General features: G+C 73.1%; 31 protein-coding genes. 13 read left to right on the top strand and 18 right to left on the bottom strand.

All coding sequences use genetic code 11. The features are described from left to right. Nucleotides 1-4215: glutamate synthase large subunit (gene gltB, locus VGB14_20070; protein HEX9995229.1), on the bottom strand; the 4215-nt coding region annotated here is incomplete at its 3' end. A 103-nt stretch (nucleotides 4216-4318) separates the two neighbouring features. On the opposite strand from gltB, the gene VGB14_20075 reads away from it, so the two are divergent. Continuing rightward, nucleotides 4319-5032: a YceI family protein gene (locus tag VGB14_20075; protein ID HEX9995230.1), complete on the top strand. Its 714-nt coding sequence runs from the start codon at nucleotides 4319-4321 to the stop codon at nucleotides 5030-5032. Here the strand turns inward: VGB14_20075 and VGB14_20080 are convergent. The 7 genes from VGB14_20080 to VGB14_20110 form a co-directional block, all read right to left on the bottom strand. Beyond that, the gene (locus tag VGB14_20080; GenBank protein ID HEX9995231.1) at nucleotides 5029-5565 is read right to left on the bottom strand and encodes a GrpB family protein; all 537 of its coding nucleotides are present in this window, start codon (nucleotides 5563-5565) and stop codon (nucleotides 5029-5031) included. The two genes, VGB14_20075 and VGB14_20080, sit on opposite strands and share 4 nt — an antisense overlap. Further along, the gene (locus tag VGB14_20085; GenBank protein ID HEX9995232.1) at nucleotides 5538-6425 is read right to left on the bottom strand and encodes a patatin-like phospholipase family protein; all 888 of its coding nucleotides are present in this window, start codon (nucleotides 6423-6425) and stop codon (nucleotides 5538-5540) included. Before VGB14_20085 ends, VGB14_20080 begins: the two co-directional genes overlap by 28 nt. A 17-nt stretch (nucleotides 6426-6442) precedes the next feature. Then, entirely contained in the window at nucleotides 6443-6757 is a 315-nt protein-coding gene (locus VGB14_20090; protein ID HEX9995233.1) for a hypothetical protein, read from the bottom strand. Between the two features lie 97 nt (nucleotides 6758-6854). Beyond that, nucleotides 6855-7754, bottom strand: a complete 900-nt coding sequence (locus VGB14_20095; GenBank protein HEX9995234.1) for a lysophospholipid acyltransferase family protein — start codon at nucleotides 7752-7754, stop codon at nucleotides 6855-6857. Further along, the gene (locus VGB14_20100; protein ID HEX9995235.1) at nucleotides 7751-9334 is read right to left on the bottom strand and encodes a lactate racemase domain-containing protein; all 1584 of its coding nucleotides are present in this window, start codon (nucleotides 9332-9334) and stop codon (nucleotides 7751-7753) included. Before VGB14_20100 ends, VGB14_20095 begins: the two co-directional genes overlap by 4 nt. Beyond that, complete coding sequence (locus VGB14_20105; protein HEX9995236.1) at nucleotides 9334-10497, bottom strand: zinc-binding dehydrogenase; 1164 nt, start codon at nucleotides 10495-10497, stop codon at nucleotides 9334-9336. The genes VGB14_20100 and VGB14_20105 overlap by 1 nt, the downstream gene beginning before the upstream one ends. Nucleotides 10498-10501: 4 nt before the next feature. Next, nucleotides 10502-12823, bottom strand: coding sequence for an HAD-IB family hydrolase (locus VGB14_20110; protein ID HEX9995237.1), 2322 nt, complete (start codon nucleotides 12821-12823; stop codon nucleotides 10502-10504). 1742 nt (nucleotides 12824-14565) lie between these two features. On the opposite strand from VGB14_20110, the gene VGB14_20115 reads away from it, so the two are divergent. Next, nucleotides 14566-15210, top strand: a complete 645-nt coding sequence (locus VGB14_20115; GenBank protein HEX9995238.1) for a helix-turn-helix domain-containing protein — start codon at nucleotides 14566-14568, stop codon at nucleotides 15208-15210. 7 nt (nucleotides 15211-15217) lie between these two features. Here the strand turns inward: VGB14_20115 and VGB14_20120 are convergent, their stop codons facing one another. Then, entirely contained in the window at nucleotides 15218-16828 is a 1611-nt protein-coding gene (locus tag VGB14_20120) for an FG-GAP repeat protein (GenBank protein ID HEX9995239.1), read from the bottom strand. 22 nt (nucleotides 16829-16850) lie between these two features. Continuing rightward, complete coding sequence (locus tag VGB14_20125) at nucleotides 16851-17240, bottom strand: DUF2784 domain-containing protein (protein HEX9995240.1); 390 nt, start codon at nucleotides 17238-17240, stop codon at nucleotides 16851-16853. A gap of 331 nt (nucleotides 17241-17571) precedes the next feature. Here VGB14_20125 and VGB14_20130 point away from each other — a divergent pair, with 331 nt between their 5' ends. The 3 genes from VGB14_20130 (at nucleotide 17572) to VGB14_20140 (ending at nucleotide 20738) form a co-directional block, all read left to right on the top strand. Continuing rightward, complete coding sequence (locus VGB14_20130) at nucleotides 17572-17766, top strand: DUF6186 family protein (protein ID HEX9995241.1); 195 nt, start codon at nucleotides 17572-17574, stop codon at nucleotides 17764-17766. A gap of 498 nt (nucleotides 17767-18264) precedes the next feature. Next, nucleotides 18265-19362 carry a Gfo/Idh/MocA family oxidoreductase gene (locus VGB14_20135; GenBank protein ID HEX9995242.1) on the top strand — a complete coding sequence of 366 codons (1098 nt, stop codon included), beginning with the start codon at nucleotides 18265-18267 and terminating at the stop codon, nucleotides 19360-19362. Between the two features lie 110 nt (nucleotides 19363-19472). After that, the gene (locus VGB14_20140) at nucleotides 19473-20738 is read left to right on the top strand and encodes an ATP-binding protein (protein ID HEX9995243.1); all 1266 of its coding nucleotides are present in this window, start codon (nucleotides 19473-19475) and stop codon (nucleotides 20736-20738) included. A 484-nt stretch (nucleotides 20739-21222) separates the two neighbouring features. On the opposite strand, the gene VGB14_20145 is transcribed toward VGB14_20140, so the two are convergent. From VGB14_20145 to VGB14_20160, 4 genes are all read right to left on the bottom strand, one after another. After that, the gene (locus VGB14_20145) at nucleotides 21223-21792 is read right to left on the bottom strand and encodes a hypothetical protein (GenBank protein HEX9995244.1); all 570 of its coding nucleotides are present in this window, start codon (nucleotides 21790-21792) and stop codon (nucleotides 21223-21225) included. A 633-nt stretch (nucleotides 21793-22425) separates the two neighbouring features. After that, a complete protein-coding gene (locus VGB14_20150; GenBank protein HEX9995245.1) occupies nucleotides 22426-23001 on the bottom strand; it encodes a hypothetical protein in 576 nt (191 codons plus the stop codon). Continuing rightward, nucleotides 22998-23477, bottom strand: a complete 480-nt coding sequence (locus VGB14_20155) for a hypothetical protein (protein ID HEX9995246.1) — start codon at nucleotides 23475-23477, stop codon at nucleotides 22998-23000. Before VGB14_20155 ends, VGB14_20150 begins: the two co-directional genes overlap by 4 nt. Then, nucleotides 23477-24589 (bottom strand): D-alanine--D-alanine ligase family protein, encoded by a 1113-nt coding sequence (locus tag VGB14_20160; protein HEX9995247.1) that lies wholly within the window; start codon nucleotides 24587-24589, stop codon nucleotides 23477-23479. The genes VGB14_20155 and VGB14_20160 overlap by 1 nt, the downstream gene beginning before the upstream one ends. Nucleotides 24590-24653: 64 nt before the next feature. Here VGB14_20160 and murF point away from each other — a divergent pair, with 64 nt between their 5' ends. After that, nucleotides 24654-25982 carry a UDP-N-acetylmuramoyl-tripeptide--D-alanyl-D-alanine ligase gene (gene murF / locus VGB14_20165; GenBank protein ID HEX9995248.1) on the top strand — a complete coding sequence of 443 codons (1329 nt, stop codon included), beginning with the start codon at nucleotides 24654-24656 and terminating at the stop codon, nucleotides 25980-25982. 55 nt (nucleotides 25983-26037) lie between these two features. On the opposite strand, the gene VGB14_20170 is transcribed toward murF, so the two are convergent. Continuing rightward, nucleotides 26038-26721 (bottom strand): TIGR00266 family protein, encoded by a 684-nt coding sequence (locus VGB14_20170; GenBank protein ID HEX9995249.1) that lies wholly within the window; start codon nucleotides 26719-26721, stop codon nucleotides 26038-26040. Between the two features lie 178 nt (nucleotides 26722-26899). On the opposite strand from VGB14_20170, the gene VGB14_20175 reads away from it, so the two are divergent. The 3 genes from VGB14_20175 (at nucleotide 26900) to VGB14_20185 (ending at nucleotide 31155) form a co-directional block, all read left to right on the top strand. Continuing rightward, nucleotides 26900-27241, top strand: coding sequence for a hypothetical protein (locus VGB14_20175; protein HEX9995250.1), 342 nt, complete (start codon nucleotides 26900-26902; stop codon nucleotides 27239-27241). A gap of 105 nt (nucleotides 27242-27346) precedes the next feature. Then, complete coding sequence (locus VGB14_20180) at nucleotides 27347-29575, top strand: VCBS repeat-containing protein (GenBank protein HEX9995251.1); 2229 nt, start codon at nucleotides 27347-27349, stop codon at nucleotides 29573-29575. 35 nt (nucleotides 29576-29610) lie between these two features. Continuing rightward, nucleotides 29611-31155 carry a Ppx/GppA phosphatase family protein gene (locus VGB14_20185; GenBank protein HEX9995252.1) on the top strand — a complete coding sequence of 515 codons (1545 nt, stop codon included), beginning with the start codon at nucleotides 29611-29613 and terminating at the stop codon, nucleotides 31153-31155. A gap of 16 nt (nucleotides 31156-31171) precedes the next feature. Here the strand turns inward: VGB14_20185 and VGB14_20190 are convergent, their stop codons facing one another. Then, the gene (locus VGB14_20190) at nucleotides 31172-32719 is read right to left on the bottom strand and encodes a galactose oxidase-like domain-containing protein (protein HEX9995253.1); all 1548 of its coding nucleotides are present in this window, start codon (nucleotides 32717-32719) and stop codon (nucleotides 31172-31174) included. A gap of 133 nt (nucleotides 32720-32852) precedes the next feature. Here VGB14_20190 and VGB14_20195 point away from each other — a divergent pair, with 133 nt between their 5' ends. Both VGB14_20195 and VGB14_20200 read left to right on the top strand, forming a co-directional pair. Next, entirely contained in the window at nucleotides 32853-34892 is a 2040-nt protein-coding gene (locus tag VGB14_20195; GenBank protein HEX9995254.1) for a hypothetical protein, read from the top strand. Between the two features lie 14 nt (nucleotides 34893-34906). After that, entirely contained in the window at nucleotides 34907-35284 is a 378-nt protein-coding gene (locus VGB14_20200; protein HEX9995255.1) for a VOC family protein, read from the top strand. Nucleotides 35285-35300: 16 nt separating this feature from the next. On the opposite strand, the gene VGB14_20205 is transcribed toward VGB14_20200, so the two are convergent. Both VGB14_20205 and VGB14_20210 read right to left on the bottom strand, forming a co-directional pair. After that, nucleotides 35301-36335, bottom strand: a complete 1035-nt coding sequence (locus tag VGB14_20205) for an NAD-dependent epimerase/dehydratase family protein (protein HEX9995256.1) — start codon at nucleotides 36333-36335, stop codon at nucleotides 35301-35303. Beyond that, a complete protein-coding gene (locus VGB14_20210) occupies nucleotides 36332-37474 on the bottom strand; it encodes a zinc-dependent alcohol dehydrogenase (protein HEX9995257.1) in 1143 nt (380 codons plus the stop codon). Before VGB14_20210 ends, VGB14_20205 begins: the two co-directional genes overlap by 4 nt. 57 nt (nucleotides 37475-37531) lie before the next feature. Between VGB14_20210 and VGB14_20215 the strand changes: the two genes are divergently transcribed. After that, on the top strand, nucleotides 37532-38494 hold the full coding sequence (locus tag VGB14_20215) for a cyanophycinase (protein ID HEX9995258.1): 963 nt from the start codon (nucleotides 37532-37534) through the stop codon (nucleotides 38492-38494). After that, nucleotides 38491-41106, top strand: a 2616-nt coding sequence (gene cphA / locus VGB14_20220; GenBank protein ID HEX9995259.1) for a cyanophycin synthetase, incomplete at its 3' end; no start/stop codon positions are given. The genes VGB14_20215 and cphA, both read left to right, overlap by 4 nt.

Raw genomic sequence — 41106 nt, forward strand, 5'->3', positions numbered from 1 at the left:
GACGACGAGCGCCTCGGCTGGGTCGAGCGGCGTGAGCTCGACCAGCTCCGCGTTGGTCATGCGTGGCAGGCGCATGCGCGGATCGTGCACGTAGGCGCTGCCGCCGGTCATGCCCGCGGCAAAGTTGCGACCGACGTCGCCGAGCACCACCACGGTGCCGCCGGTCATGTACTCGCAGGCGTGGTCGCCGGCGCCCTCGACGACGGCGACGGCGCCCGAGTTGCGCACGGCGAAGCGCTCGCCGACCGCGCCGGCGACGAACAGCTCGCCGCCGGTCGCCCCGTACAGGCACGTGTTCCCGGCGAGGACGGGGACGCCGTCGCCCGGCGCGTCGTCGCCCGGCCGCACGACGACGAGCCCGCCGCCCATGCCCTTGCCGACGTAGTCGTTGGCCTCGCCGACGAGCTCCAGCTCGACGCCGTCGGTGAGGAAGGCGCCGAAGCTCTGCCCGGCCGAGCCGTCGAAGCGGGCGAACGCCGTCCCCCTCGGCCGGTGCTCGCCGAACTCGAGGGCCAGCGCCCCGCCGAGCGCGGCGCCGACGGCCCGGTCGCCGTTGGTGATCGGGTAGCGGAGCTCGACCTCGTCGCCCTCCCAGACGGCCCGGAAGGCGTCGGCGGCGAGGCGGTCGCCGAGCGGCGAGCGGGGGTCCTGGAGCGGGACCCGGGCCTCGAACCGGCGGGCCGCGCCGGGGGCCGGCGGCGCCAGCAGCGGGGTGAGGTCGACGGCGTCGGCGCGGGCGTCGCCGGTGGCGCGCTGGCGCAGCAGGTCGGCCCGCCCGACGGCCTCGTCGAGGGACCGGAGCCCGAGCGAGGCCAGCAGCCGCCTGACCTCCTCGGCGACGAACAGGAAGTAGGCCGCGACCCCCTCGGGGGTGCCGGCGAAGTTGGCCCGCAGGTGGGGCCGCTGGGTGGCGACCCCCGGCTTGCAGGTGTCGCGGTGGCAGGCCCGCAGCATGATGCAGCCCTCGGCGATCATCGCCGCCGTCCCGAACGAGAACTCGTCGGCGCCGAGGAGGGCGGCGACGAGCACGTGGCGGCCGGTCATCAGCCCGCCGTCCACCCGCAGCCGCACCCGGCCCCGCAGCCCGTTCTCGGCCAGGGCCTGGCGGGTCTCGGCCAGGCCCAGCTCCCACGGCAGGCCGGCGTGCTTGATCGACGACAGCGGGCTGGCCCCCGTGCCGCCCGACGCGCCGCTCACGTGGACGACGTCGGCCAGCGCCTTGACCACGCCGGCGGCCACCGTGCCGACCCCCGACTCGGCCACCAGCTTCACCGACACCTCGGCCCCGTTGACCTGCTTCAGGTCGTACACGAGCTGGGCGAGGTCCTCGATCGAGTAGACGTCGTGGTGGGGCGGCGGCGAGATCAGGCCGATCCCCGGCTGGGTGTGGCGGAGCCGGGCGATCTCCCTCGTCACCTTGTGGCCCGGCAGCTGGCCGCCCTCGCCCGGCTTGGAGCCCTGGGCCATCTTGATCTGGAGCTCGTCGGCGTGGGCCAGGTACTCCGGGGTGACCCCGAACCGGCCGGAGGCGACCTGCTTGATGCGCGAGTCGCGGTCGTCCCGCCCGAGGCCCCGCGTGGGGAAGCGGGCCGGGTCCTCGCCGCCCTCGCCGCAGTTGGACCGGCCGCCGAGCAGGTTCATGGCCCTCGCCAGGTTCTCGTGGGCCTCGGCGGACAGCGAGCCGTGGGACATGGCGCCGGTGGAGAAGCGGCGGGCGATGGCCGACGCCGGCTCGACCTCGTCGAGGGGGACCGGGTCGCCGGCCGGCACCGGCTCGAGCAGGTCGGCGAGCTCGAGCGGCGGGCGGCCGTTGACGAGGGCGGCGTAGGCCTCGTAGCGCTCGTCCGAGCCCTCGTGGATGGCCCGCTGGAGGAGGTGGGCGGCGGTCATCGCCGCGAGGGCGTCGACGGTCTCCTTGTCCTTGCCGTGGCGCTCGCCGCCCTTGCGCACCCGGTAGAAGCCGGGCGACTCGAGGTCGGCGGCCCGCCGGGCGTGGCGGGCCAGCACGTCCTCGCCGAGCGCCTCGAAGCCGAGGCCGCCCACCACCGACGGCGTGCCCGGGAAGCAGGCGTCCACCACCTCGCCGGCCAGGCCGACGGCCTCGAACACCTGGGCGCCCCGGTAGGAGTCGACCGTGCTGATGCCCATCTTCGACATCACCTTCAGCAGCCCGGCCTCGAAGGCGGCCTGGAGGCGGTCCTGGGCCTCGGCGCTGACCGCCGTCGGGTCGTCGCCGGCGTCGGCCTCGGCGGCGACGGTCTGGAGGGCGAGGCGGGGGCAGACGGCGTCGGCCCCGTAGCCGACGAGGGCGGCGAGCGAGTGGACGTCGCGCACGTCGTCGGCCACCACGACGAGCCCGGCCGCCGACCGCCGCCCGGCGGCGACGAGGCGGGCGTGGACCGCGCCGGCGGCGAGGAGCGACGGCACCGGGGCCCGGTCGTCGCCGACGGCGCCGTCGTCCACCACGAGCAGCCCGGCGCCGCCGTCGACGGCGGCCTCGGCCTCGGCCGCCAGCCGCTCGACGGCCCGCCGCAGCCCTGGGGCCCCGTCGGCCGCCGGGAAGGTGGCGTCGAGGACGACCGCCGGGAACGGGCAGCAGCCCGGGGCGGCGAGCGCGTCGACGGCCGACGGGAACAGCACCGGCGAGCGCAGGACGGCGAGCCGAGCCGCCTCGGGCCCCTCGGACAGCAGCGGGCGGCGGGGGCCGAGCAGGGTGCGCAGGCTCATCACCGACCGCTCCCGCAGCGAGTCGATCGGCGGGTTCGTCACCTGGGCGAAGCGCTGGCGGAGGTAGTGGGCGACCGGCCGGGGGCGGCCGGCGAGGTGGGGGAGCGGCGAGTCGTCGCCCATCGAGAACGTCGGCTCGGCGCCCTCGGAGGCCATCGGCCGCAGCACCATGGCCACCTCCTCCTTCGTGTAGCCGTGGGCGGCCTGGCGGGCGGCGAGGTCGTCGGGCGTCTCGTCGAGCGGCTCGCCCCGGCTCACGGGCAGGAAGCCGTCGGCCGCCCAGCGGGCGTAGGGGGCGGCCGCGGCCAGCCGGAGCTTGCAGTCCTCGTCGGTCAGCAGGCCCCGCGTCGGGTCGACGAACAGCATCTGGCCCGGCCCCAGCCGGCCCCGCTCCACCCGCCCGTGGCCGGCCAGGTCGACGGCGCCCGCCTCCGAGCAGCACGCGACGAGCCCGTCCTCGCAGGCCGCCCACCGCATCGGGCGCAGGCCGTTGCGGTCGAGCACGGCGCCCACGCCGACCCCGTCGGTGAACACGAGCGCGGCCGGCCCGTCCCACGGCTCCATCAGCGCCGAGTGGTAGCGGTAGAAGCCCCTCACCTCCGGGTCGAGGTGGGGGTCGTGCTCCCAGGCCGGCGGCACGACCATGGCCATGGCGTGGCGCACGTCCCGGCCTCCGAGCGTGAGCAGCTCGACCATGGCGTCGAGCTTCCCGGAGTCGGAGTCGTCGCCCTCGAGCAGCGGCGTGAACAGGTCGTCGGGCCCGAGCCCGGCGGCGGCAGTGCCGAGCGGCCCCCGGCCGGCGACCCGCAGCTCGTTGCCGCGGATGGCGTTGATCTCCCCGTTGTGGCACAGGGTGCGGAACGGCTGGGCCCGCTCCCAGGCCGGCGCCGTGTTGGTGGAGAACCGCTGGTGGAAGACGGCGAACGGGGCGGCGAAGCGCTCGTCGGCCAGGTCGAGCCAGAACCGCCCCAGCCCGTCGGCGGCGACGAGGCCCTTGTAGACGACCGTCCGGTACGAGCAGGAGGCGACGTACGTGCCGGACGGCGCCGTGGCGGCCACCCGGCGGCGGAGCCGGTAGGCGGCCCGCTCGGTGCCCGCGGCCGGGGCGGCACCGGGGGCGGGCTCGAACACGGCCTGGAGGAAGCGGGGCCGGCTGGCCAGAGCCTGCTCGCCGAGCTCGGCGTCGTCGGTGGGCGGCACCCGCCAGTCGACCACCCGGATGCCCTCGGCGGCGGCGGCCGCCTCGACCGCGGCGCGGGGGTCGTCGCCCCGCACGAACAGGGCGGCGACCCCCCGCCCGGCGCCGAACACGGCGGGCGGGAGGGGGACGAGGAGGCCGGAGCCGTCGGCCGACCTCGTGTCGGCCAGGATCGCCCCCCGGTGCTTGACGGCGGCCAGGCCGGCGAGGGCAGCGGTGACGACGGCCCTCGACGGCCGCCCTCCGGCGTCGGCGACGAAGCCGATCCCGCAGGCGTCGTGCTCGCGCATCGTGGCGCACACCTCCCAGATCCGGTGGGTCGGTCGGTGGCGCCGTTGCCAGTCGGAGGAGCGTAGTGGAAACCATCGGCCGCTCCGCTCCGTAGAAAGGGGCATGAGCCGTCGCCGCAGGACGTGGACGATCGTCGCCGCCGTCACCGTCGTGCTGCTGGTCGCGGCCGGCGTCGTGTTCTGGTGGAACTTCCTCAGGGACGACAGCCCGCCGCCGGTGGCGCTGTCGACGTCCGGGGGGTCCTCGACGTCCGGGGCCGCGGCCGCGGACGCCAGGGCGTCGGCCGACGGCGACTGGCAGGTGGCCGAGGGCGACTCGTTCGCCGGCTACCGGGTGACCGAGACCTTCGCCGGGTTCGGCTCGCCGTCCGACGCCGTCGGCCGGTCACCGGCGGTGGAGGGGACGCTCACCGTCGAGGGGACCTCCGTGCCGGAGGCGCAGCTCGAGGTGGACATGACCCAGCTGCGGAGCGACACGGGGGCGAGGGACGCCGCCCTGCGGGGCCGGGGGCTCGAGACGTCGGAGTTCCCGACGGCGACCTTCCGCCTCACCGAGCCGGTCGACCTCGGCGGGGAGCCGACCGTCGGGGAGGCGGTGGAGGCGACGGCCACCGGCGACCTCACCCTGCACGGCACGACCCAGCCGGTCGACATCCCGATCGAGGCGGTGTGGACCGGCGACCGCATCGAGGTCGTCGGCAGCCTCGAGCTCGACATGCGCGACTACGGCATCGAGCCCCCGACCACCGGCAGCGTCGTCAGCATCGAGCCCGTCGGCATCCTCGAGTTCCAGCTCTTCTTCGAGCCGGCCGCCTAACCCGGGGCGTCGAAGAAGCGGTCCTTGGCCTGCTGGTAGGCCGCCGGGTCGGTCGTCTCCTCGGCCAGGATGCGGCGCTTGTGGGCCTCGTAGGCGGCCCGCAGCTCGGGGTCGGACCGGAGGCGGTCGCGAAAGGCGCGCAGGCGGGCGGCCTCGCCGCTCGTCGCCGGGACGACGTGCACGTGGAGGCCGAAGACCCTGCCGTCGTGCTCGATGCCGCCGCGGAGCATCGGGCGGGTCGGCGGGAAGGCGTCGGCGGCGGTCTGCGGGCCGAAGCCGAGGTCGAGCAGGACGCCGGCGATGGCCGGCACGTCGGCAGGGTCGGCCTCGATCAGGAGGTCGACGACGCCCTTGCCGGCCAGGCCGGGCACCGACGTCGACCCGACGTGCTCGACGACCGTGCCCGGCCGGGCGTCGGCGACCATGGCGGCGACCCTGGCCGCGACCTCGACGGCGCGGGGGTCCCAGGGCCGCACGAGGTCGGCGACCTCGGGCTTGTCGACGATCAGGCGGTGGCGGTCGCCGGGGTCCACGCGTTCAGGAAGGCGTCGGTGGCGGCCCTGCCCCTGGCGATCAGCTCGTGCTTCTGGTCGTCGGTGATGGCGAACTCGGTGGCCTTGATGCCGAGGTCGTCGACCACGACGGTCCGCTCGACGTCCGCGCCGCTGCGCCGGTAGAAGTCGGTCTGCACCATCGACATGGCCTCGTAGAGCGCCTTGACGTACTCGACCACGTCGCCGACGTGGCTCGGGGGCCGGGGCGCGGCCGACGTGTTCTCGAAGCGGAACCCGAGGGTGGCGACGTTCGGGCCGCCCGTGTCGAAGATCTCGACCGGGTAGTTCCACACCGCGCCGCCGTCGACGTAGACGCTGCCCTCGTCCTGCACCGCGGCGAAGAAGAACGGGATGGACATCGACATGCGCACGGCGTGGGCGACGGCGACCGTCGGGCTGGTGGACGGCGAGAAGACCCGCGGCACCTGGGTCGCCAGGTCGGTCGCCACCACCCGGAGGTCGGGCCGGCCCTGCGCCGCCAGGTCGGCGAAGGTGGCGTCCGGCGAGCCGACCTTGGCGGCCACCTGCTCCCGCATCCAGTCGAGGAACGCCTCTCCCTTGTAGAAGCCGTACTTCTCGACCAGCCGCACCGGTCCCTCGAGCTTGCCGTCCTCGAACTTCCGGAGGTCGAGGGCGAGCATCGTCTCGGTCAGCTCCTCGGGCGTGTACCCGACGGCGACCAGGGCGGCCGTGATCGCCCCGGCCGACGTGCCCGCCACCGCCGTCACCCTGGGCAGGACGTCGCGCTCGGCGAGGACGGCGAGGGCGCCGGCGTAGGCGATCCCCTTCACCCCGCCGCCCTCGAACACGAGGTTGGTGAACGGGTAGCTGGTCGTCATCGCGCCAGGTTGGCAGGTCAGTGGGGGCCGAGGGCGGCGAGGTCGATGTCGACGACGATCGGCTTCGCCCTGGCCCACTGCTCGAACGTGAAGGCCAGGCTGACCGTGCCCCGCTTGGTGTGGGTGCCCCGGTCGCCCTTCCACCAGATGTGCACGACGATGCCGAGCGGCTCCCGCACCTGGCGCACCCGGGTGACGAGGCGCACCGGGAAGCGGGCGACCACCTCGCCGTCCCTCGCCACCCCGACCGTCGTCCCGTCGAACGCGAGCACCCGCCCGAGCAGCGCCTCCGCCCGCCGCTCCCGGTTCAGCGGGTGCCCGGCCGGCGTCACCGCCGGTCCTCGCGCGTCTCGCCGTCGCCCTCGCCGCTCGGCGGGTGGCCGGCCGGCGTCACCGCCCCGGCCTCCGGCGCCCGCCGCGCCGCGCCGGTCAGCGGAGGTCCGGCCACCTCGGCCTCGGGCGGCGGCGGCCCCGGTTGCGCTCGCCGAGCGACCAGGCCCGGCGCCAGGCCCCGGCCGACGGGCCGGACAAGGACGGGGTGGCGCCGGCGTGGGCCCGCCGCCGCGCCGTCCACCAGTCGGTCGTCGCCTCGTCGCCGAGCGCGGCCACCTCCCGCTCGATGCGGGCCGCGAACCGCCTCGTGTCCTCGCCGTCCACCGGGCGCAGGGGCGTCCCGAACGTCACCGTCGTCGACCCCGGCACCGGCAGCCGGTCGCCCTTGCGCAGCACGCCGCCCGTGCCGGCGAGGTGCACGGGCACGACCGGCACGCCGCAGCGGGCCGACAGGTAGGCGGCCCCGCCCCGGAACGGCTGGCCCCACCCGTCGGGGCTGCGCCCGCCCTCAGGGAAGATCAGCATGCTCCACCCCTCGCCGATCAGCGAGGCGGCCAGGTCGGCCGAGCGGCGGGTCACCTTGGTCCGCTCGATCGGGATGGCGCCCATGGCGAGCGCGGACACGGCACCGCTCACCCGGCCGGCGAAGAAGTAGTCGGCCGCCGCGCCCACGACCAGGCGGTGCCGCCACGGCTCGGGGATCGACGTCAGCATCAGCGGCGTGTCGAGGTGGCTGTGGTGGTTGGCGGCGAAGATGGCCGGCCCCTCCAGCCCGTCGAGGCGGTCGAGCCCGCACCGCTCGGGCGAGCCGAGCACGGCCACCGCCGGCCGCATCAGCCCCTCGACGGCGAGCACCCTCGCCACCCTGGCCGGCCACCGCCTGGCCCACGCCGTGTCGTAGTCCGGCCCCGTGCGGCGCACGGCCGGCCGGCGCTCGACGGTCGTCGGGTGGGTCGGCGCCCGGTACGGGAACCCGAGCGAGCCGAGCGTCTTCACGTCACGTCCGCCATGAGGATGGGCGGGGCGTGGAAGTGGGTGACGCTCGGGTCCGGGCCGACCACGTCGGTCGCCATCTCCAGCGCGTCCGCCAGCGTCGACGCCGGCTTGAACCCGAGCCGGCGCACGGCCCGCTGGTTGCCGCCGACCACGATCACGCCGCCGAGGTGCTGGAGGGCGTGGGCGCCCCAGTACCACATGTAGAACGGGTGGACGCCGTGGTAGGCGTACGAGGTCCGGTACAGGTGGCGGTACCACTCGTCGGTGGCGAAGGACTCCTCGTACTTGGACTCGATCTCCACCGGGTCGGTCGTCTCGGCCAGCACCTGCTCGAAGAAGTCGATGTAGCTCGGGTGGTGGACGGGGTGGAACTCCCACGGCGTCGGGTGGCTCATGATCAGCACCCCGCCCTGGCGGACGAGCGGCCGGCCCCGGTACAGGTTGAAGAAGTAGCCGAGCCCGAGGCACATCACGAGCACCGGGTTCATGATCGAGTGGACGTTGTACGGGCTGATGTAGGGCAGCCCCATCGTCAGCACGTCGGTCTGGCCCTCGACCGGCACGAGGTGCTGGCGGTGGACGTGCTCGGTCGTCAGGCGGTGGACGGCCTCGATGTCGCCGGCCTGCACGGACGTCATCTGGTGGGGCGACTCGATCGAGTGGAAGATCGACCGGGCCAGCTTCGGCGGCGTGCGGTCGAGCGCCTTGGAGGAGGCCACGAACGTCGCCCGGTCCCTCGCCGACCACTCCCACTCCCGCTTCTGCAGGAAATGGAACGGCTCGGGGAACGTGTTCGTGTTGAGCGTCGTCTCGATCTGGAAGATCCGCACGCCCGCGTCGCGGATGACCTTGCCCATGCGCCAGTTGGACGAGTGCAGCTCGCTGCTGTGCTGGTCCATGAACGACCGGCTGTGCTGCATGGTGCGGACGTTGTGGTGGTGGCGCAGGCTGCGGTAGCTGGCGAGGCCGGTGGCCGTCGACTTGTGGCCCCCGTCCATGGCGACGAGGTTGATGTTGACGTAGACGAGCAGGTCGCTCTCGGCCGCCCGCCGGTTGATCTCGACCTCCTCGCCCCGGTCGGTGGTGCCGAGGAAGGCGAGGGCCGACGGGTCCTCCGCGTCGTGCTGGGTGAGCAGGCCGTGCGGGGCGAAGGCGTCGTAGACCCGGTCGCCGAGCGCGTGGCGCAGCTCCGACTCGGTCATCCGCCGGTGCAGGGCGAGCGCGGCGATCAGCACGACGTCGTCCACGCCGGCCTCGGCGGCCAGGTCGAGCACGGCCTCGATCACCCGCTGGCGCACGTCCGGCCGGCGCATCTTCGGCAGCGGCAGCGACACGTCGTCGAAGGCGATCGTGAGGCGCATGCCCGGGCGCAGCAGGGCGGGGAGGGGCTCGCAGTCGAGCGGGTGGAGGAGCGCGTCGCGGATGGCCTGGTCGGGGTCGCGCAGGGCGTCGAGCGGCTCGGGCGGGTAGACGACCCGCGACCCCACCGGGAGGCGCTCCAGCCGGAAGCCCTCGCCGTGGTGGAACAGGGTCGGCGGGGTCGACCGGTCGACCTCGAGCACGAAGCCGGGGCGGGGCATCAGCGGTTCCTCTCTCGGCGCAGGTCGAAGGCGATCTTCACGGCGCCCCGGCGGCCGGCCTCCGCGGCGTGGGCCAGGGCCTCCTCGTAGCGGTCGAGCGGGTAGGTGGCCGACACCAGCCTGCCCAGCCGGGCCGCCCGCACCAGCTCGAAGGCGAGGTCGAACGTGCGCCGCCCGCCCTGCTCGGTGCCGTAGGCGTACGCGCCCCGCAGCTCGATCTCCCGCTGCCAGAGGGGCGTGAGGTCGACCGACACCTCGCCGGGCATGCCGGCCAGCACCACCCGGCCCCGGGGGCGGGTGACGGCCAGCGAGTCGGCCACGCTGCCGGCGCTGCCCACGCAGTCGACGACGGCGTCGGCCCCGCCGGCCAGGCGGCCGTCGACGACGAGCGTGCCGGTCGCCCGGCGGACGCCCCTCGCCACCTCGCCGGGGGCGACCACCACGTCGGCGCCGAGGTCGAGGGCGAGCGCCCGCTGCTCGGGGTGCTTGGCCACGGCGAGGAGGGTGGCCGGCGGCCGGAAGCGGCGGAGGGCGGCGACGGCGCAGAGGCCGATCGTCCCCGCGCCGAGCACGACCACGACGCCGGCGGCCTCGGACACGGCCAGCGCGGCGTGGACGGCGCAGGCGGCCGGCTCCACCATCACCGCGGCCTCGTCGGCCAGGTCGTCGGGGACGGGGTGGACCTGGCTGCCGTGGGCGACCAGCTCCCGGCCCCAGCCGCCGCCGGTGTCCGCGCAGAACCCGGTCTGGAGGCCGGGCCTCAGGTGGCCGTGGGCGATGCGCTCGCAGTTGCCGAGCCGGCCGGCGGCGCAGGCCGGGCAGGGCGGGTCGACGCCGCGGGCGGCGCAGCCGAGCACCGGCTCGATCACCACCCGGCCGCCGTCCTCCAGGTCGCCGACCACCTCGTGGCCGGGCACGAACGGGAAGCTGACGATGGGCTCGAACCAGCGCGAGCTGACGGCGTCGATCGTGGCCAGGTCGCTGCCGCAGATGCCGGCCAGCCGGGGCCGCACCCGCACCCAGCCCGGGCCGGGCAGGTCGGGCGGGTCGACGTCGTCGAGGGACAGCGGCCCGACCCTCGCGCCCCGGCCCGGCGCCAGGCGGCCGGCGACCCTGGCGGCGGCGAAGCGGGGGAGCGACCGCTCGAAGACCAGCGCCCTCACGGCCTCACGGCACCTTCGCCGTGCGCCGGGGCGCGAGCGGCAGGAGCGGCTTCACCCCGCCGGGCGCGGCGGCGAAGTGCTCGACCAGCCAGCCCCGCTTGCGGGCGATGGTGGCCAGGCGGGTCTCCGGGTTGACGGCCACGGGGAAGCCGACCGCCTCGAGCATGGGCAGGTCGCTGGCGCTGTCCGCGTAGGCCACGCCCTCGGCCACCGACAGCCCGTGCTCGTCGGCGTAGTCGGCCATGGCCTGGGCCCTGGCCTCGCCGGTCGGCGGGGCGGCGGTGAGCTCGCCGGTGTAGCGGCCGCCGGTCGCCGTCATCCGGGCGCACACCACGTCGTCGAACAGCGGCCCGAGCGGCTTCACCACCCACTCCAGCGCGCCGGTGATGAGCACCGTCCGGTGCCCGAGGGCCCGGTGCTCGCGGACCCGGCGGATGGCGGCCGGGAACGACTTGGTCAGCAGCAGCGCGGAGAACAGCTCGGCGGCGTCCTCGTCGAGCTGGGCGACGGGCGCGCCCTCGTAGCGCCGGTAGAAGTGGCGGAGGAAGTCGCTGCGGTCCCGGCGGTCGAGGGCGAGCAGCGACGGCGCCTCCCACAGCGTGCGCAGCACGAAGCGGAGCTTGTCGTCCGAGCGGAGCCGGCGGGTGGCCAGCCAGGCGTAGCTCTCGACCACGTTCGAGGCGATCAGCGTGTTCTCGAGGTCGAAGGCGGCGAAGTGGCGGTCGGGCGACAGCACCTGGGCCCGCAGCCGCTCCTCGCGGTTGGCGCCCGTGCGGGTCGACGGCCCGGTCCGCACCCGGCCGTGCTCGACCACCGACGGCAGGTGCACGTCCCGCACGTACGGGCCCCACTCGACGACCCGGGGGTCGAAGCAGAAGTCCCGCCGGTCCTCCTGGTCCAGCGCCTCCCACCGGGCCAGCAGGCGGTCGACCCCGAACACCGCCTCGCACTCGGCGTACGCGCCGTACAGCTCCACGTAGCCCATGGCCCGGTCGATCTGCTCGCGCCGGTCCTCGATGCGGGCGCTCACGTCGGCCTGCTTCCCCCGCAGCGGCAGGGTGGCGAGGGCCCGCTCGGCCCGCTCCAGCGACGTCCTGGCCCGGTGCAGCTGGGCCTGCACCCGGCCCCGGCCCGGGAACGACCACTCGGGCACGACGATGGGCTGGCCCTGGCTGTCGTACAGCGGGTGCTCGGTGAACCAGCCGCTGACCAGGTCGACCAGGCGGCGGTAGCGCAGCGGGTTGACCGAGCCGGACGCCACCTGGACGACGGTCGGCTCGGGCGGGGGCGGCGAGGCGGCGACCTCGACGATGGCCGCGGCCACGAGGTCGACGGGGATCACGTCGACCACGCCCTCGGGCACGCCGGGGAAGTCCTTCAGCAGGCCCTTGGCGAACGAGATGATCACCGGCTCGGCCATGCGGAAGCCCCTGATCCAGCCGGGCTTCGGCTCGGCGAGGGCCGACTCGATGATCGACGGCCGCACGATCGTCACCGGCAGGTCGCCCCTCGTCTCCAGCAGGGCGACCTCGCCGAGCGCCTTGGTGTAGGCGTAGGCGTCGGGCCAGCCGAGCGACGCCGCCCTGGCCCGGCCGGCCTCGACCAGCCGGTCGCCCACCCAGCGGGCCCGGCGCTGCTCGGTCTTCTCGGCGAGGAGGGGCACGCCCGCCGCGCCCAGCTCCCGGTGGGCCTCCTTGCGGAAGCGGGCCAGCATCTCGGGGGTGCGGCTCTCGGCCTCGGCGTCGGCCCTGGCCCGGCGGGCGGCGGCCACCTCGGCCCGCCAGTCGACGTCGACCCAGAACGGGCTCGCCGTCACCGGCTCCTCGGGGGCCGAGCCCCGCCGGTTGCCGGCCACGTAGCAGGTGGAGACGGCGACGAGGTGGGCCCGGGAGCCGAGGTCGTGGAGGGTGGCGGCCACCCGGGACGGGCCGAGCAGGTTGACCTCGACGGCGGCGTCGAGGGGCGAGTCGAAGGCGACCGAGGCGGCCGAGTGGAGGACGGCGTCGCAGGCGGCCAACGCCTCCCGGCCGGCGTCGTCGAGGCCGAGGCCGTCGGTGCCCACGTCGCCCTTCACCACGGTGAGCCGGCGGGCCATCTCGGCGTCGAACCGGTCGCCCAGCTGGCCGCGGAGGCGGTCGAAGGCGTCGTTGCGGAGGACCTCCCGCTTGACCCGCTGGGCCGGCGAGGACCGCCGGCCGCCCCGCACGAGCAGGACGAGCTCGCAGCCGGGCACCGAGCGCAGCAGCCGCTCGACCAGCGCGGTGCCGAGGAACCCCGTGCCGCCGGTGACGGCCAGGCGCCGGCCGTCCAGCGCGTCGCGGATCATCGCCCCCATTCTCTACCATCTGGTAGATGGGCACGCGAGAACGGGCGCTCGACGCCGCGCTCGTGTCGTTCGCCAGCCGGGCGCTCGGCGCTGCGCCTGTCTATCGCTTTCGCTTCGGCGGTGGAGGAGGTCCAGGGTCAACGGAAAGCTCCGGGAATACTTGATCGGACGGAACCCACGAGGACGCGCTAGGGAGCTTACTTTTATCGGTTTCTACGAGTGACCGGTAGAACTCTCCATTCGCTGCATAGGTAGTCGCCCTGAGAGCCGCTCGCTGAGCTGCAGTGACGCTCTCAGAAGGATCAACGTCGGCGACTGCCATATCGGTTAGCTCATCGTAAAGCGCCCATCGCTCCTTGCCATCACGAACCTCGTAGTAGAGGTGGACTCGGTTAGGATCGCTCCCGGGAGGCGGCGGCTTAGGGTCCGACGCAAGCTCGACGCGTCGACGCCAGCGATGGAAGGTACTTATCCAATTTGGCTGCGATTGATCGTTAACGAAGGACTCGAAGCGCTTACTCCAACGACCTCGCCGGCGTAGACCGCTCTCGCCTGCCCACAGGAATGCGGTCCTCGGGTAGCGGTAGAGCACCGTCGGCGCCGAAAGGCAATCGCCGATATGGCGCTCTAGGCCATTCAGCGCCTGCCAAGCGCGCTCCATGTCCTCGACCGTTGGGTTATGCCCAGCGTGGACAACCCGGTGACGCAGATTCACAAGCCGTTGAAAATATTCGCCGACTGGGCCCCGTCCGTTCGGGTCCCAGTCCCCCCCGAGTCGAGGAGGAAACGCGGATAGTACCTTCGCCTGGTGCCCCGTTCTACGACCGAGCAACTTCACCGCATCCAGCGGTGTCGTCCCTTCTTCCCAAGCCAGCTGCAGAAGAAGGCTATCTAAGAGGACTTCGCCTGTTGTGGCGAGAGTAACCACAGTAAGGCGGGCGCTGCCATCTAACCTCCGCTGGACGATGGCCTCCCGCCTCAGGTCACTAGCTAGAGCGTACGGGTGGCCGCGTGAGAACTGGTCCAGTGTAAGGCTCACACGCCGAAGCTGGGCATCGGACAACGGGGAAGCATCGAGGCCGAACAGTTGAGGGGCAGCCGAGCCGGTGACTCGGTGTGAAACCGGTTCGCCGAAATTCGGACGCGAACCATCGAGGTGTATGTGGCCGGGGAAAACTGTTATGACTGGAGGAAGGTGAGAACGGGTGATGATTCTCACCGGTAGACGGGACACCTCGCCGACTGCCCGTTGTACTCCCGCAACCGCCTCAAGTGCTAGATCGAGCGCTATGTCAATAGCGCGTTCATCCTGAGGCACAGCAGTTGGGACGCAAGCTTCTATAATCGTCAGGCCCGCTTTGAGTGACGTCATATCCGGCGGAGGAAGGCGTTCGCCCCCCGGAGGAGTAGATGGCGACGCCGCTCCTCGGACGCAGGCGGCCGCATACGACGTGACGTCAACAATGTCGCTGACTAGAACGTTCGCAGTACGTTCGATCTGGTGAACCATTAGCGAACAGTGCAATCCAATCGGTGGGCGCGACTGTAGACGATCCATTTCCTCAGGACTGACGCCCCACTGTCCCACCCACCCGTGCGGTAGGCCGATGGGGTGTGGAAGAGGCAGGAAAAACCAAAGGCAAGGAACTCCGTCGCTCGCGTTCACGCTCCGCTCCCCGGCAGTCCGACGACGGGCTATGGTAAAGTAACCAGCCAGGTCCCGGCTACCTGCTGTGCTCTCGATGAGAAGCGTCTCCTCCCTGCCGCAGCGAACCGCACACGCGCATCTCCGCACGCGAGAACGGGCGCTCGACGCCGCGCTCGTGTCGTTCGCCAGCCGGGGCTACGAGGCGACCTCGCTCGACGCCCTGGCCGCCGAGCTGGGCGTGCGCAAGCAGACGATCCTCTACTACTTCCCGTCCAAGGAGGCCCTGCTCGGCGCCGTGGTCGACCGGTCGGCCGGGGAGCTGTCGGCTGCCCTCGAGTCGGCGCTGGCGACGGCCGGCACCGGCTGGGCCAGGGTCGAGGCCGTCGTCCGCTCGGTGTTCCGGCTGGCGGCCCGCCGCCCCGAGCTGCTCGGCCTGCTGCGGGAGGTCAGCCGCCTCGGCCCGCCGGCCGCCACCCGCCTGGCCGACGCCCTCGAGCCCCTGGTCGACCGGGCCAGGTCGTTCCTCGAGGCGGAGATGGACGCCGGGACCATGCGCCGCCAGGACGCCCGCCTCCTGCTCCTGTCCGCCTACTCTGCGGTGATCGGCGTCGCCACCGAGGTCGAGGTGCTCCGCGCCCTGGGCGTCGAGCCGACGTCCCGCTCCCTGGTCCGCCGGCGGTCCGAGCTGCTGGCGTTCCTGCGGTCGGCGCTCGTGGCCGAGCCGGTGCCGTCGCGGTGAAGGGCAGCTAGCCGAGGGCGTGGGCGAAGCGGTCGTCGGCCTCGTACCGGTCGAGGAACGTGCCGCCCTGCCAGATGCACTGGTCGCCGACCGTCCCGAGGCCGCCCGCCGTCCCGTACAGCACGTGGAGGATGCCGGCCTGGGAGTGCGACCCCGTGGCGTCGGCGATCGTCTCGTAGGGGGCGCCGATGGCGAGGTCGGCGTGGCCGTCGGCGGTGAAGTCCCTGGCCAGCACGGCCCACCCGAAGTGCTCCACGCCGGTCGCCACCTCGCAGACGCCGGCGGTGTCCTGGTGCCACAGCTGGTCGTCCGGCGCCGTCGACTGGAGGCCGGCCGGCGAGCCGTGCAGGACGGCGACGGCGCCCGTCTGGGCAACGCCGCCGACCGTCTCGTAGGGGATGCCGACGGCGAGGTCGTCGCGCCCGTCGCCGTCGAAGTCCCCGGCCGACACGGCGAACCCGAACCGGTCGCCGGCCTCGGGGATCCCCCGCACGCCGGCGCCGCCCTGGCCCCACACCTGGTCGTCCGGCGCCGTGGCCTGCAGGCCGGCGGCCGAGCCGTGGAGGACGGCGACGACGCCGCTGTCGGCGAGCCCGCTGCGGTCCTCCTGGGGGACGCCGACGGCGAGGTCGCCGAACCCGTCGCCGTCGAAGTCGCCGATCGCCAGCCGGTCCCCGAACTCGTCGCCCACCTCGGCGCTGTCCCGCACGCCGGCGCTGTCCTGGTGCCACAGCTGGTCGGCGGGGGCCGAGCCCTGGAGGCCGCCCGAGGAGCCGTGGACCACGGCGACGGCGCCGTCGTCGTCGACGGTGACGTCCTCCTCCGGCACGCCGACCGCGAGGTCGGCGAACCCGTCGCCGTCGAGGTCGCCGGCGGCCAGGGCCTCGCCGAACCGGTCGCCCACCTCCGCCGCGTCGTCGACCCTCGCCGTGTCCTGGGTGAGCAGCAGGTCGTCCGGCGCGTCCGCCTGCAGGCCGCCGGCCGACCCGTAGAGGACGGCGACGGCGCCCGCGACCACGACCGCCCCGACGTCGTCCGACGGGACCCCGACGGCCAGGTCCACGTACCCGTCGGCGTCGAAGTCGGCGGCGGCCAGGGCCGAGCCGAACCGGTCGGCCGAGTCGGCGGTGCCCCGCACGCCGGGCGTGTCCTGGGTGAGCGCCTGGTCGTCGGGCGCCGACGCCTGGAGGCCGTCCGGGCCGCCGTACAGCACGTGCACGGCGCCGGCGTCCACGGCCGCCCCGACGTCCTCGTCCGGGACGCCGACGGCGAGGTCGGCGTGGCCGTCGCCGTCGAAGTCGCCGCTCGCCAGCGGCTCGCCGAAGCCGTCGTCGGCCTCGCCGGCCTCGGCGAGCCCCTGGCGGCCCTGCGACCAGAACTGGTCCTCGATGCTGCCGGGCGGGCCGTCGTCGAGGGCGCCGGGAGCGGCGTAGACGACCTGGACGGCGCCGGCGTCGTCCACGCCGTCGACGGTCTCGCCGGCCACGCCGACGGCGAGGTCGGGCAGGCCGTCGCCGTTGAAGTCCCCCGGCGCGGCGGGTCCGCCGCCCGCCTCGGCCGGCCCGGCACCGGCCGCCGCGGCGAGCAGGGCGACGACGACGCCGACGGCCCTCACCACGGGGCGACTGTACGCCCGGTGGTCAGCGGCCCGCCGGCCCGGCCGCGGCGTGCTCGTCCCTCCGGCGCTCGGCCCGCACGGCGAGGCCCGCGTAGCCGGCGACGACGGCCGCGGCGGCGACCGCCCTGAGCGGAGCGGCCAGCGACTCGGGGTAGACGACGCCCTCGACGTAGCGGTCGACGAAGCCGCCGTCGTAGGCCCCGGCGTCGCCCAGCCGGCGCAGCAGCTTCTCGAGCGGGGTCAGCGGGTAGGTGAACCCGACCGTGAGGATGGCGACCGCGTAGACGACGGCCGGCACGTGCGCCCACACCAGGCGGGGCCACCGCCAGGCCAGCAGGCCGCCGAGCGCGACGAACAGGATGAAGCCGAGGTGGACGATCACGACGGCGTCGGCCAGCAGTCCGTACCCCATCCCGGCTGGGCACGGTACCGGCGGGCGGTCGGATCGCTGGCCCCGTTCACCTGGCCGTCGGTCATCGCCGTGCTCGCCGGCGGGATGGCGGCGATGGTGGTCGGGTCGCGCCTGCCCCCGGCGCCGGCCGTCGTCGCCCCTGGCCGCCGGCTCGCTCCCTGGGCGGCGACCGCCGCCGCCCTCGTCGCCTGGGAGTTCGTCGCCTGGTCACGGTCGCCCGGAGCGGACAACCCCACGCTCACCTCCCTCGCCAACGACGTGCTCGACCCCCACCCGGTGCGGGCAGCGGCGTTCGTCGCCTGGCTGGCCGTCGCCGCCTGGCGGCCCGGTGGTGACCAGGGCGGCCGGCTACGCCGCCGTCGTCGCGACCGCCGTCGCTCTCCAGGTCGCCGCCGCCACCACCCGCCTGCCGACGCTCGGCTCGACGGTGGGGGCCGCCGTCCGCCGGCGGCCGGTGCTGCGCTCGCTGCTCCTGGCCGGCTGGCCGTGGGTCGGCTGGCACATGTTTGCCAGGGCCGACTTCTGACCCCGATCCACGGGCGCGGTGCCGTGCCTGCCGGCCGGCGAGTCGCACGGGTGTGGTCGCCAGTGCGTTGGCGTCGAGCTGGGCTGTGACCGACGCGCGTAGCCGCCTCGGCTATGCGGGAGTGCGAGGACCGGGCCGCCATCGCTCAGTTCGAACCGTTACGCCAATCGTCCGCCGATTGTGTAGTCTGCCCAGCCGGGCGCGCGCGGCACGCTGTGACGATCGGTGGGGGGATGGGTTAGGAATGGGTGGGTGACCTTCGCGCAATACGTTGAACAGCGAGCCTTGTCGCATCAGCGATTGTTTGAGCTCCAACCCTTCACTTCGTCGCTGACTGCACTCGTGGAAGGTGCCGGGGACTGGGTCACCAAGGCATATCGGCCGGCATTGGAAAAGGTCAACCAGCTATGGCCGGTTCGCGTCGTCTACGCAGACGCAACTGGTGGAACCCGGCGGAGGCCGGGGTGGGCTAGTAGTGAGACACTACATTCGTGGGAGGTGTATCTCGACAAGGACGAGCGGAGGGGTCGCGAGATTTACGACAGCCTGCGGCCCGACGTAGTGTTCGTTGCGACGCCTTCGGACAAGCACGTCGAGGTCACCTTAGCCTGGCTTGGTAAGACGCCGCTCGTTTTTGTTGAGAAGCCCGTTGCAGAACGCGTGTCAGAAATCGATCGACTCCTCCACGAGTGGGCAGACTATACAGCTACCGGTAATGGTACTCCTCTAACGTCAGTATTCGGCGTGGACCATTACCAACTGTATAGTGTCCCACTATTTCATCATCGTGAGGAAGTAGATGACCATGTCTCGGGAGTCCTCACAACGGCTCACTTCGCCATGACAGAAAGTCATCCGGTCGAGGCGCGACGGGTTACCTCACTCGCTGCTGGTATGACGGTTGACATGTGGCCTCACCTTCCGGCGCTTATGGCGTTGTTCGGCGCACTAACCTCGATCGACGAGATCGAGCTGGTGGACGCCGCCATCTATGATCCTCCCATAGCTTGCGACGTCGATCCTGATACGGGCGAGTGGAAGAACGTCATACCTCTTAGCCCTCGCTTCACCGCGGAAACGTATAGCGAATCATCGTGCGCGTTCAGTCCTGCGGGTCAGGCCATGCCGATTAAGGTCGAGGCGACAGTTGGCAAGGGAGTCGACACGCCCTCCAAGTTCTTTGAGGTTGCAACGAATCATGGACATGCCGTCCGCGTGGACTTCGGCGCCTCTGAGGCGAATGGGGCGTACCCGTCAGGAACGGTGATGCTGCTCTGTACAAAAGGGGACAGCAGCTGCGACCACGGCCATCGGCCCTTTGACGACCCTCATGGTGTGTATCTTAGCGTCTCGTGCGTCGTCAACCACGACGGGTCACTGGCCGCTTGGCCGATCGCGCGCGACCGCTACGTGGACTTGGTAACGGACTTATGTGCCGGGACCACGGGCGCGCTCGCAAACATCCTCACAGTGCAGGAGGCGCGAGACATAGTGCGGGCCATTGAGCGCTTACGGTCACTTATGCCTGAACAATCGGAGCTTCGCAAGTACGACCTCGCAGGTGCGGACGTGCTACGCACCACTGGGGACGAGTGACTGTGTCGGCGGCCCTTCCGTCGGCTCAGAACATGGGACACGCCCGGCTACACCGCCGTACAGCCGTTCTCGCGCGAGCGAGAGAACCATGGTATGGGCTGGCTGACTCGTTGAGCGTCCTCAACAAACGCGCGCTTCGAGAACTGACGAGCGCTACTCCTAATTGGGACATGGTGTACAGCCACGCTGCCGAAACGGTTCGAGCCTCGTCTCGTCGCGCCGACATCGTCGCTATCCGGTTGCGAAAATCGCCCAACGATCGGCTTGAATACAAGTTCGTAGTGCCAAAGAGTGCAGGGCGGTCGCTGACGCGACTGGAAATTTATGATGAGAGCACCGGGACCACGCACCCGGCGCACAAATCGCTCCTTCGCAATGCAACCGTATATGAACGCTACGACACTTCCACCGAAGTAACACTGGAGGCAGTGCGTTCGATTATGGCCGCGCCGATAGCAACTGACCAGGATCCTCCTTACGGGGTGCTAGAGGTCCATTCGGTCCATCCGTCCGGGCTGGATCGGTTCTGCCGCACGGCAGCGAAGCGAGTAGCGGAGCAACTAGGAATGTTCTCATTCCTCGCCTACCGCGTCGAAGAGTTACAGACTACAAATGCGGCACTCGAAAAAACGAAGCGCGAACAGGCGAACGCCGTTGAGTCGCTAAAGCATCAACTCGAGAGCCCGCTCGTTGCCGCAAGGAATTGGGTTGAAGATACGATCGATGGTATGGCGCATTCTCTAACGAGCGACGACCGCCACAGACTGCGGGTCGCGCTCAGCCTAACGAACAAGGCGCTGTGGGTGGCACGGAGCCTCGAGATCTTCGCTAAACTTGAGAGAAATGAATCGCTAGGCGAGGCCGCATGGGAGAAGGTCTCGGCCGACAGGTTTTGGTCGCGGATTGAGGGCCTTGCACGCGACCAGGATATTACGCAAAGCAAGGCGGGTAGGGTGCGCGTCTTAGTCGATGCAACGACGAAGAGATTCTTGCCAAACACGTTCTACATCGATTTTCGCTACCTCGACCAAGCAGTCATGGCGGTTCTTGACAACGCCTGTAAATATAGCTTTCCGGACACTACGGTGCGGGTGCACGTCGAACGGCAAACGCGCAAGCGCCCGACGTTCAGCGTTGTCGTCTCTAATATCGGCATCCGACTTGAACAACGGGAGATTCCGTACTGCACTATGCGTGGGTGGCGAGGCAACGAGAGCTACTGGCATCCCGGTACGGGGATCGGGCTGTGGTTAGCGTCTAACGCCATGCAGGCACTATCGGGCCGTCTCGTCATATCGCCCACGAGTGCCGACGACGTTACGCGCGTCGAGCTTATGGTCGGGCAGCCAACACAAATTCCCCGGGAGGCACCGTGACCCAGGCAGCCCAACGGCGCGGCAGGATAGCGTTTCTCGAGGATGACGACAACCACTATCGGGTCCTTTGTCGGAGCCTGCGTCGTCAGATTCCGGAACTCGAGTGCGTGCAGTACTCGAGCGAACGGGAATTCATGTCAGCGCTTGTTGAGATGCGGCGCGACCCACCGGACTTATTCGTCGTCGACATGATGGTCGTGGCGGATCGCCCCCAGCGCAACTCAACCACTTCCGTGATCGCGCAGTCGGACTTCTTCCAGGCGGGAGCTCGTTGTATCAACGTGGTCCAGAACGACGTCGTTCTCGCGACAGTGCCGGTCGTAGTTTATTCTATTCTAAGTCGGCCGGAGCTCGTGGACGATCTAAGCAAGCTCACGCGACCGGTCCATCTAATAAACAAGACGGAGCCGTTTCGTGAAGTTGCGACGACGATTCGCACAGAGTTTCTTGACGCGACTGGTCGGAAACGGCGCGCCTGAAATCCTCAGGCGGGTATGAGCATCGCTTCGCGTTGCAGTAGACTCGCGGTTTTGTCGAGCACCGGCCACCCGAAGGAGCGCAGGACGTGCGCGATCACCGCGAGTCGCGCTCGGTCGCTGCTATATGGGTTGGATCGTAACGTCAATGTGATCGTGTTCTGAACCGCGTGCAACAATCGGTGCAAGTCGCCGCTGACCAGTGCAGAGAAATAGTGCTCGTTCCAGCGCGAACCCCGCTCGACCGTATCCGGGTCGTCGCGGAGCAGCTGGCGGAACCCTGACCAGACGAGGGCGGGGATACGAACGCCGCTATTGGTTTCCGGGATATAGTAGTGCGCAAAGCCGTCGGGCACCCAGTACGGCCAATCGTGTTCTTCGGCTGTATCGACCATCCAGCTTCCCCATCCGGGTGCTGGTCTCGGTGCATTGCGCTGCGCGATCCCAACGGTCTGTGCAAGCAGCGTGCGCTTAGCGGAATCGTGCCGCAAGCGCCCGATCTCGGCGTCGATGAAGTGCGTAACCGGGTCGAGCTCTGGTATGGGCTGTCCAGCGGAGACGAGAGCGTCTGACGTCAACTCGATGAAGGTCGGAATGTGGGCCGTAGTCGCAGTATCGAGAAGCTGCCTCGGGGGGTGTGTCGCTCGGCCGATGATAAGTGCACTCGTCCTAAGGAAGAAGTGTCGTATGGTCGAGACGGCGTCGGGAGCGTCGGGGGGTATGTAGACGAGGTCCGCCTTTAGGTTGTCATAGATGCGCCGCTCAACGTTGTCGCATAGGTTGATGATCGTGCACCGGGCGCGTGTGGTCTCGGAGCATGTCTCGCTGCTACTCTTTGTCAGCCAAATAACATCATTTGAGGTGAGAGCTTGCGCGAGAGTGGAGAGAACGGGCCGATGACGCCGGCGTCGTGGTTCGTGGTGGGCGACGACGGTCAGCGGAAGGCCGTGCACGCGTCGCCTTAGGCCGTCGAGGAGAACTTCGGGAGCAAGACGCGGCTGATCGAGGAGTTCTCGGATATCAGGGTCGCGCGTAGTGGCGACCGGTCCGCGCGTGCGGGCGCGTCGGCCCGTCGAGTGAGCGTCTTGTGTCACCACAGCTCCTATGGTACCCAACCGATCCGGTGCCAGCGACGCATTGGCGTGGGAGCTGCGCGGGATCGTTGTATCGATTCGGTGCATCGGTGACGACGGTCTGACCGCTCCTGCTAGCTACGCGCCGACGTGGACGGTGCGGTCGTCTTCGAAGGGCAGGTGCAGGGTGAGGCGGAGGGTGGCGCCGGCCGAGGCCGCCAGGCGGGCCAGCGGGGCGGGGTCGTCGACCACGGCGGCCAGGGCGGCGTCGAGCAGGGGCCCGTCGGCGGCCGGGACGGCGGCGCGCACCTCGGCGGGCGGGCCGACCAGCACCAGGCCGGGCCCGTCGTCCGGCGTCCCGGCGACCCGGACGGCGGTCGCCTGCACGAGCGCGGCGCCGGCCGGGGCCGGGTCGAGGTCGCCGGCCAGGGCGCCCACCGCCGACGTCACCGCCTCGGGGACGGCGCCGGCGAGAGCGACGAGGAAGGCCGGGTCGAGCGTCCCGCCGGCCGCCGGCACGCCTCCGACCACCACCTCCAGGCGGACCTGGGCCTCCTCGGCCAGCTTGGCCGCCATCTTGTCCCGCTTGCCCTGGATGGCGTCCCGCATGAGCTGCATGCCGGGCCGGGTGGCGGTGTCCGGGTCGTCGAAGACCTGGAGGGCCCGCTCCAGGCCGGCCAGCTCCTCGCGCTGGCGGGCCTCCCGTCCGCTCACGCGGCGACCTCGACGAAGCCCTTCTCGGCGCCGTCGCGGGTGTGGCCGAAGTAGCTCTCCCACCGGCCGGCCACCACCAGCGAGGCCTGGTACCCGAGGTCGCCCTCCGGGTAGCGCAGCAGCGGGTTCGAGTCGCAGGCCCAGAACTGCTCGGTGTACGTGCCCTCGATCATCGACGCCACCAGCAGCCGGCGGTGGCGGGGGAGGTCGTCGAAGGCCGGGCCGTCGATCACGGTGACGAGGTCGAGGTCGGCCGGGTCGAGCTTGTCGGTGGTGAAGCTGCCGTCGAGCCACTGGGCCCGCACGGGCACGAGCTCGTCGAGCGCCTCCCGCAGGTCCAGCCAGTACGAGAAGATCGCCGCCCGGGTGGAGGAGCCCTCGAACGCCTCGACGAGCGACGCCCGCACGTCGTCGACGGTGGCCTCGTGGCGCCCGGCCGGGAGCAGGCCGCCGTCGCCGAAGGCGGGGATCGGCATCAGCCCTCGGGGAGGGCCGGGCCGCGGTGGGTGGCGTCCCGGAAGCCGGCCCGGCGGGCGTGGCGCTCGAGGGCCAGCTCGACCAGCCGGTCGACGAGGTCGGCGTAGGTGAGGCCCGACGCCAGCCAGAGCTTCGGGTACATGGAGATCGGCGTGAAGCCGGGGATCGTGTTCACCTCGTTGACGAGGATGCCCCGCCCGCCCTCCTCGTAGAAGAAGTCCACCCGGGCCATCCCCTCGACCCGCAGGGCGCCGGCCGCCGTGGCCGCCATCGCCCGCACCTCGTCGGCCACCGCCGGGTCGAGCGGGGCGGGGACGAGCAGCTGGGCGCCGTCGACGACGTACTTGTCCTCGTAGTCGTAGAAGTCGCGGCTGGGCACGACCTCGCCGGGGACCGACGCCTCGTAGGGGCCGTTGCCGAGGACCGAGCACTCGATCTCCCGCCCGGCGATGCCCTCCTCGACGACGACCCACTCGTCGTAGGCGAAGGCCAGGTCCAGGGCGGCCGCCGCCGCCTCCTCGTCGTCGGCCCTCGACACGCCGACCGAGCTGCCGAGGTTGGCCGGCTTCACGAACACCGGCCAGCCCAGCTCCTCGCCGGCCCGCCGGGCGGCGCCCCGGTCGTCCACGCCCCGGCGCACCGCGAACCAGCGGCCCTGGGGGATGCCGTGCGCGGCGAGGACGGTCTTCGCCATCGCCTTGTCCATGGCCACGGCCGACCCGAGCACGCCCGAGCCGACGTAGGGCACCCCGGCCACCTCGAGCAGGCCCTGGACGGTGCCGTCCTCGCCGAGCGGGCCGTGCAGCAGCGGGAACACGACGACCGGGCCGGTGGCCTCGCCCTCGGCCAGGGCCGGCAGCGGGTCGACGGCCGGCCCGGCGGCGGTCAGCTCGGCCGGCGCCGGCGCGCCGGGCCCGAGCGCGGCCTGGCCCTGCTCGGACACCACCCACTCGCCCTTGCGGGTGATGCCGACGGGCAGGACGTCGTAGCGGGCCGGGTCGAGGGCCCGCAGCACGTGCGCCGCCGACACGCACGACACCTCGTGCTCCGCCGACCGGCCCCCGAACAGCAGGAGCAGGCGGATGCGGCCCGTGGGGTCCTCGGCGGCCATGCCGGCCACTGTAGGCAGCGCCCTCCGCGCACCCGCGGAGCACCCCGGGTACGGTCCCGGTCCCGTGAGGTTGCGAGCGACGGAGGTGGCGGAGGCCGCCGGGGGCGAGCTGGCCGGGCCCGAGGTGGAGGTGGACGGGGCGACCGTCGACTCCCGCGCCGTGCGGGGCGGGGAGCTGTTCGTGCCGGTCGTGGCGGCCAGGGACGGCCACGACTTCGTCCCCGCCGCGCTGGCCGCCGGCGCCGCCGCCTACCTCACGTCCCGGCCGCCGGTGGGCGGCACGGCCGTGGTCGTGGCCGACACGGCCGCCGCCCTGACCCGCCTCGGCGCCGCCGCCCGGGCCCGGCTGCCCGACCGGGTCGTCGGCATCACCGGCTCGGTCGGCAAGACGTCGGTGAAGGACCTGCTGGCCGCCGTCCTCGCTCGCCCGTTCCGCACGGCGGCCAGCCCCCGGTCGTTCAACAACGAGCTGGGCCTGCCCCTCACGCTCCTGAACGCCCCGGCCGACGCCGAGGCCGTCGTCCTCGAGATGGGCGCGAGGGGTCGGGGCCACATCGCCGCGCTGTGCGAGGTGGCCCGGCCGACGGTCGGGGTCGTCACCACCGTCGGCATGGCCCACACCGAGCTGTTCGGGTCGGTGGAGGAGGTGGCGGTGGCCAAGGGCGAGCTGGTCGAGGCCCTGCCGCCGTCGGGCACCGCCGTGCTCAACGCCGACCAGCCGCTGGTGGCGGCCATGGCCGGCCGCACGAGGGCGACCGTCCTGCGCTTCGGGGTGGCCGGCGACGTCCGGGCCGAGCACGTGGAGGTGGGCGACGACCTGCGGGCCCGCTTCACGCTCGTGTCGCCGTGGGGCGCCGTCCCCGTCCGCCTCGCGGCCAGGGGCGAGCACCAGGTGGCGAACGCGCTGGCGGCCGCGGCGGCCGCCGTCGCCGCCGGCGCCACCCTGGACGACGTCGCCGCCGGGCTGTCCGAGGCCGCCGTGTCGGCGTGGCGGATGGAGCTGGTGACGGCGCCTTCGGGGGCGGTGGTGCTGAACGACGCCTACAACGCCAACCCCGTGTCCACGGCCGCCGCCCTGCGGTCCCTGGCCCGGTTGCCGGCCCGCCGGCGGGTGGCCGTCCTCGGCGGGATGGCCGAGCTGGGGGAGGGGTCGGCCGCCGCCCACCGGGAGGTCGGCGACCTGGCCCGGTCCCTCGGCGTGCGCATCGTGGCCGTCGGCGCGCCCGACTACGGCGGCGAGGACGTGCCCGACCTGGCCGCCGCGCTCGCCGCCCTCGGCCCGGTCGGCGAGGGCGACGCCGTGCTCGTGAAGGGCAGCCGGGTCCACGGCCTGGAGCGGCTGGCCGAGACGCTCGTTTCCGGCGGCGCCGGCGCGGGAACGCAAGGGGCGTAGCCGGGCCGGGGCTGGCGGCGGAGGCGCCGGCCCGGCCGAGGCGTCCCCGGCCGCCCTAGCCCGACTGGGTGGGGACGACCGAGCGGATCCAGGCCTCGAGCGCCGACGGGTTGCGGCTCTGGGTCATCACCCACCCGGGGCCGGTGAAGTCGAACACCAGGCCCTCGCCCGACTTGAGGGTGGCCATCATGCCCGTCGCCACCTTGCGCAGCTGGCTGGTGACGGTCGGCCCGAAGGCGACGACGTGGCCGCTGTCGATCGTCACCGACTCCCCCGGGCCGAGCGTGATCGTGTCCAGGGCGCCGTAGCAGGCGAGCACGACGGTGCCGTGGCCCATGGCCCGCACGAGGAACCCGCCCTCGCCGCCGACCAGGTTCTTGAACCCGCCCCACTTGGTGTCGAGCTCGACGCCGGCGGAGGAGGCCAGCCACGAGCCCCGGGTGATCGACATCGGCTGGTCGGGGGTGACGCCGGCGGCGAGCACGTCGCCGGACAGGTGGTGGGCGACGTCCACCCAGCCGCCGGCCGGCGGCGCCGTGTAGGTGGTGATGAACAGGCTCTCGCCGCCGAGGACCGAGCGCTTCAGGCCCTTGAGCAGCCCGCCCTGGGTGCTGGCCTCGACGGCGACCCCGTAGGAGGTCGCCATCATGGCGCCGGACTCGGCCTTCACCTGCTCCCCGGGGTCGAGGCCGACGCGGGCGACGGCGAATGACGGGTTGTGGCGGACGTCGACGTGCACCCGGCGACCGTAACGCGGCCCGGCCGCCCGGTGGCCTCGCCGCACTCGTCCCGGATTCGTCACACGACCGCAACCTCGACTACGGTTCCGTCATCTTCCCGGCCCCGCTGCCGATGGTGACCGGGTCGGGACCAGGGGGCGAGCCGTCCGGCCCGCCGGGGTGTGAGGAGTCGTACGAGTGCGTTGGAGACTGGGGCTGGCCGCCGTCGTGGTCAGCGTGCTGCTGCTGACCGGGTGCACCACCGAGGAGATCATCCACGTGTGGTTCGACCGGTACGGCGCCACCATGCAGGACAAGGAAGACGCCATCGACGTGGCGCGCTGCGAGTCGGGCCTGAACGAGGAGGCCCGCAACGGCGACTACTACGGCCTCTTCCAGCTGAGCAAGACCTACCACGAGGCCAGGGCCAGGAGCCTCGGCTACACGTGGTCGGACATGCTCGACGCCGGCCCGAACTCCCACGTGGCGGCCAGCCTGTGGTCCGAGCAGGGCTGGCGGCCCTGGGCCTGCGCGCCCTAGCCACGGCCCTACCGGCCTCTTAGCCGGCCGGGGGCCTTCGCTTAACCGAGCCCGTCGTTACCTTCGCCGAAGGTCCCGGAGGGCGAACGAGCGAGGGGTGACGCGGTGGCGAGGCAGTGGACGTGGAGGGCGGCGGTGGCCGGCCTCGTGCTCGGGGCGGTGGCGACGGTGGCGCCCGGCTCGGCGTCGGCCGCGGCGGCCGGTCCCCGGTTCGTGGTCCCCGACCGCACGCCCGGCGGCGGCGTGCTGCCCCAGGACGTCGCCACCGGCGACTTCACCGGCGACGGCCGGGCCGACGTCGTCGTCGCCAACCTCGGCCCCGACGCCTTCACCGGCGGCGTGGCCGTGCTGCGCGGCGACGGCGCCGGCAACCTGGCCGACCCCGTCCGCACGAGCGTCGGCATCCAGAACGGCACCCAGGAGGTCGCCCCGGGCGACTTCGACGAGGACGGCAAGCTCGACGCCGCCGTCGTCACCGGCACGACCGGCGGGGCCGGCCCCATCCGCATCCTCCTCGGCACCGGCACGGGCACGTTCACGCTCGGCCAGACACTCCTGGCCGGCGACGGCCACATCGAGGTCGCCGACTTCACCGGCGACGGCCACCTCGACCTCGTCTTCCTCTACGAGGGCGGCGCCGCGACGGTGAAGCTGTTCACCGGCCTCGGCACCGGCCGGTTCTCCGCCGCCGTCGACCTGCCCCGCTCGTGGGACGCCTACGACCTCGAGGTCGCGGACGTGAACGGCGACGGCCGGCCCGACCTGGTCGGCGCGGCCGGCGGCCCCATCTGGTCCATGCTCAACCAGGGCGGCGGCGCCTTCTCCGAGCAGGTGTTCGACATGGGCAGCGGCCTGTCCGGCATGGAGCTGGCGGTCGCCGACCTCAACGGCGACGCCGTGCCCGACCTCGCCCTCGCCACCGGCTCGAACGGCGACGTGCAGATCGGCCTCGGCCGGGGCGACGGCACCTTCGCCGCCGGCCCCACCTACCAGGACGTCTCCTTCGCCACCGGCTCGATCGCCGCCGGCGACTGGACCGGCGACGGCGTCGCCGACCTCGTCGTCAACAACGACTACGCCGAGGAGAGCAACATCGTCGTCCTGCTGCGGGGCAACGGCGACGGCACCTTCGGCGGCAGCACCTACTGGACGACCGGCAACGACGACCCGACGCCGGTCCACCTCGACGGCGACGGCCGGCTCGACCTCGTCGCCTTCTCGTCCGACCCCGGCCTCGTCTACGCCACGCTGAACGCCGGCAACGGGAAGCTCAAGGCCCCGCAGTCGACGGTCACGACCGCCCTCGGTGCCCCCGAGACCGGCGACGTCAACAACGACGGCCTCGCCGACGTCGTCACCCTGAGCTCGCGCATCGCCGCCCACCTCGGGCGGGGCGCCGGGCGGTTCACGTCGGTCGTCGGCACCAACGGCGTGTCCGAGGGCGTCGGCCAGATCCGCCTCGCCGACCTGAACGAGGACGGCAGGCTCGACGTGGTCGCCGGCCTGACCCACATCGGCCCGCTGCCCAACAACCTGGCCGTCTTCACCGGCAACGGCGCCGGCGGGTTCTCCGGCCCGACCCGGCTCGCCACCGGCGACTGGAACGCCAGCAACGAGTCCGTGGCGGTCGGCGACGTGAACGGCGACGGCCACGTCGACATCGTCGGCCGCACCAACACCCAGGTCGCCGTCCTGCGGGGCAACGGCAACGGCACCTTCCAGGCGCCCCTGCTGTCCGGCGTGGCCGCCTTCTCCCAGTACGGGACCCACCTCCTCGAGGTGACCGGCGACGGCGTCGTCGACCTCGTCCACATCGTGAAGACCGGCGGCCCGGACTTCGGCAACGGCTACATCCGGGTCCTGCGGGGCAACGGCGACGGCACGTTCACGTCGGTCCAGACGCTCGGCTTCGACGGCAACCCGTCCACCCCCGGGCTCGTCGCCGACCTGAACGGCGACGGCCGCCTCGACGTGGTGGCCAGCGGCACGAGGGGCTCGAACGGCGGCCGCAGCGGCATCCGGGTGAGCCTCGCCACCGGCACCGCCCTCGGGCCGATCACCTTCTACCCGTACCCGCCCTTCCCGATGGGGGACATCGACGCCGCCGACTTCGACGGCGACGGCGACCTCGACGTCGTCGGCGGCGGGTTCGCCTCGCTCGCCGTCGCCGTCAACGACGGGACCGGCACGTTCACCGGCCCGGTCGAGCTCATCGCCACCTCGTCCACCGCCAGGGTCGTCGCCGACTTCACCGGCGACGGGCGCCCGGACGTGTTCTCGATCAACCCGACCGACCGCGGCCTCTACAGCGTCTACGTGAACCGGGCCCGCTGAGCGGGCGGCGGCCCGCGGCGCCGTAGGGTGGCGCCGTGGACCGTCCCACGGTGCTCGCGGCCGTCGACGTCGGGACCAACTCGTTCCACCTGCTCGTCGCCAGGGTGGCGGGCACGGGCCGGTTCGAGGTCCTCGCCAGGGAGAAGGAGGTCGTCCGGCTCGGCTCCGGGTCGGGCGACATGAAGCGCCTCGCCCCGGACGCCGTCGACCGGGGCGTCGCCGCCCTCGCCCGCTTCCGCCAGGTCGCCGAGATCTTCGGCGCCGACCTGCGGGCCGTCGCCACGAGCGCCGTGCGGGAGGCCGAGAACCGGGCCGACTTCCTCCGCCGGGCCCGCGACGAGGCCGGCGTGGACGTGGACGTCGTGTCCGGCGTGGAGGAGGCCCGCCTCATCCACCTCGGCGTCCTCCAGGCCCTGCCCGTGTTCGACCGCCGCCTGGTGCTCGTCGACATCGGCGGCGGCAGCACGGAGGTCGTCGTCGGCCAGCAGGGCGAGGTGCTCGAGGCCCGCAGCCTGAAGCTCGGCGCCATCCGCCTGACCGACCGGTTCTTCGCCGAGGAGCCGGTGCGGCGCAAGGCCGTCGACGAGTGCCGCCGCTACGTCCGCTCGATGGTGATCGGCGTGGCGCGCGAGGTCGGCCGGCTCGGCTTCGAGGTCGCGGCCGGCAGCTCGGGCACGATCCTCAACGTCGCCGAGATGGTGCAGGCCCGCCGGGGCGGCCCGCCGCTGCGCTCGGTCAGCGGGGCGACGATCACGAGGGCCGAGCTCGACGCCGTCGTCGCCTCGCTCGTCAAGGCGCACACGGCGAAGGACCGGCTGAAGGTGCCCGGCCTCGACCCCCGCAGGGCCGACATCATCCTCGGCGGGGCCGTCCTGCTCGAGCAGGTCTTCGCCGAGCTCGGCATCACCGAGATGGTCGTGGCCGACTCCGCCCTCCGCGAGGGCATCCTCCTCGACACCATCCAGCGCCGCCAGGACGAGGGGCTCCACCACCTGCGCGACCTGCGCGAGCGCAGCGTCCGCCACCTGGCCGACATCTACCCGGAGGAGCGGGAGCACGGCGAGCACAGCGCCGAGCTCGCCCTCCAGCTCTACGAGGGGCTGGCCGACCGGCACCGCCTCCCCGAGGTGTGCGAGGAGTGGCTGGAGGCGGCCGCGCTGCTCGCCAACGTGGGGCTGTTCATCGCCCACAGCCGCCACCACCTGCACGCCTACTACATCATCCGCAACGCCGAGCACCTGACCGGGTTCACCGACTCCGAGGTCGAGGTCATCGCCCAGGTCGCCCGGTACCACCGCAAGAGCGCGCCCAAGCCCAGCCACCACGAGTTCGCCGCCCTCGACGCCGAGGACCAGCACGTCGTGCGGGTGCTGGCCGGCATCCTGCGCATCGCCATCGCCCTCGACCGGAGCCACGCCGGCGTGGTGCGGGGGGTGTCGGTGGCCCGCTCGGGCCGCCGGGTGGCGATCCACCTGAAGGTCGACGGCGACGCCGGGCTCGAGGTGTACACGGCCGAGCAGCGGGCCGGCCTGCTCGAGGACGCGCTCGGCGTGCGCGTGCGCTTCGTGGTCGACGAGTGAGGTCGCCCGACCGCCGCTAGGTCGGGATGACCTTCACGAAGCGGGCCACGGACGGCACGCCGTCTCCATTCAGCAGGAAGAGCATGTACCAGCCCGCCGGGGCGGACCCGCCCACCGGCGCGGTCGCGGTGATGGCGCCCGGCGCCGACGTGAACTTCAGGTCCACGTGGCGCTGGTTCATGTCGAGGGCGTGGGTGGTGGCCGCCGGCCGCACGAGCACGGCCCTCGTGATCGTGTCCGGCGTGGACACCGTGAACTGCTGCCCCCACGCCACCTCGGCGGGCGCGTCGGTGATCGTCGGCCTCGCCCCGCGGAACAGGTACGGGGGCGAGTACACCTCGAGGCGGGGGCCGCCGCCGCCCCTGGTGGTGTCGCCGGCCGACAGCACGCGGCCGTCGGGGAGGAGCACGGCCGTCGAGTGGTAGCGCCGGGCCTCGGCCTGGGTGGCCATCGGCTGCCACGTGTCCGACGACGACGAGTACCGGAGGGTCTGGCGCGTCGGTCCGACGGCGTTGCCGCCGCCGACGAGGAGCACGGCGCCGTCCGGGAGGATGGCGGCGTTGGACCACGCCCTCGGCTCGGGCAGCGACGCCCTCGACCGCCACTGGCCCGACGGGTGGGTCGAGTCGTACCACTCGCAGCTCGCGGTCGGCCCGCCGGCCGACGACGAGCGGGTGCCGTTGCCGCCGATCACCATGATCTCGTGGGGGAGCCCCTCGGCGTTCGGCATGATGACGCACGGGCCGTTGTGGTGGCGCTCGTTCATCCGCCGGATCGAGGTGCGGGACCAGTCGCTCGGGTCGATGATCGCCGCGTCCCTCGGCTCGGGGCCGGTGACGACCACCCGGCCGTCGGGGAGCACGTGCTGCTTCGGGTACAGCTCGAACGCCTTGGACAGCACCCGGGTGACGGTGCCGCCGTCGTACAGGTCGACGGCGCCGTTGATGGTGCGGCCGTCCTCGAGCATGCCGCTCGTGATGATCGCCCGGCCGTCGGCCAGGGTGGTCACCGTCGGGTACCAGCGGCCGCCCCGCATGTCCGGCCAGTGCGTCCACTCCAGGGTGACGGGGTCGAAGGTGACGACGTGCTTGGCGCCCCTCGGGTTCACGCCCTCGCGGCCGCCGGCGAACAGCACGCTGCCGTCGCCGAGGACCGCCTGCCCGGCGCAGAACACGTCGACGGGCGGGTCGCAGCGCAGCGAGGAGCCGCCGACCGGGTCCCACACGCAGGCGTCGGGGCCGCGGAGGAGGAGGACCCAGCCGGTGTGGAGCACGACCGTGTGGACGGCCGTGACCCGGAATGGCGGCAGCCAGGACGCGCTCCACTGGCCGACCAGCGCGGGGTCCCCGGAGGGCGGCGGGTCGACGAGGCCGGTGCGGACGGCCTGCTGGGTCTCGAGCTCGCAGGCCCACTCGTCGACGGTGTCGCCGGCGGCCCAGGCGCGGTCGCCGATGAGCCAGCGCGCGTGCACGGCGGCGACGCCCACGCCCATCCTGGCCAGCAGCTGCCGGCGGCTCAGCCGGCGCCCCTCGTCCCGACGCGAACGGTCGCCCGGGTCCTCCATCGTCTCGCCTCCCGCTGGGCTCCCTCCAGCGATCGCCATAGTGCCACGCGACCACTGTGCGTAAACAGAAGAACCCGAAGAATCACGGATCGCGGTACCGCAGCCACGAAAACGCCGGGCCTAGGGTGGCCCCATGCGGGCTGCGGGCCGGTGCCGGGTCGTCGTCGTGGCGGCCGTGCTGGCCGCGTGCACGGGGTGCACGGGGTCGGCGGGGGAGGGCGACGACGCCGGCGAGGCCGCCACGTCGACCACGACGGCGCCGGCCGTGGTCGCCGACCTCGAGGTGCCCGACGCCGACCACTGCGACCCCCTCGACCCGGCCCACTGCCTGCTGCCGTTCCCGAGCTCGCGCTTCGAGGCGCCCGACGACGGCGCCGACACCGGCGTCCGCCTCGCCAACCCCGAGGCGGCCAAGCCGGCCAACGCCGGCGGCACCCCCGTCGACCCGGCGGCGTGGGCCGGCAACGACGGGTGGAGCCCGTCGACGCCGATCCTCGCCGTCGTGCCCGGCGTCGACCTGGAGGCGAGCGGTGCCGCCCCGGTCACCGACGTCGCCGCGTCGCTCGACGAGGACGCCCCGATCGTGCTCGTGGACGCCGACACCGGCGAGCGGTGGCCGTACTGGGCCGAGGTCGACGTGGCCACGGCCGGCACGGCCACGCCCGTCGTCACCGTCCACCCGGCCGTCGCCCTCGCCGAGGGCCACCGGTTCGTGGTCGGCCTGCGGGGCCTGGTCGACGGCGACGGCGAGGCGATCGCGCCCGGCGAGGTGTTCGCCGCCTACCGGGACGGCACGGCCACCGACGTGCCCGAGGTCGAGGACCGCCGCCCGGCCATGGAGGAGGTGTTCGCCGCGCTGGCCGACGCGGGGGTCGAGCGCGACGACCTGTCCCTCGCCTGGGACTTCACCGTCGCCAGCGCCCGCAACCTCTCCGAGCGGCTGCTGCACATGCGGGACGACGCGCTCGCCTCCTTCGGCGACGGCGGGGCGCCGCCGTTCACGGTCACCGCCGTCGAGCCGGCGCCCGGCCCGGGCGTGGCCCGCCGGGTGACGGGGACCTTCGACGTGCCCCTGTACCTCGACGGCGACGGGGCCAGCGGGTCCCGCATGGTGCTCGGCGACGACGGCCTGCCCGAGCGCCAGGGCGACTACCCGGCCCGGTTCGTGTGCCTCGTCCCCGACGCCGCGCTCGCGGCGCCCGGCCAGCCGGTCGTGTACGGGCACGGGCTGCTCGGGTCGGCGGAGGAGGTCGACTCGTACGGGGAGCTGGCCGACGAGGGCGACCTCGTCCTCTGCGCCACCGACTGGATCGGCATGTCCGGGGAGGACCTCGGCACCGTGGCCGGGATCCTGGCCGACCTGTCCCGCTTCCCGACCCTGGCCGACCGCACCCAGCAGGGCATCCTGAACACGGTCGTGCTCGGGCGGCTGCTGAACAGCGAGGACGGGCTGGCGAGCGACCCGGCGTTCCTCGGCGACGACGGCCGGCCCGTGCTGCGGGTGGGCGACACGGCGTTCGACGGCAACAGCCAGGGCGGGATCATGGGCGGGGCGGCGACGGCCGTGTCGACCGAGTGGACGAGGGCCGTGCTCGGCGTGCCGGGCATGGGCTACGCCACCCTGCTGCCCCGCAGCGTCGACTGGGACCCGTTCTCCGACCTGCTCGACGACGCCTACCCCGACCCGCTCGACCGGGCCGTCGGCCTCGGCCTGATCCAGGTGCTGTGGGACCGGGGCGAGTCGAGCGCCTACGCCCGCCACATGACGGACGACCCGTACGAGGGCACGCCGGCCCACGACGTGCTGCTCGTCGAGGCGTTCGGCGACCACCAGGTGGCCAACGTGGGGACCGAGGTGATGGCGAGGACGATCGGCGCCGCCGTGCGCCAGCCGGCCCTGGCCGACGGCCGCAGCACCGACGACGAGCCGTTCTGGGGCATCGAGGCCGTGCCGTCGTTCCCCTACGACGGCTCCGCCCTCGTGGTGTGGGACTTCGGCACGCCGGCCCCGCCCACCGGCCCCGAGCCGCCCCGCCCGCCCGAGTACGGCGAGGACCCCCACGGCATGGCCAGGGGCGAGCCCCGGGCGGTCGAGCAGGTGCTGGCGTTCCTCGCCCCGGACGGGGCGCTCGTCGAGGTGTGCGGCGACGACCCCTGCCGGTCCGAGCCGTAGCCGAGGAGGCGCAGATGGATCGACCGGAGATGTCGTTGACGTCGGCGGTGCTCGGGGCGCCGGACCCGCAGGCGCTCGGCCGGTTCTACGAGCGGCTGCTCGGGTGGTCGATCGGGACCGACGAGCCGGACTGGGTGACGTTGCGCCCGCCGGGCGGCGGCACCGGGCTGTCGTTCCAGCTGGAGGACGCCTACGAGCCGCCGGTGTGGCCGCCCGAGCCCGGTGCCCAGCAGATGATGGTCCACCTCGACGTCGAGGTCGCCGACCTGGAGGCGGCCGTCGCCTGGGCCGTCGACGCCGGCGCCCGGGTGGCGGGGTTCCAGCCCCAGGAGGGGGTCAGGGTCATGCTCGACCCGGCCGGCCACCCGTTCTGCCTGTTCGCCGACGGCTGAGCCGGGCGGCCCCCCGCTAGGGGCGCTGGCCGATGCCGGTGGCGAGCTCGTGGGAGCGGGCCGGGCCGCTCGTCTCGGCGGCGAGCGGCGGGGTCTCGGCCGTGTCGCCGCCCCGGAGGCCGGCGACGAGGTCGTCGACGGCCTCGTCGGCGGTGTGGGCCGGCATCCAGCCGAGCTCGGTCCTCGCCCGCGTCGTGTCGAGGAGCGGGGTGTGCTGCACGAGGTCGACCCAGCCGGGGTCGGCCGGCTGGAGGTGCAGGGCCCAGGCGGCCCTGGCCGCGCCGCGGGCGGCGGCGAGGAAGGGCCGGTTGCGGTCCTGGCTGCCGAGGACGGGCTCGGCGGCCAGGTTGAACGGGCCCCGCACGTCCCGCACGCAGGCGAGGTGGAACGCCTCGCCGCCGTCGTCGGCGTGGAGCACCTGGAAGCGGGCCGGCGCCTTGCGGATGGCCGTCGCCAGCTGCTGGGGGAGGACGCGGTTGGGCAGCAGCGGCCCGAGGAACAGGCGCCGCACGCCGGTGGCGGCCTCGCCCTTCAGCATCAGCCCGGGCCGCAAGCGCACCACCCGCACCTCGGGCCAGTCCCGCTCGAACACGTCGAGCAGGCGCTCCACGTACGCCTTCTGCCACGAGTAGGGCGAGGTGGCGATCCCGTCGGTCGGCCAGGACTCGTCCACCGGCTCCTTCGGCCCGGGGGAGTAGGCCCCGACCGAGGAGGCGTGGACGAGCGCCGGCACGCCGGCGGCGGCGACCGCCTCGAGCACCCTGCGGCTGCCGACCACGTTGGCCTTCCACAGCACGTCGACCCGGTGGGACGGCTGGATGAGCCAGGCCAGGTGGACGACGGCGTCCGCGCCCCGGAAGGCCTCGGTGAGCCCGTCGCCCTCCGCCACGTCGGCCTCGACCCAGGTGGCCTTGGCCCACCGGCCCGACGCCTCCGGCCCCGGCTGCCGCCTGGCCACGCCGACCACCGACTCGACCTGCGGGTCCCGCTCGAGGGCGTCGAGCAGGCTGGTGCCGACGTTGCCGGTGGCCCCGGTGACGGCGATCCTCATGCGCCCGGCTCCAGGACCACCTTGATCGTGCCGTCGGTCTTCTGCTGGAACTGCTCGTAGGCCTTCGGCGCGTCCGACAGCGGGACGCGGTGGGTGACGAGGTCGTGGACGCCGAGGGGGTCCTCGTCGGTCAGCAGCGGCATCAGGTCGTCGACCCAGCGGCGCACGTTGGCCTGCCCGACCCGCACGGTGATCTGCTTGTCGAACACGTCGCCCAGCGGATAGAGCGGGTAGTGCCCGAAGTACACGCCGCTGATCGACAGGGTGCCGCCCCGCCGCACCGAACCGATGGCGTTGCGCAGCACGTTGAGCTTGTCCGGCTGGACCTTGACGGCCTGGAGCACGGAGTCGACCGTGGACCCGCCGCCCTCGGTGCCGACCGCGTCGATGACCGACTCGGCGCCGCCGGAGGTCAGGTCGAACAGGGCGTCGGTGACGTCGTCGACGGCGTTCGGGTCGAGGGTCTCGATGCCGTGGCGCTCGGCCATGGCCCGCCGCTCGGGGACGGGGTCGATGCCGATCACCCGCTCCTGGCCGAGGTGGCGGGCGATGCGGGCCGACATCTGCCCGATCGGGCCGAGGCCGAACACGACCGTGGTGCCACCCGGCTCGAGGTCGGCGTAGTCCACGGCCTGCCACGACGTGGGCAGCACGTCCGACAGGAACAGGAACCGGTCGTCGGGCGGGCCCTCGGGCACCTTGATCGGGCCGAAGTGGGCCTGGGGGACCCGCAGGTACTCGGCCTGGCCGCCGGCCACCCCGCCGTACAGGTGGGTGTAGCCGAACAGGCTGGCGCCCTTGCGCACCGTCCGGTTCTGGGTGGTCTCGCACTGCGAGTAGTAGCCCCGCCGGCACGTGTGGCAGTGCCCGCAGGAGATGTTGAACGGGACCACGACCCGGTCGCCGGGGGCGATCCCGGTCACCTCGGGGCCGACCTCCTCGACGACCCCCATGGGCTCGTGGCCGACGATGTCGCCGTCCTTCATGCCGATGGCGATGCCCTTGTAGAGGTGGAGGTCGGACCCGCAGATGGCGGTCGAGGTGATCCGCACGATCGCGTCGGTGGGCTCCTCGATCCTCGGGTCGTCGACCTCGTCGACGGAGAGCTGCTCTTTCCCGTGCCACACGACGGCCTTCATGCCGCCACCCCTGCCCCCGTGCCGGGCGGTCAAAACTGGCAGCGGTACGCTGCCCCGGTGCCCGGCGCGCTCATCGCCATCGGAGGCGCCGAGGACAAGCTCGGCCGCCGCAAGATCCTCGGCGAGTTCGTCCGGCTGGCCGGTGGCGCCGACGCCCGCCTGGCCGTGATCTCCACGGCGTCGGCCCTCGGCGACCAGGCCACGGAGGTCTACCGGTCGGTCTTCTCGGGCTACGGCGTGTCCGACGTGCGGGGCCTGCGGCCGGTCACCCGGCAGGAGGCCGGCGACCCCGCCACGGTCGGCCAGCTCGACGGCGTGACCGGCGTGTTCATGACCGGCGGCAACCAGGTGCGGCTGTCGACCGTGGTCGCCGGCACCGCGCTCGGCGACGCCCTCCTCGCCGCCAACGCGGCCGGAGCGGTGGTCGGCGGCACCTCGGCCGGGGCCAGCGCGCTCACCTCGCACATGGTGGCGTTCGGGGCCGGCGGCGCCGTCCCCCGCCAGCGGATGGCCCAGCTCTGCGCCGGGCTCAACCTGCTGCCCGGCATGATCATCGACCAGCACTTCGAGCAGCGGACGAGGATCGGGCGGCTGATGGCCCTGGTCGCCCTGTCGCCCAGCCTGCTCGGCATCGGCGTGGACGAGGACACGGCCGCCGTCTTCCCGCCCGACGGCACCTTCCACGTGATCGGCAAGGGCGCGGTCACGGTGGTGGACGGGCGCGAGGTGGAGTCCGACGCCTACGAGGCCAACCAGACGGCCAGGATCATGGTGTCCGGCGCCGTGCTGCACTCGCTGCCCGCCGGGTGGCGCTTCGACCTGGCGGCGAGGAAGGTGGCCGGCCGGGCGGACGCCGGGGACGAGGACCGCCCGCCCCGGGCGCGGACGGGGGTGGCGCCGACGGCGGCCCGGCTGGCCCGGCGGATGGCGGCCGAGGGCGCCGACGACCGGGTGGTGCAGCGCAACGCCCGCCAGCGGGCCCGCCGGGCGGTGGCGCGAGAGGAGGAGGCCTCGGAGTGAGCGAGTCGACCACGGGGCGGCAGGTCGACCCTCGGCACCGGGGCGACGCCACCGACGAGCCGTCGCCGCGCGCCGCGACGGCGGCCGACGGCGAGCGCCCGCCGGCCGCGCCCGACCTGAAGATCCTGCGCACCCGGGTCTACCGGGGCCCCAACTACTGGTCCTACGAGCCGGCCGTCCACCTGCTGGTCGACCTCGGCTCCCTCGAGGACTGGCCGACCAACACGCTGCCCGGGTTCACCGACCGGCTCCTCGAGCTGCTCCCCGGCCTCCACGACCACGCCTGCTCGCGCGGCCGGCCCGGCGGGTTCGTCGAGCGGCTCCGGGAGGGCACCTGGCTCGGCCACGTCGCCGAGCACGTCGCCCTCCAGCTCCAGCGGGAGGCCGGCTCGGAGATCCGCAGGGGCAAGACGAGGGGCGCCGGCCCGAGGGGTCAGTACCACGTCATCTACGGCTACGGCGACGAGACCGTCGGCGTCGCTGCCGGCGAGCTGGCCGTCCGCCTGGTCAACCACCTCGTCAGCGCCGAGGACGGGTTCGACTTCGAGGCCGAGCAGGAGCGGCTCATCCTCACCGCCGAGCGGGCCGCGTTCGGCCCGTCCACCCAGGCCATCCTGGACGAGGCCGCGCTGCGGGACATCCCCTGGCTGCGGCTGAACGACCACTCGCTCGTCCAGCTCGGCCAGGGCGTCTACCAGAAGCGGATCAGGGCGACGATGACGTCGCAGACCTCGGCCCTCGCGACGGACATCGCCAGCGACAAGGAGCTCACCAACAAGCTCCTGTCGGCCGCCGGGCTGCCCGTGCCCCGGTCGATCCCGGTGCGCACGGAGGACGGCGCCGTGCGGGCGGCCGAGCGCATCGGCTACCCGGTCGTCGTCAAGCCGCTCGACGGCAACCACGGGCGGGGGGTCGCCCTCGACCTGCGGGACGAGGCCGCCGTCCGGGCCGGGTTCGCCGGCGCCCGCGAGGAGGCCCGCAGGGGCTGGGTGGTGGTCGAGACCTACGTGCACGGCAACGACTACCGGGTGCTGGTCGTCGGCGGGCGGATGGTCGCGCTGGCCGAGCGGGTGCCGGCCCACGTGATCGGCGACGGCCGCCAGACCGTCGCCCAGCTCGTCGCCGAGACCAACGCCGACCCCCGCAGGGGCATCGGCCACGAGAAGGTGCTCACCCGCATCCGGATCGACGACGCCGCGGTCGAGCTGGTCCGCAGCCAGGGCTTCGAGATGGACGACGTGCCCCCGGCCGGCCGGATGGTGAAGCTGACGCTCACCGCCAACATGTCGACCGGCGGCATCTCCATCGACCGGACCGAGGAGGCCCACCCCGACAACGTCGAGATCGCCGAGGAGGCCGCCCAGGTCGTCGGCCTCGACGTCGCCGGAATCGACTTCGTCGCCCCCGACATCACCCAGCCGGTGCGGGAGGTGGGCGGGGCCATCGTCGAGGTGAACGCCGCCCCCGGGTTCCGCATGCACACCCACCCGACGGTGGGCGAGCCCCAGTACGTCGCCAAGCCCGTGCTCGACCTGCTGTTCCCGCCGGGCACGCCGAGCCGCATCCCGATCGTCGCCGTCACCGGCACCAACGGCAAGACGACGACGGCGCGGATGATCGCCCACATCTTCAAGGGGATGGGGCGCACGGTCGGGATGACCTCGACCGACGGCATCGTCGTCGACGAGCGCCTCGTGCTCCGGGCGGACGCCTCCGGGCCGAAGTCGGCGAGGATGGTCCTGCAGAACCCGCGGGTCGACCTGGCGGTGTTCGAGGTGGCGAGGGGCGGGATCCTGCGCGAGGGCCTCGGCTACCAGCGCAACGACGTCGGGGTGGTGCTGAACGTCAGCGGCGACCACCTCGGCCTCGGCGGGATCGAGACGCTCGAGGACCTGGCCGACGTGAAGCAGGTGGTGGTCGAGGCCGTCCCCCGGGACGGCTTCGCCGTGCTCAACGCCGACGACCCGCTCGTCGCCGGCATGCGCCGGGCGTGCAGCGGCCAGGTGATCTGGTTCTCGATGCGGCCGGACTCGGAGCTGGTCGACGACCACTGCCGGCGGGGCGGCCGGGCCGTCGTGCTCGAGCCCGGCTCGCTCGGGGACATGATCGTCATCCGCCACGGGCGCAAGTCGATGCCGCTCGCCTGGTCGCACCTGCTGCCGTCGACGTTCGAGGGCCGGGCCCGCATGAACGTGCAGAACGCGCTCGCCGCCGCGGCCGCCGCCTACGCCGCCGGCGCCCACCTGCACGACATCCGCCAGGGCCTGCGCACGTTCACCACGTCGTACTACCTGGCCCCCGGCCGGCTGAACGTGTTCGACCTGCACGGCGTGCGGGTGGTGATCGACTACGCCCACAACCCGGCGGCCATGCGCCTGCTCGGCGACTTCGTGGAGCAGATGGCCGAGCCCCCGCCCGGCGACATCGAGGTCCACCGCCGCATCGGGGTGATCGCCACGGCCGGCGACCGGCGGGACGAGGACATGCGGGAGCTCGGCAAGGTGGCCGCCCGCCACTTCGACCACGTCGTCACCCGCGACGACCGGAACCTGCGGGGCCGGGCGCCGGGGGAGACGCCGGGGATCATCGCCGAGGGCGTGCGGGCGGCCATG

The organism is Acidimicrobiales bacterium (assembly GCA_036399815.1).
Taxonomy (GTDB): Bacteria; Actinomycetota; Acidimicrobiia; order Acidimicrobiales; family DASWMK01; genus DASWMK01.

Bases quoted from the DNA above. Each gene is read 5' to 3' on its own strand.
- VGB14_20075 (HEX9995230.1), top strand. From the start codon at position 4,319: ATGAGCCGTCGCCGCAGGACGTGGACGATCGTCGCCGCCGTCACCGTC.
- VGB14_20085 (HEX9995232.1), bottom strand. From the start codon at position 6,425: ATGACGACCAGCTACCCGTTCACCAACCTCGTGTTCGAGGGCGGCGGG.
- VGB14_20100 (HEX9995235.1), bottom strand. From the start codon at position 9,334: ATGCCCCGCCCCGGCTTCGTGCTCGAGGTCGACCGGTCGACCCCGCCG.
- VGB14_20110 (HEX9995237.1), bottom strand. From the start codon at position 12,823: ATGATCCGCGACGCGCTGGACGGCCGGCGCCTGGCCGTCACCGGCGGC.
- VGB14_20115 (HEX9995238.1), top strand. From the start codon at position 14,566: ATGAGAAGCGTCTCCTCCCTGCCGCAGCGAACCGCACACGCGCATCTC.
- VGB14_20125 (HEX9995240.1), bottom strand. From the start codon at position 17,240: ATGGGGTACGGACTGCTGGCCGACGCCGTCGTGATCGTCCACCTCGGC.
- VGB14_20155 (HEX9995246.1), bottom strand. From the start codon at position 23,477: ATGCCGATCCCCGCCTTCGGCGACGGCGGCCTGCTCCCGGCCGGGCGC.
- VGB14_20160 (HEX9995247.1), bottom strand. From the start codon at position 24,589: ATGGCCGCCGAGGACCCCACGGGCCGCATCCGCCTGCTCCTGCTGTTC.
- VGB14_20190 (HEX9995253.1), bottom strand. From the start codon at position 32,719: ATGGAGGACCCGGGCGACCGTTCGCGTCGGGACGAGGGGCGCCGGCTG.
- VGB14_20195 (HEX9995254.1), top strand. From the start codon at position 32,853: ATGCGGGCTGCGGGCCGGTGCCGGGTCGTCGTCGTGGCGGCCGTGCTG.
- VGB14_20200 (HEX9995255.1), top strand. From the start codon at position 34,907: ATGGATCGACCGGAGATGTCGTTGACGTCGGCGGTGCTCGGGGCGCCG.
- VGB14_20205 (HEX9995256.1), bottom strand. From the start codon at position 36,335: ATGAGGATCGCCGTCACCGGGGCCACCGGCAACGTCGGCACCAGCCTG.
- VGB14_20210 (HEX9995257.1), bottom strand. From the start codon at position 37,474: ATGAAGGCCGTCGTGTGGCACGGGAAAGAGCAGCTCTCCGTCGACGAG.